The sequence below is a fragment of the Mycobacterium kiyosense genome (genome assembly GCA_021654635.1).
GTDB classification, from domain to species: Bacteria; Actinomycetota; Actinomycetes; order Mycobacteriales; family Mycobacteriaceae; genus Mycobacterium; species Mycobacterium kiyosense.
Genome location: AP025179.1, coordinates 4,661,585 through 4,718,680 on the forward strand (window position 1 = coordinate 4,661,585; position 57,096 = coordinate 4,718,680).

The following is a 57,096-nucleotide window of genomic DNA, read 5'->3' on the forward strand; positions in this document are numbered from 1 at the left end:
GCCCTCTATTCACTAGCCTCGACGAGCGCTTTGGTGGTCAGTGCCAGGCAACCAAGTGAGGCCGAAACAAACAGCGCCGCACTGAGTTTGGAGATTTTTCCGCGCCGGTGCGCGATGCCGGCGGCCAGTATGTCGCCAAGGTCGCATGCGGCGGCAACCTTTAACATCTGAGACCTCGACCGGCGCTCGGTCACCAACGGAGCGACGGCCAGCGCAAAGTCCCGCGTGCCGCCGAGCCGCAAGAAGAGCGCCGCGCTGACATCCTCGGAGACGTTCATTCCGAACACCCTTGCGGCGGTTATCGGCATCAGCCATCCACTGGCGCCGATCGCTGAGCGCGCTCCTGCGAGAATCGTCGTTGTTGGCAGAGCCATTGCACCGTTCCTTCCTGAGTCTGCTGCGCCTGAGCTGATTGTTATTCGAACGAACGTTAACCGAAATCGCAGTATGGCATACCAAGTGGAGTGCCCTTCTTCCCGACATCGCCCAACCGACGGGTCGGCCGGTTCTTCTGTATCAAAAACGTTCGTTCACGGTGCGTGCTAAATTCGATTCGACACTCACATAGCGGCAAGGAAAGCTCGTGGACGATCTTTCGATGTCTCCCGACGAAATCGACGACTTCCTGTCCGGACCGCACACCGGACAGTTGGCCACCAACGGCCCAACCATCAGGCCGCTGTGGTATCACTGGGACGGCAAGGCGTTCTGGATCATCAGCGGCCCCTGGGCGAAACTCTACGAACGCGTGCAGAAGGACCCTCGCGTCGCTTTCTGTGTCGACGTAGGCGATTTCGACACCGGAATCGTCAAGCAGGTGATCGCCAACGGCTCCGTGACACTGCACGAATACGACGTCGAGCGTGCCCGCCGCCTGCTGTACCGCTACCTGGGTCCTGACGAAGATGCGTGGTCGGATGCGCCGGATGACTACCGGGGCTACCTGCGCGATGGCGGTCCTCCGGGTGCGGTGTTCCTGCATATGGAACCGACCAAGCTGACCGCGCTGAACTTCAGTTACGCGCGCACTCGGGCCTGACTCGGCAACCCCACGCGAAGACGGACCTCACGAGTCGGCGCTGCGCCGGGGCGGCATACCGCCTCGCTTATGCAACGCGGCGCCGACGAGCATTTCACCCAGCTCTGCGACGATCCGATCCCTGGTCATCCCCGCGGCGCCGGCGAACAGCGATTCGTAGAACACACTGCTGGACATCACCATCATGAATGCGGCTCGGACGGCAACGGGTCCGTCGTAATCGAGGTGGTACTGCGCGGCCACGATCTCGGCCATCTCGTCGAGCCGGGCGAACGCGGCGGTGAGCTCGTCGCTGTGCAGACCCCTGGCCATGAGCGCGGCAAACAGCTCCCGCTCGGCGGCCACGATGTCGAACAGCGCCGCGGCGTAGTCGCGCAGGACCGTCGCTGGATCCGCCGAGGTTACCGGCACGTGCCGCCAACTCTCGGTGTAGCCCGCGACGTACTCCTCGAACGGCTCTACTACCGCGGCCTCGAAAAGACTTTCCTTGGTTGGGAAATGACGAAAGAGAACTGTCTCGGACACGTCGGCCGCTTTGGCGATGGCGATCGTGGTGGCTCCGGCAAACCCGTCCGCGGCGAATCGCTCGCGAGCTGCCTGCAGGATCAGATGCCGCACCTCGGGGGTGCTCCGGCGCGGTCGGCGTGCCATCGGAATATCTTGACATCCCCCGGCGATAAGTGGTAATTACTGCTTATCGCAAACCCAGGAGTGACGATGAGCACACCCGATTTGAACCAGCCCCTCCCCGACCCGCACTGGGTCATGCCGTCGCCGGCAGGTGAGATCCTGCTTGCGGTCTTCGGCGGTGGCGCAGCGGTATTCGTCGCATACTGCGCGTTGCTGTCCTACCGCAAACGCTCCCCGCTGCCGTTGCTGTTCGCCCTCGCGGGCGGCTTCTCGATCATGCTCGAGCCGATCGCCGACACTCTGGGCAACGTGCAACACGTGCCGGTGAACCAGATCAACGCGTTCGTCACCGACGGCCAGCCCATCCCCTGGGCGATCGTCCTCGGCTACGTCTGGTACTTCGGACTGGGCCCAATTCTGCTCTGGCGCTACGCCGAACACCGGTCGATGACCCCGCGGCGCTGGTACGTCGTTTCGGTGGTGGCCTTCCTTGCGGTCACGCTGATCGAGCAGATTCCAATCGCACTCGGGCTGTGGAAGTACTACGGTCATCAGCCCCTTGTCGCCGGAGTCATGCCTATTGACATGGCAATCGCCAACATGGTGTCGGTCGTCCTGCCGATGGTCGTGGTCTATGCCATCTGGCCGATCCTGACCGGGTGGCGGCAGTCGTTGGTGCTCGCGCTCGTCCCGATCTGCGTGGTCGGCGGACACACCGCCGCGGCGGCGCCGGCTTACATGTTGATCAACGCAAACCCGAATGTGCCGTCGGTGTTCGTCCACCTGGCCGGGGTGGTGACGTGCATCTTCTCGGTGTTGATCGTGTGGTTTGCCGTCAAGCTCCTGCACGGCGGATTTCCTGAGCTCAACGCCGACCGTAGAGCGCGTCACAACGACTCGACGGAACGCACCGAATACGTTGCCGTGCAATAGCAAAAGAGGAAACCCGATGGTTCAATACACCCAGCCCCCGCTGTATCACATGCCGCCGACCGGTGAGCTGATCTATCTGCTGTTCGCGGGTGCGGCCGCCGCACTGATCGCCCTGTATGCCGGGTACCTCGCCGTGACGCGGCGAACCGTTTTCCCGTTGTTGATCTGTGTCGGAGCGTTTCTCACGGTCCTGCTCGAGGCACCCGCGGATGTCTTGGGCAACGCCGTGCACTCCCAGTTGGGGCAGCGCAACGCATTCACCGTGCGGGGCGCCCCGGTCCCGTGGGGAGTGGTACTCACCTACGGGTTTTACGCGGCGACCCTGCCAGTGGCGCTCTTCGACCGGATCAGGGCCCAGAGTCTGAGCCCGAGATTCTGGTGGGGAGCCTACGTCGCGAGCCTGCTCGCGGTATGCGCAATCGAACAGATTCCGGTGCACTACGGCTTGTGGCACTACTTCGGATACCAACCCTTCAAGATCTGGGAAATGCCCGTAAGCATGGTCTTCGCCAACGCCGCCTGCGTTGTGGTGCCGGCCTTGTTGGTTTACAAGCTCTACCCGGTTCTGACCGGATGGCGACAACTGCTGGTGATCGGCCTCATCCCGAGCGGCACCATGGCCGGGTGGGCCGCAGCCAGTCTGGCGATCATGAACGCGTTGGGCACCGACACCGAGGCCAACCACGGTGTCGTGCAGCTGGCATCGATTGCGACCGTTGGCCTTTCGCTGTTGGTGACCTGGGCGGCAATCACCATCGTGCACTGGCCCGCCAACGTCCTCACCGGCGTTGCGGACGCGTCCGATCAGGGGCTGCGACTCAGACCCGTGAAAACTGCGGCGTCGTGAAAGTCGGCCTCTTCTACGGCAATATCGCCTACGGGAGTCGCGACATGATGGCCGCGCTCGCTGCTGCCGTCGAGCAGAATGGCATCGAGTCGGTATGGACGGAAGAGCACCCTGCCGTCCCCAAACAGATGACGCTGCCCGACAACCTGGATGCCGACATGACCGGCGAACAGAGCGGCGATACCCCGTTGCACGAGATCCCGTTTCCTGACCCGATGGTGTGGCTCTCCCAATTTTCCGCGCTGACCACCACGGTCAAGCTGGGCACCGGTGTGCTGGTGTTACCGCTGCACAACCCGGTGCTGCTCGCCCGCGCGGCGGCCACCCTGGACGACCTGTCGGGCAGGCGCCTCATCCTCGGCGTGGGCCTGGGATGGCTGAAGGAGGAATACGAGGCGTGCGGGGTGACCTTCACCTCCCGTGCCGCGCGCCTCGAGGAATACATCGGCGCGCTGCGCGCCGCATGGCGGCCCGATGCGAGCTTCATCGGCAAGACGGTGCGGTTCGAAGGGATCGGTGGCGGCCCCAAACCGCCCGACGGACACATCCCCATCCATATCGGCGCGTCGATGTCCAAGGGTGCACGACGGGCCGGGCGCCTTGCCGACGGCTTCTTTCCACTACCGTTCGAAAGTTCCACCGTGGCGATGATCGCCATGCGGGCGACGCTCACCGGTGAGGAGCCGGATTGGACGGGGTATCGCCTGCCTGACGGCGTCGCCGCGCTCATCCAGGAATGCCACGCCGGCGCGATCGAAGCCGGCCGCCGTCCCGAGGACATCGCGCTGACGGTCACCGGCCCGCCCAGCCTCGATGCCGCCAAACAGGCCGCGGATCTCGGCGTGACTCGTTATCTGGTGACCCCGCCCGCTTTCGAGCTGTCAGCGGTGCCGACCGCTTTCGGTCGCCTGGCCGACGACTTCGTCGGGCCGCTCAGCTGACGGTCGCAGAACAGGAGAACCGGTGCCCGACGATGCGAGAACCCTCGTCCAAGGCGCGGCGCGCATCATCGACGCCGGACTGGGCAACAGCGTTGCGGGTCGCTCACCCGAATCCCGCACCTGGCAACGACTCTCCGGCCGCACCGCCCTGGTGGTGGGCGCCGCGCGCGGCATGGGCGAGGCCACGGCCCGACTGTTCCACGCGGAGGGCGCCAACGTTGTGCTCGGCGACGTTCTCGACGAGCAGGGGGAGCTGGTCGCCAAGGATCTCGGCGAGGGGGCGTCGTTCGTGCACCTCGACGTCACCTCGGAGAGCGACTGGGCGCGTGCTCACGAGGTGGCCGAGTCCGAGTTCGGCGCCCCGGTGAGCGCGTACGCCCACACCGCGGCGGTCGCCAGCTTTTCATTCATCGCCGATCTGTCACTCGAGGACTACCGCAGCATCATCGAGATCGACCAGGTCGGTGTTTTCCTCGGGATGAAGTCATGCATCGAGCCCATGACCCGCGCCGGGGGCGGCGCGATGGTGGCGGTGTCATCGGTCGACGGAATCGGCGCCCACCCTGGGTTGGCCGGCTACACCTCGGCCAAGTTCGCGATCCGTGGCCTGGTCCGGGTGGCAGCACTCGAGTTGGCCCGCAACGGAATCCGAGTGAACACCATCGTTCCCGGCGGCATCGACACGCCCATGATCCGGCCCCGCGACGTCGAGCCCGAAGTTCTCGATCCGTTGGCGCGTCAGGTGCCGCTGGGGCATGTCGGTGATCCGGCCGAACTCGCCCGCGCCGCCCTGTGGCTGGTGTCCGACGAATCGAGTTATGTCACCGGAACCGACCTGATCGTCGATGGCGGTCTGATGGCCCGCGTCCCGTTGGATCTGGAATAGTCCCCTATTCGGCGCAGCGACCCCACCGGTCACCGAGCTGGGGATTGCTGAGATCCCAAGGGTTGCAACACCGGTAGTACTTCGCTCGCAATGTACTCGATGCGCTCCCGCGCGTGCTCGAAGGTCTCACCGGGACCCGCGGTGACCATGAAGTGGACATCCTCGATCAAGGGGAACTCGTCGACGACCTTGGCGATTTCGGCCACCACAGTGGGTCCGTCCCATAGCAGGTAGTGGCCGGCTTCGATCGCCGCATCGAGATCCGCATAGTGCGGCCCGGGAAACAGGCCGCGGTCGATGTGGTCGTTCACGTACCGCAGCGCGTAGTCGCGCAGCTCGACTTTGGCTTTCTCGACGTCGGGTGCGATCGTCGCCTGCTGACCCGCACACACGGCACCTGTCTTCCCGAGCACCTCCACCTCATCGAAGTACATCTTTAGGTGGGCGTTGTAGGCCCCGAGGTAACCATCGCCCAGCCGCGCAGCGCGTCTGATCGCGGGCTCGGCGACCGCACCGATGAAGATGCGTGGCGGCGGGGTGGGGACGGGCGTGACGTTGATTTCGGGGAGGTGGTGGCGCTTGCCGTGGAACGAGAAGGGTTTTCCGCTCCAAGCGCTGCGCAAGATCTCGACCGTCTCCTCGAACAGGCTGGGGCGGTGCCGGATATTCACCTGCAGTCCGGCGAACTCTCGCTCGTAATAGCCCATGCCGATGCCCAAGTCGAACCGGCCACGCGAGAGGACCGATACCGTTGCCGCCTCCTCCGCGAGCCGCACCGGGTTGTAGAGCGGCGCGAGCATCACGTTGGTGGCGATGCGCACCCGGTCGGTGCGCGCCGCGACCGCGGCGGCCAGGGTCAAGGGAGACGGCGAGAAGTCCTGAAAGTGATGCTCAGTCAGCCAAATCGAATCAAAGCCGAGCTTTTCGACCCAGACCACGTGGTCGAGGACCTTGTCCCACTCGAGGTTTGTGTAGATCAGACCGACGCGCATCAGAAAGCCCCCGGTTCGGCCCCGGGCAGGCCCATCAGGTGCGCGACCGTGGAGTAATGCATATCGGTCGAACATTCGGCGACGAGGCCGCCGATCGCCTCGCGGAGGTAGATTTCGATGCCGCCCTCCTTGAGGTATCCGCGGCCACCGTGGATGGTCACGCAATCGCGCGCCACCTCGACAGCCATCTCGGAGACGAAGGTCTTCACCAGGTGGTCGAGGACGCTGTCCCCTTCGCCTTGGTCGCGCGCGCTGGCGGCGTCGTAAAGCATCGACCGGGCTGCCTCTATTCGCTCTCGTTGACGTACCAGCTTGTGCTGGATCGCCTGTAGGGAGCCGAGCGGACGGCCACGCACGCTGCGCGTCGTGACGAATTCGACGGTCTTTTCGTGCACACCGGTGGCGAGACCCAAAGACCACGCCGAAATGTTGACCACCGATGCCGCGGCGCCGCCGTCGACGTTGGCGATCTCACGATCCTTCACGACAAACGAGAGGTCGCTCGCCAAAGTGCTTGGAATGCGCACGTTTTCGAGCGTGATGCCGCCCCAGGGCGCGCCGACGCCCATCTTGCGCATGGGTTCGATCGATAACCCCGGCGTGCCTGCAGGAACCCAGAACATCCAGAAGTTGTCCTGGTGCAACCCTGCCACGCCGATCACGTCCGCGAACGTGCCTTGGGTCACGTAGTGACGCCGGCAGTTGATCACGAACTCATCGCCGTCTCGGACGGCGATGTCCGGGTGCTCGGGATAGTTCGCGATGCCGACCGGGTCCGAAAACGCCGCGCAGAGGTTGGCCTTTCCGTCGAGCGCGTCATCGAGCCACCGGCCCGCAGCCTCGGGGCAGAGCGCCATGATCATGGGAAACAGCATCTGGATCATCACGCTCAGCGCGACACCGCCGGATTCCCGGGCAAGTTCCTCGACGACCAGCACCCCGCCCAACTGGCCGAGGTTGCGCCCGCCGAGTTCTGCGGGTGCGACGACCCGCGGTAGCCCCAACTCCCCCCGCACGCAGGTTCATCTCCCTTGAGAAAGTCCGGCCCTTCGTCGGCTTCGAGGCGACGCGGCCCCACCTCTTCCTGAGCGAATTTGCGTGCGATGTCCCGCAATTCGCGGTGTTCGGGGCTAAGCAACCGGGACATCGGCGCTGACTTTCTGCTTGAGCAGACCACTCACCTCAATCGGGCGCGCGATGGCCCCCATCGCGTCCTCCACCTCGAGTACGAAAGGCAAGATGTCCAGCAGGCAGACCAGGTTCACGCCCGCCTCGACGTAGGGCTGCAACTGCCGGGCCACCTGATCGGGGGTGCCGTAAAGCCAGGTCTGCTCTGAGTGCTTCCGGGTGGTGCGCCCGACTATCTCCATCGCCTCGGCCTCACCAACCTTCAACGGCAACAGCTTCATCGCGTAATGCCAGTCGGGCGGCATCGGCGGCTCGAGTCCGATACCGGCCCAGTCACCCTGGTTGATACGTCCGATAATCGCCGTCACCCAGCGCATCAAGTCGTTGTCGAGTGCGCGGTCGATGACGTTCGCATCCTCGTGAATCAGCAGCGGCGACCAGATGCCGAAACCGAATGCTTCAGGGTCACGGCCCTTTTCGGCGAGCGTGCGCTTCATCGAGGCGATGTTGTCCGCAACCTCCTCAGCAGAGTTCCAGACCATGGGAGCCATCGTCACGAAGCCGTCCGCGTGGGTGGTTGCGAGGTCGATGATGCGTGGCCCACCGCCCATACCCCAGATCTGTGGGCGGTGGTTTTTCGCCTTTCCCAGCCAGGCCGTGTCGATCTTCGCGTAGTGACCGTCATAGGAAATCGGGCCGTCGGTCTGCCAGAGCCGATGGAAGACCTCGTAGAGATCCTCGAGGCGCTTGATGCCTTGCGACCGTTTGTGCCCGAACGGCTGGGTCTGCTTGAGTTCGCCGGCCCCGATCTGAAAGATTGCGTTGCCTTCGTAGACATTCGCCAGCGTCAGCAGACTTTGCATCAGCTCGCCGGGACCGCGGCGCACCGAGTCGGAACTGAGTACCAGGCCGGTCCCCGGCGCGGCCGCCGCCCCGTACGCGGCCATCACGAACGCATCGGGGAAAGAATCGCAGTCTGCCATCAGTGCGGCGAGAGGCGAGCGGTCCGCCGTCCAGAGACTCTGCGGAAACCATGAGGTCAGCTGGTCCCAGACCTGGATGTCGTCGACCACGCCGCTGGCCGCGATGGCCGCGGCAGCGGCGCCGAAAGCGGAAGCGGGAAGGTGGCGGTCGGCCACGATCGGCACGGCTGTCCGGATGTGCATCGCGATCTCCTAGCTCTGCTACGAAGTAGCATGTGTGTCGCGACATTAGTCTCGAATTGTCGCAACATACAAGAGCTGGTGACGCATTAGTTAAAGTGGGAGTGCTTGCAGCGCCGCCCGCGGCGGCAAGCCGACGATTGGAACAGCACGCGATGACGATGGCTCAACCAGAACGCGACGAATCCAACCCCCTGACCCAGGTCGTCGTCGCGGCGCGCGAATGCTTTGCGCGCCTTGGCGTTCACCGAACCCGGATGGACGACGTCGCCGCGGCGGCCGGTACCGCGCGGACGTCGCTTTACCGTCGGGTGTCCAGCCGTGACGAGCTGGTGGAGTTGGCGTTGTTGGAGCGCTGCCGCGAGTTCTCCGTCGAGTTACGGGCCGGCACGGACTTGGAGGCGAACGATCTGCGCAAGGAACTGGTCGACCTCGTCGTCCGGTCGATCGCCGTCGGCCGCGACGATGAGGAGTTCTCCTATCTGGTCGAGGCGCTACCGCGAAGGTTGAGTGCGTTCCTGACGGGGCCGGGCTCACCCATGCACCAGATCGTGTTCGATACCTTCGCCCCACTGATCGTGCGGGGCCGCGAGCGCGGGGTCATCCGCGAAGACGCCTCAGACCACGACATCGTCGAATGGATCCAGGGCATCATCACCCTCTTCGCGCCCCGGGACGACCTCAGCGACTTCGAGGAGCGACGCCGCATTCGGACGTTCCTCATCCCCGCGGTGTTCGCGCACTGAGCCCAGCCCGCAACCGCGCTCAGCGGGCGATGCGCAAGGGGATGCGCCGTCGCGCACCAAGCCTTTTCGCCGATCCGCCTAATTCGGCATCAATGGTGCGGGCCGTGGTGCGTCCACTCCATCCGGTGAGCCCCCCGACCGGGTGGGCTCCCGAGCCGCTGTGCCACAGGTTGCGGACCGGGGTGCGGTAACCCGAAAGCGACGGCGTCGGACGCCAGGGGCCGAGCTGCGCCAGCGTCATGTCGGCGTGGTACAGGTTCCCGCGGCCTGCCATCGCGTGGTAATCGTCGGGCGTCCGCACAAAGCTTCCGATGACCGCGTCGGAGATTCCAGGCGCGTGTTCGTCGAGGAACCCCAGGGCCTGCCGGCCGAATTTCTCTGCCTCGTCGGCCCATTCGCTGCCCTCGATCTGCACCGGGACGGTGGCCATGGCCAGGAAGAGGGTTTCGCCTTCACTGCCCTGCGGAACCTGAGTGCGATCCACCACCGAAGGCAGTGCGGTCCACTGTGGATAGGTGTCCGGTATCTGGCCAGCCGCGGCCCGCAGCTGTGCGCGCTTGATGTAGTCGAGCGTAGGCCCCAGGAAGAGCAGACCATTCCACAGCTCTTGGCGTCCGCCGACCAGATCGGGCCGGTGCGACAGCGCGGCATCGCTCTTGAAAACACCGATGTTCCAACGCAGATTGCTCAACGCACGCAATTCCTGCTGAGTGCGGGCCGGCACATGCGAGCTGGGCACCAGGTCGCACATCAGTCGCTGCGGGTCGATCGCACCCACGACGTGGTGGGCCTTGATGCGCTCGCCGCTGGCCAATTCGACGCCCTCGGCGGCGCCGTCGGCGCTGACGAGTATTCCGGCGACCGGGGCATCAACACGGATCGTTCCACCGTGTGCGCGAACGCATTGCGCGATAGACGCCGCGAAGCTGCCCGTTCCGCCCACGGGTCGCGACGACTTCTGGTTGAAATAGGTGCTGCACATCGCCAGCACCCCGCCCGAGCCGCCTTCCGACAGCGGCAGCATGGACCACGAGGCCAGGTTGGCCATCAGCGCCTTGACCTCCTCGCGCTCGAACTCCTCTTCGATTAGCTGTTCGGGCGAGGCCATCAGCATCCGCAGCAATGGGCGGAAAGAACGGCGACCTTTGGCGAGGTGTACGAACATTTGGCCGATGGTCCGCAAACTCGGACGGGTCGGATGGTCTTGCAGATACGGGCGGACAGCCAGCCAGAGATCGGTGAACAGCAGATTCAACCGTTCGAACGCCGCGGCGTCACGGGAAGAGAACCGGCGGATCTCGTCGACCGAGCGCGCCGGATCACGCCACAGTGCAATCGATGCGCCATCGGGGTTGAGGTAGGAGCCCCAGGGATCCGCGATGGCAAAGCGCAGGCCGTGCCGAGCCAGGTCGAGTTCCTCGATCACCGATTGATCGCTATTGGAGAAGACCAAATCCAAAGCGCCGGTGTTCATCTGGAAACCTGGCGCTTCCTTCACCGTTTCCTCGGTGGCGCTGAGCCCACCCAGTACGCCCTGGCTTTCCAGGACAACCACCCCGTCGTCCCACTTTGGCAAGGTATGCGGCGCAGGCCAAGCCGTTGTGGCCGCCACCCACCACGATCACATCCGCGGTCATTGTCTCGGAGCCTCCCCTGGACCAGGTGCTAGATAAAGACACAGTAGGTCGCAAAATTACACCGCCGTTCTCGGAACACGAACTGCGTCGTCAAGCGGAGTAGTGCTGCGCGAGCCGCGCGCGCCACGCTCTGATCTCTCCGACGAAGTCGTAACCGTCGCGGCGCAGGGCGGACCTGAAGCACAGTCCGATCGCGTAAGACACGAAGACCTCGGCTTCCCGCGCGGGATCGAGATCGCTGCGAACCGACCCATCGTGCTGGCCCGCGGCCAGGTTGGCGGCGAGTTCGGCCTCGTAGCCGGCGATGAGGCCGTCGAACCACCCGGCAAAGCCCTCCAGTGCAGCGGGCGTCTCGAAGGTGAGCACGATCATCGCCCGCATCGTTTCGGGCTCTCGCTCCACCGCATCGAGCAGGTCGTCGAGTTGTCCCAGCACCCGGTCCAGCCCGCTGCCGCCCCGCTGGCTGCGCACGGCGGGCAGGAGCAAATCGGCAAAGGTGTCGAAGACCGATTGCAGCAACGCCTCTTTGGAGCCGTAACGGTCGCGCACCATGTTGCGGCTGAACCCGGCGTTGGTGCCGATCTCCCCCGCGGTCGTGCGCTCGTATCCCTGGCGGGCGAACAGCTGGATCGCCGAAGCGATCAGGGCGAGCGTCGACGCCTCGACACGCTCCTGGTTGGTCTTGGGCCTGCGGCTGATCGCACTGGACACGTTATGACTGTACGACGATTCTGTCCGCGAACAGATAGTTATCTGTTCATTGACAGATAAATCTGTTAGCGTGGTCACATGCTCGATGAACGGCCGTTAACGTCGGGGTCGGTCGGCGTTGACACACCTGGCCCCGATCCCGTTGCAGCTCAACGGACATGGGCGAAGATGTGGGTGGTGCACGGCTTTCTGTGGCTGGCACTGATCGCCTACTGCTGGACGATGTGGGTGGTCAGCGGCGACTTCACCCCCAACACCCTCGGCCGCGGCGAAGAGCCGACCTGGTACGTGGTACTGGTTCGCTGCGTCGAAGTCGTCTTCGGCATCTTCATCACCGGATGGATCCTGTGGCACTTCGTGATCGGACCGAAACTGCGCACCGGCCGGTTCAGCTTCGACGGACTGTTCTTCCTCGCCGGTTGGTTGATGTTCTTCCAGGAGCCCTGGATCGACTGGACGGTTTACCAATTCCAGTACGCCACCACCTTCGTCAACTTCGGCAGCTGGCTGCCGCACATCCCGGGCTGGAGTTCGGGTAACGGACAGTTGATTCCCGTGCCGCTGGTGTACTTCACCGCCTACCTGTGGATGTGTGCGATGTCCGGCTACGCCGGATCGCGGTACATGAGTTACCAGCGCAGAAAAGACCCTTCGCGCAGCGTTTTCCGGCTGATCGGCCAGACCTACCTGGTGATGATCGTCGGCGACGTCATCGTCGAACTGATCATGACCAGGACGGGGCTGATCAGCTATTCGGCGACCATTCCGTGGCTGACGCTGTTCGCCGGCACCGATCACCAGTTCCCCCTCTACGAACCGCTGAGCTGGCCCGGGACCTTCATCATCTTGAGCTGTCTGCATTTCTTCCGCGACGACCGCGGGCGGTCCTGGCCCGAGCGCGGCATCGACAAACTGAAATTCAAACGCGAAGGCGCCAAGACGTTCGCGAGGTTCTGCGCGATCGCCGGCGCGGCACAGCTGGCGATATTGATCGCCTTCAACATGCCGTACTGGTTCTACGCGTTGCACTCCGGACCCATGCCCAAGGCGCATATCGAACGGGTTTGGCGTAACGGCGGGGTGTGCGGACCAACGACCGCCTTCAACTGCGCCGACCCCAAGCTGCCGATCTCGCGTCAATCCGCGCCTGACCGGCCCGAACGTCTACCAGAGAGGCATCGATGACCCAACAGCACAGCACCGCCGCAGTGATCGGCGGCGGCATCGCCGGGATGGCGGCCGCTTACGAGCTGAAGAAGGCCGGTTTCGCAGTAACGGTGTTCGAGACACGCGACCGCGTAGGCGGCCGGATCTGGACCGTGCGCAAGGGTGACTTCGTCATGGACCTCGGCACCGCCGTCTATCTCGGGACCTACCGCGAGGCGGTAGCGATGATCCACGAGGTCGGGCTGACCAACGAGTTCGTCGAAACGCCCGTGATTTTCGGGATGCCGCGGCAAGGAAAGCAGCACTATCTCGACCTGGCCAAGCCGATCCGGGCGAGCCTGGGCACCCATGTCATTTCCTGGCCCGCAAAGGTCAAGGCACTCCGCCTATTTGCCGACGTGTTCAAGCACCGCGCCAGCCTCGGCTACGACACTTACGACGAACTCGCTCAGATCGACAACGAAACGGTGTACGACTACTCCCACCGGGTGCTCAACGACGAACTCGCCCGTTACGTGTCAGCCCCGTTGGTCAGCGGCACCTGGGTGCACGAGGATCACGACACCTCGGTAGCCCTGCTGCACTGGACAGTGCGCAACATGCTGGTCAAATCGGTATTCAATTTGACATCGGGCGTGGCCGGGCTGCCGGTGAAGTTGGCGACACTCGTCGACACCAAGCTGCAACACACGGTCACCAACGTCACGGACAACGGCTCTGCGGTCGAAATCACCTACCAGACACCGTCGTCGGGGGAACAGACCGAAATCTTCGACACCGCGGTCATCGCCACAACGGCCCAGCCCGCGGTCGGCATGTATCCGCAGATGGACGACAACCACCGGGGCCTCTACGAAACCGCTCGGTACCACCGGTTGGGCAATGTTTCGCTGGGCTTTTCCCGCCGGCCCGACGACCCCGGCACCTTCTCGATGATCTCCCCTTACGACGACCCGGACACCATCGCCGTCATCGCCGACCACAACAAGGCGCCGGGGCGGGCGCCGGCGGGCAAGGGCCTCATCTCGGTACTGCTGTCGCCCGCCTATCTCAACCGGACCGACGACCGCGACGACGACTACCTGGTCGACCACGCGCTGGAGCGGGTCAAGTACTACTACGGCAAACTTCCCGGCGATCTGGAGCAGCATGCGCTGTTCCGCTGGCCGGAGTCCGTTCCGGTGCTCGACAAGGGCAGGTTCAAGCGGATCGCGGACTTCCGCAAGAAGATAGACCGCTCCGCTCGGGTGCAGTTCGCCAGCGACCTGGACCGCATCCCGGGCCTCAACGGGGGATTGGTCAGCGGCAAGGAAGCGGCCGCCCGTGTCGCGTCGTTGTTCGCCGAGCGGGTTCCCCGGCCGCGCTTGATCGGTACGACCGGAGCGTAGGGCGAGATGACCGGCGCAACCCTCGCGTGGGACCAGCCCCCATGGGAGATGACGACGCCCACAACCCCGCAGACGATCATCACGACCGTGCTCGCCGTTGCGGTGACGGGCTTCGTCGTCGCCGCGTTGGTCAGCTGGCACCGCACCAAACGGCCCACCTTCCTGCTGATGCTGGCCGGCGGTTACATCTGCTCGTTCAACGAGCCGCTGATCGACTTCCTCTGCCACTGCTTCTTCCCCGCCGATGGCTGGGTCGGCCACACCGTGTTCCACCGATCGATACCGATCTGGGTGATCCTGGCCTACGTGATCTTCTACGGCGGACTCACCTACCTACTCTCCGTGGCATTCCAGCGCGGAATCACCCGTCGCACACTGTGGATCGGCATCGGCACCTGGGGAGCACTCAACCTGGCCATGGAGATCCCGCTGCTGCAGTCCAAGCTGTACCTGTATTACGGCGATCAACCCTTCATGGTGGGCGGTTTCCCCCTCAGCCAGCTGGTCTTCAACGCATTCGGTTCGCTACTGGGAGCCGTGGTGGTCACCCGGCTCTCCTGGCTGTTCACCGGGGCTCGCCGGTTGCTGCTGCTGGTTGTCCCGTTCGCCACCTTCATGTCGTCGTGGGTCGTGGGGATGCCGTTCTTCCTGATTCTGGGCACCGATGCGGCGCATGGTGTACGCACCGTGGCCGCGGCGGTGAGCATGGCGCTCGGCCTGTACGGGATCGACCTGCTGATCCGGCTCGGCACCGGGCAACTTCGGCTGGTGCCACCGGTTTCGACAGCCGTCCCAACCGTCACCTTGAAAACTGAGGCCGACGTCGTCGGCGCATAGTTCAGCAAGATTGGAGTTCCGAGCATGACAACGTCGATAGTTGCGATCGCCCAACCCCCCGTGGGGCATGACCACCCCGACCACCGCACACGCAATCATCGCCACGGTGCTGGCCGTGGTAGTGGCAGGCTTCGTGGCTGCTGCCCTGGCGGATTGGCGGCGGTCCGGTTCGCCGGCGTTCCTGCTGATGTTGGTCGGTGGTTACGTCTGCTCATTCAACGAAGCGACGGTCGACGTGCTGGGTCATTGCTTCTTCCCCGGCGACGGGATCAACGGTTACACCGCCTTCGACCGAGCAGTGCCCGTCTGGGTGGTGCTGGCCTACGTGGTCTTCTTCGGGGGCCTGTCCTACGTGATGGCGCTGGCGTTCAAGCGCGGCGCCAGTCACCGGGCCATGTGGTGCGGCATCGGCGTTTTCGGTGTGCTCAACGTGTTGTTGGAGGTACCGATGCTGCGCGCCGGACTCTACGTCTACTACGGTTACCAACCGTTCGCGATTGGCGGCTTCCCCCATCAGCTGGTTGGTGATCAACAGCCTGGGATCGCTGTTCGGCGCCGTCGTGGTCGTCCGGCTGTCCTGGTTCTTCACCGGCGCGCGGCAGCTGTTGCTCGTATTCGTGCCCTTCGCAACGTATATGGCGTCGTGGGTGCTGGCGATGCCGCACTTCGCGATCACGAACACCGACGCGTCCCCCGCGATACGCATGGCGGCGGCGGTGCTGAGCATGGCGCTGGGACTGATCGCGATCAACGGCCTGATCCGGCTGGGGACCGGCCAGTGGCGCTTGTTGCCTCCGCAAACCCGCGAGACGACGCCGACCGAGGACCGGGCCCATGCGTATTCGCACAGCTAGCAGGATGTGGAACGACCGTTATGCATAGCGGTAGGCAGCCACCGCTTGGAAGCACGAGGAAAAAGACAAGACTTTGCGGTCTTTTGCCGCACTACCGACTGGCCTAGGATCTGAATATGGAAACGTTCGATTACATCGTCGTAGGTGCCGGGCACAACGGTCTCTGCGCGGCGGCAACCCTCGCCGAGCAACGCCGTTCGGTGTGTGTCGTCGAGCGACTGCCGGTGCTCGGCGGTCTCTCGGCGAGCTATCCCTACCTGCAGGAGGCACCGGAGCACAAGCTGAGCATCGGGGCGATGGATGACCTGTTCATGGCCCAGACGCCTCTTGCCCGCGAGATGCGGCTGGCCGACTTCGGGTACGACACGGTCCCGCTCGCGCACCCGTACGGGTGGATGAACGAAGACGGCGACACCCTGCTGCTGTGGGGCGATTTCGCCCGCACCCTGGAAGACATCCGGTACTTCTCCCCCCGCGGACGCTCGCACCTACGAGCAGCTGCGCGGACCGATCGACTGGATCATGGATCTCATCGACATCCTCACTGTCCAAGATCCGTCCGCGTGGGGCAAGGTCGACTTCGCCAAGTACCTCCTGCGGCACCGCCCGGACCGGGCTACCCGTCGCTTCATCGGGAGCATGCTAGCGCTCAACGTCTTCGAACTGATCTCGGAGACCTTCGAGTCCGATGCCATGCGTGGCCTGTGGGCCTACTGGTCATCGATGGTGGGTCCCGCGGATGCGATCGGCTCGGGCGCGTACTTCCTGGGCTTCGCCGGCGTGCACCGCCACCTGGGCGTCCAGCGGCCCCGCGGTGGCATGACCAATCTCGTCGAGGCGTTCAAAGGCAAGTTGGAGAGCCACGGCGGAGTGGTGCGACTGGGCAACGGAGTCAAGCAGATCCTGGTCGACGACGGCCACGCGAGTGGGGTGCTGCTCGAGGACGGTACCGAACTGCGCGCGCGCCGGGGCGTCGTCTCCAACGCCGCAGCGCAAGTCACTCTGGGCAAGCTGGTCCCCCAGGAGCTGCTGAGTCGCAAGGAACGCAACCGGGTCTCGCTCATCCCCGCGAACTCGGTCAACGCCGCCGCCTTCAAGATCGACGTCGCGACCGCGGGCCGAATCGGTTACCCCAAAGCCGAAGCGGCCCGGGCCAAGCGTGATGGCGAGGACATCCGCACCACCACCTTCATGACCGGGACACTCGAGGACCACATCGAGCAGATGTACGCGATGAAGCGAGGGGTCAACGTGGACACACCCCCGGTGTACATGGCCATCTTGTCCGCGCCGGATCGATCGATCGCATCGGCGGAAGGCGATGTGCTCTACCTGCATTCGAATGTGCCGGCGTATCCGAGCAACGGTTGGGGCGTCAACAAAGACGGCTACACCGAGCAGATCTGGAAGTCGGGTCTGCGTTTCCTCGGTGGGCTGGAAACCGAGATCGGGCGGGTGGTGTCCACCCCGCAGGATCTGGAAAGCCGTTTCGCCGCACCGGCCGGCGCGTATTTCCACGTCGACATGCTGGTCAACCGGTTGGGTAAGAACCGCCCGGCACACGGCTCGGCGGGTACGACACTCCCATCAAGGGGCTCTTACCAGACCGGCGCCGGCACCCATCCAACCGGCGGGGTGGTCGGCTGGCCCGGACGGCTGGCCGCCCAGCACGCTCTGCGGAACGAATAGACACGCTCTTCGTACGAAGAGATACAAGGTGATTCGACCGAGTCGAGGAGGACGATCGATGCCCTATATGAATGTCACGGCCCAACGGCTGTGCGTCTGGTGTGGTCCGTTCATGATCGCCGTCTGGGCGTCGGCGTTCGCATTTCTGTGCCATTTCATTCCGCCACCGAGTCCGGCCAAATCCCGTGCCGCCCTCGTCGCCCAGTTCAGCGACCACACCAACCTCATCCGGCTCGGTTTGGTGATCAGTCTCTTCTCGTGCGCGCTGCTGGTGCCCTTCTGCGCGGTGATCGCTGCCCAGATGCGGCGGATGGAAGGGGTGCGCTCGGTTCTGGCCCAGTCGCAGCTGGTCTCCGGTGGCCTGTTGTGCGTCGAGTTCCTGGTGCCGTTCGCGATCTGGCAGACCGCGTTGTACCGACTCCACGAATGGAGTCCCGAAATCGTCCAGATGCTCAATGACATGGCGTGGCTGATGTTCCTCGGCATCATCTCGTCGGCCTGCATACAGGTCGCATCTCTGGGCGTCGCGATCCTGCTCGACAAGGGGGCCAAGCCGGTCTTTCCGCGCTGGGCCGGGTATTTCAACATTTGGGTCTCGATGATCTGGGTGCCCGCGGCGGTCATCCCCTTCTTCAAGACGGGTCCGCTGGCCTGGAACGGAATCTTCGCCTGGTGGGTGCCGCTCTGCGTCTACTTCTGCTGGTTCGTGGTGATGGTCGTGCTGCTGCTGCGAGCTATCAAAGAAGACGAGCGGGCACAGGAAAGCGGAATGACTGACTGGCTCACCGGTACTGCGCCGGAACTCGCCAGCCCACACCTCGGTTGAGCGGCGCGTCCAACGCGAAAATGCATTCACCACAGGTGGATACCGGGGATGCGGGTAGCGAACTGAGGGGAACCGTCGCGGTAGTCGGCGCCGGTCTGGCCGGACTGACCGCTGCCTATCGACTCCGGCAGCGCGGGTTCGACGTCACCGTGTTCGAGGCGCGGGAGCGAGTCGGTGGCCGCGTCTGGACTGTCCGCAAGGGCGATTTCATCATGGACCTCGGTGCCGCCTTCTACCTCGGCACCTATCGTGAATCGATCGATTTGATCCACGAACTCGGCCTCGGCCCGCTGTTCACCGAGGTCCCGGTGTGGGGTGTGATGCCCCGGCAGGGTGACAGGCACCTGCTCGACTACGGCAAACTGCTACGGACCGGTCTGAGAACGCAGGCGTTGTCGGTACGCAGCAAGTTGAAGGCGCTGAAGCTGATCCGCCCGATGCTCAGTGCCCGGGGCAGCCTCGGCTACCACTCCTATGACCAAGTTGCGGAGTTGGACACCGAAACGGTGCGCGAGTATTTCCGGCGCGAACTCAATGACGAGTTGTTGCAATGGGCCGGTCGGCCGCTGGTCAGCAGTACCTGGGTGGCCGACGACGCAGATACCTCGATTGCGTTGCTGCTCTGGACGATACGCAACATGCTGGTGAGCACGATGTACAACCTGCGCCCCGGCGTGAGTGGGTTGCCCGAAGAACTCGCCCGACGACTGCGGGTCCGGCTCGGCCATCCAGTGGACCACGTCGCAGACACCGGCGCGACGGTCGAGGTCACCTGCACGCCACGCGGAGGGAGTCAACTGACGGAGTCGTTCGATGCATGCGTCATCGCCACTCAGGCGCAATACGCCTTGGCGATGTTCCCGCAGATGGACGACAACCATCGGGCGCTGTACGAGACAACCCGGTACCGGCGACTTGGCAGCATATGTCTGGGCCTATCGCAGCGGCCGAACGATCCCGCGACTTACTACATGGTCTCGCCCCACGAGGACCCCGACACGATCGCAGTGATTGCCGACCACGCCAAGGCACCTGGCCGAGCCCCGGCGGGCAAGGGGCTGCTGACCGTCCTTCTGTCACACGAATACCTGGAGCGCACGCAGGCTCTCAGCGATGAACAGGTTCTGGAATACGCTATAGACCGCGCCCGCCGCTACTACGGAAACGTCGTCGACACTCTCGAAGAGCATGCGGTCGCGCGCTGGCCCGAATCCGTGCCGGTGATGGACAAGGGCCGATTCGCCCGAATCGCCGATTTCCAGAAGCGCCTGGATTGGACATCCCGGGTCCAGTTCGCCTCCGACCTGGACCGGATCTCGGGCCTGAACGGCGCCCTGGTCAGCGGACAAGAAGCCGCGAACCGTGTGATGAACGCGGCGCTGACACCGCGATCCCAGCCGATCCCGGTCGGCCGATCCTTGCCTGTCTCCGCGGGCAGCTGATCAGCGCACCTGCAAATGCAGCTCGCGGAAGTGAAGCGTCCCGGAGGGCCACCCGACAGTGGGCTCGCGCAAGACCGAGTAAGCCGGGATTCTGCGGTTCCACTCCTCGATGATCAGGCGGAGTTCCAGACGAGCCAGATGTGAGCCGAGGCAGCGATGCGGACCGCGACCGAAGGTGAAGTGATTGCTCCGCTTTTCCTTGATCGCGTCGGCGTCTGGATAGCGTTCGGGGTCACGGTTGGCGGTCCCGAACCCGAGCCAACAGGTCGATCCCGCGGGAATCGTCACGCCCGCCACGGTGACCTCGGCAGTGGTCATCCGCGGGACATAGGGAACCGGCGGGTTTATCCGCAGGACCTCCTCGATGAAATGGGTGACCGCCTCATCGTCGCCGGCCACCGCGGACCGCAGCGCCGGATTACGGGCCAGCTCGTAGAGTGCGAATCCCGTTGCCGCAGTAACGGTATCGAGTCCGGCGATGAGGAACAAGAAGCACAATCCGATGATTTCCTGGTCGGTCAGCGCGCCTTCACTCGAATCAGAGAGCAATTTGCTCAGCAGGTCATCGCCGTCACTACCGCGGCGGTCGGCAAGGTGCTCCGTCAAGTAGTTCAGCAATTCGAAGCCTCGAGCCATAGTCTCCGGCGAAGGTGTGGCGCCTTCGGCGATGGAGAATTCCAAAACCGCGTCTTTCCAGCTGATCAGCAGATCGCGGTCCTCGAGCGGCAGACCGAAAAGCGTCAGGAACACCTGGGAGGGAAACGGAATGGCGAGTGCACCCATCACCTCCGAGCTGTCGCCGGATGCTTTGATCCGGTCGATCAGCTCGCCCACCTGCCGGCGCAATTCAGGTGCGCGCTCAGCCATCCGGCGGGGGCCGAAAAACTTGTCCAGAACGCGTCTGAAGCGCGTGTGTTCTGGCGGATCGAACGCGATCGGCACCATGGGAAATGGGCTGCCAACCAAGTCGAACGCGCCCTGGGAAGAGAACAGCTGGGGATTTATGGCTGCCGCCTCGACCACATCGGCGGCACTCAGAAAGTAGACGCCGGTATCGGAGACCGCGACCTTGCCGGGCGCTAAAAGCATGTGCCAGGCCGCATCACGGTCACGAGCAAAGGGCAACGTATCCAGGTCCGGTAGTGCGGGGCAGCCGACCTCCATGATCGCTCCTCTGACTCTTCTGCACGGTCAACCGAGGCCTGAATTTAATCCCGATTAGGCTATTGACGGGTTATCAGACACGCATACGATACCGTGAACGCGTGGTCCGCGTCACATATCTGTTTCGGCCCGGCCGACGGCAGGAACGCGCCGCTCGCGACGTCTCCGGAAGGGGACTTCCAGAAATCGCACGCGGCTGATCGCGATGCGCTGCGGACCGAACGTTCCGCAGCTAGCGGCCTTGATACCGTTGACAGAAATAATTAATAGCCGTACTGTCTCAAAATAATCGCGGGTGCGCACTTTTACGGAACGTGGGCAGATGCAGCAAGTCGGTTCACGGTCGACCCAATCGGGCGCAACACCGTGGGAAACACCTTAATGGGCGTTAACGCAACCTCAGAATGAAAGATGTGCGAGAACAAGTGACTGCAGCGTGCACCCAGCAGGACCGGCCCGCGCGGCAGGTCGAAGACCGTGATCGCCGGGTAACCCCGGTTTCTGGATTCGGTGGTCACCATGGTTCGTGACGCGATCGGCAATATCCTGCGAGCACGTGCGTCCAGCACGCCCGATCGGGTGTGTTGCGCTATGGACGAGCACGTCTATACCTACGCCGAGATGAACCAGCGCTCGGACGCACTTGCGGCTGGTTTGGCTCAACTGGGCGTCGGTAAAGGCGAACAGTTAGCGATGCTCGCCCCCAACCGCATCGAGCTCCTCGAGTTGTTCTACGGCGCAGCCAAGACCGGAGCCGCCCAGGTGCCGTTGAACGCATACCTGAAGGGCGAGTTCCTGCTTCATCAGCTGCGCCAATCCCGGTCGGGCGTCCTGATCACCGATGCCGCCGGGCGCGAAGCGGTGGCTTCGTTGCGGAGCCAGCTTCCCGACTTGCGGGCAGTGATCATGCTCGACGAGGCCCAAGACGACGAGGTCCCATATTCCAGCTTGTTCGACCACGGTGACACCCCGCCACCGGTGGAACTCTCTGCCGCCGACACCATGTCGATTCTCTACACGTCGGGCACCACCGGGTTGCCCAAAGGATGCGTCGCCACCCACGGCTACTACTGCCGCAGCGGCGAACTCATCGGAGCGGCACTCGAGGTCACCGAGAACGACGTCCTGTTCGCGGGACTGCCGCTGTTTCACGCCGGGGCGCGGCTGGTCACCGTGACTCTGCCGCTGGTGTACGGCATCCCGACCTACCTGCAGGGCACCTTCAGCGCCCGCGCGTACTTCCCACGCGCGCGGGAGGTCGGCGCGACACTGATGATCGCCGTCGGGGCGATGGGCGCGGCAATCCTTGCGACGGAGCCGTCGCCAGCCGACCGTGACCACAAAGTCACACGGATCATGTGCGCACCGCTTTCGCTGGACGGCCAAGCCACCTTCCGGGACCGGTTCGGCGTAGATCCCTGGGTCGACGTCTTCGGTCAAACCGAATGCATGCCAACCACGTTGACGCCACTGTCGTCGGACCAGCGTGACCCGAACGGCTGCGGCATCGCGGCGCCCGATCTCGAAGTCGCACTCCTCGACGACGAGGGCTACGTGCTCGATGGCGAGGCGACCGGTGAGATCTGCCTACGCCCCAAGGCCCCGTACGCCATGTTCGACGGGTATTTCGACAACCCCGCGGCGACTCTCGAGGCCTTTCGTGGCTTGTGGTATCACACCGGCGACTTCGGCCGGCGCCTGCCCAGCGGGGCATTCGCCTTCATGGACCGCAAGAAGGACAGCCTGCGCCGACGGGGCGAGAACATCTCGAGTTTCGAGCTGGAATCGGCGATCGACTGCCATCCGGCCATTGTGGAGTCGGCGGTGGTCGCCGTTCCGTCCGAACTCGGCGAAGACGACATCAAGGCCTGCATCGCAGCCAGCTCACCGATCGAACCGGCTGAACTGTTCGACTTCTTCAAGAACAACCTGCCCTACTTCGCGATCCCACGCTATGTCGACTTCCTCGACGCCCTCCCCCGCAACGGTGTCGGCCGCGTGTTGAAGCACAAGTTGCGCTCGGCGGGAAACAACGCGCAGACATGGGATTTCGAGGCAATGAACCTGACCGTCACCAAGCAGGAGCGTCGCTAGCAATGGATTTCACCCTGACCCCGCAGCAACAAGACCTGCAGGCCCGCGCCGAGAAGCTCGGCCGATCCTTCGCCGACGAGGCCCGTGGCTGGGACGAATCCGACGAGGCGCCGTACGGTGAGATCTTCGAACGTGTTGGCGCGGAAGGTCTTTTCGGCGTCGCGATGCCGACCGAGTATGGCGGTCAGGGTGGTGGCGCGGTGGAGTACCTCATCGTGGTCGAGGCCCTGTTCCGCTATGCGCAGTCCTGGCTACCACCCGAGCCGGTGTTCTGCACCAGCGGCCCAGGGCCGTCGATGTTTCTGCTCGGCAGCGACGAAGTGCGGGAGAAGTACCTGCACGATATCGTCGCCGGCCGTCGCGCCTGCAACATCGCGCTCACCGAACCGCAAGCCGGATCGGCACTGACGCATCTGAGTACCACCGCCGTGCGCGACGGCGACGACTTCATCCTCAACGGCGTCAAGAGCTTTCTGACCGGCTCGAACGTCAACGAGCTCAACGCCACCTTCGTGCGCTTCGACGACGTGCCGGGCGCCAAAGGCATAGGTGCGATCGTGGTGGAGAGCTCCATGCCCGGCGTGGAGATCCAGCGTGGCCCGATCTACATCGGCGATCGCGGAATCCACCACGGCGACATGGTTTTACGCGACGTCCGGGTACCGGCCGAGAACGTCATCGTGGGACCCGGCCAGTTCGCCCGGCTGATGACGGCTTTCAACCTCGAACGCTTGCACAACTGCGGCTTCTGGCTCGGATTCAGCCAGGCCGCATACGACGAGGCGGCCAAGTACACCCAGCAGCGCGAGGCATTCGGCAAGCAGATCATCGACTTCCAAGCGGTCTACCACTCGCTGGCCGATATGTGGGTGCAGATCGAGGCACTCCGACTGCTCGCCTACCGGGCCGCCGCATCGGCGATCGAAGGGCGGTTTCCCAAGCTCGCAGAAGTCACCCAAGCCAAGCTCTTCGGCGCCACGGCCGGCCCGCAGATCACCCTGAAAGCAATGGAACTGCACGGCGGTTACGGTGTCACAACCGATTTCCCCATCCAGCGCATTCACCGGGACTGCGTTACCAACGTGGTGGCCGGCGGTGCGCCGGCCGTGCTGCGCAACGGCGTTGCCGCGGGGCTGTTTCCCGACCGCAGGTTCCCGCAAGCATGACGCTTTCGATCGAGCAGCAGGACTTTCAGCATGCGGTGCGCGACTTCTGCGCGCGTGAATGCGCCACCCGCGAACAACGCGAGGCACTACTCGACCCCGACGAGGAAGACCAATCTTTGGTCCTCTATAAGAAACTCGCCGAACTGGGCTGGCTGGGCATCGCGATCCCGGAAGAATACGGCGGCTCCGGTGGAACGTACGTAGAGCAGACCATCCTGTTCGAGGAGTTGTGGCGCGGCCTGGCACCGGTCAAAGCGCTCGGCCCGACCAACACCGTGGCAGGCTGCTACAAACGATTCGGCTCCGAAGAACAAAAACGGGAGGCACTGTCGGCCATCGCCAACGGTGAGATCATGTCGATATCGATCTCCGAACCGGGAGCGGGATCCGATGTCGCGGCGATCACCTGCCGGGCAGACGCCGTCGCCGACGGTTATGTTCTCAACGGACAGAAGACATGGTGCTCTTACGCGCATCGGGCGGGGCGAATTCTGTTGGTGGCGCGCACCGGCCGCGATGGCAAGCCACACGCGGGTCTGACGATCTTCGAAGTCCCCCCGCGACAGCGAAGGTGTCGAAACGCGTCGTATCTCGACCCTGGGCGGCCGCGAAGTCAACGACGTCTTCTTCACCGACTGTTTCGTTCCCGCCGAGAACATCGTCGGCGAGATCGGCCGGGGCTTCCCCGCAGATCATGGCCGGCCTCGACGGCGAACGCCTGCTCGGCGCCGCGGTCGGCCTCGGTATCGGCCAGCGCGCCCTTGACGACGCCATCGCATATGTCAAGGAGCGCAAGCAGTTCGGCAAAGCCATCGGAACATTCCAGGCACTGCGTCATCGGATCGCCGACCTCGCGACCGAGCTCGAGTGCGCCCGTCTGATCACCTATGAGGTCGCCGAGCGGCTCGAACGCGGTGCCGATCCGGTCACCACGCGTATGACGTCGATGGCCAAGATCAAGACGTCAGAGGTCGCCAAACGCATCGCGCTCGAAGGCATGCAGATGATGGGCGGCTACGGGTACGCCACCGAATACGATATGGAAAGCCACGTACGCCACTCACTGGTGCTGCCGATCTACGCGGGCACCAACGAGATTCAACGCGAGATCATCAGCGGTTCGCTCGGTTTACGCTAGCCCTGCCGACCGCTTCGGCAGTGGCGAGAGCAGAGGATTGCCACATGAGATTTGGTTTGTGGTCCGCGAACATCGGCCCGTGGGCGGCGCCGGAGGCGGCGCTGGAATTGGCAACGGCCGGCGAAGCCACCGGCTTCGAGTCGATCTGGACCGCTGAGCACTCGATCTTCCCTCGCGATTACGCATCCCGCTACCCGTACAGCGCGGATGGCAAGGCCCCGGTGCCCGTCGAGACTCCGATGGGCGACCCGCTCATTCATCTCGCTTGGCTAGCCGGGCAGACCTCGCTGCTCCTCGGCACCGCGGCGGTGGTACTGCCCTTGCGAAACCCGGTGCTGCTAGCCAAGGAATTGGCCTCCCTGGACCACCTTTCGGGCGGCCGAATCATCCTGGGCGTCGGAGTGGGCTGGCTAGCGGAAGAGTTTGCCGCGGTGCGGAGTGCCCTGGGCGGGCCGCGCTCAACGGGCCGAGGATGCGATCGCGGCCATGCGAGCGCTGTGGTCGGGCGCGGATGTCAGCCATCATGGCCCGCACTTTGCCTTCGAAGGCGTCACCGCGTTCCCGCTGCCGGTGCGCGCGAGCGGGGTGCCGATCGTCATCGCCGGCAGCACCACTGCCGCGGCGCGGCGGGCGGGCCGCGTCGGAGACGGCTGGTTGCCGATGGACGTGGCCCACGACCAGTTCCCCGCACGGCTCGCGGAGCTGCGGGTCAGCGCCGAACAGAGTGGCCGGGACGCGAGCGAGATCGAGATCTCCTACGGCATATCGCCGATGACCGAACAGTATCAACGGGTGATGACCGACCCCGGCGAGGTCCGGCGCTACGCCGACCTTGGGGTGTCGCGTCTGGTGCTCGGCGCACCAATAGCGCAACCGGACGCAGTCCGGACCGTTCTGGAACGCTTCGCCGAGACCGTCATGGCGAAGGTCTGACGGTCGCCGAGGTCGGGCGCAAACGTAATGACCTGCAGTGCAAGGTTTTTGCGCCAGGCATCACCGCAGCCGGCCCCGCGGTGCCGGGTTAGCGGCCCGAGCGCCCGATATCCACCATTTGCTCGGTGTCGACGAGCTTGATCCGGGGCCGCTCGACAGCTCGGCCCTGGGCACGCTCGAAAAGATCGACGCGCCGCCAACTCGCCAGATCCAGCATGGCGGGTTGCCTTTCGTGCAGCAGTTGACGCAATTGTGCTGCGCTGCATGGCGGCTCGGGCAAGTCTCCCCGGCTGAAGTCATCGATGAGAGCCGCTACGGTTTCCCCCGCACACGACCGGTTGGTGCCGATGACCCCCGACGGGCCCCGTTTCGCCCAGCCCGCAGCGTAGACGCCGGGTAGCGGACTGCCGTCGTCGTCGAGTACTCGCCCGCGGTCGTGCAGGAACGTGCCCATCTCGTCGTCGCACCGCAGTCCATCGAGGCTGTGCCCCCGGTATCCGATGGCGCGCAACACCAAGCCGCATTCCACGTCGTAGGTCTCGCCGCTGGCATCGACGACCTGAGCACCGGCGGAATTACGGCTGAGGTGATTTCGCATCAGCCGAACACCCGTCACCTGCTCGGTCCCGAGCACCCGCACCGGTGAACTGAGGAACGTGAGGATCACCCGTTTGTTGCCGGTGCGCTGACCGCCTGTGTGGGGAAGTGTGGCAACGAACTCTGCCTTGGCGGAATCCGTTTCGGACGAAAGGCCGTCAAGTCCGGTGGGGTCCAACAACAGATCGACACCCGGGGTGTTGGATAACGCGAGCAGTTCCGGCGTGGTGTAAGCAGCTTGCCGGTGACCTCGGCGGCCGACGACCAACACTTCCTCCACACCGGAATGTCTCAGCGCATCCAGGGCGTACTCGGCGATGTCGCTGCGGGCGAGTTCTTCGATGCGCGAGACCAGGATTCGGGCGGCGTCGAGCGCGACGTTGCCGTTTCCGAAGATCACGGCTCGCGGGTGTGACAGATCGAACTGGCGGTATGCCGCGTCGGGATGGCCGTTGTACCAGGCGACGAAGTCGGCTGCGGAGTGGCTGCCCGGCAAGGCTTCGCCGGCGATGTCCAGCCTGCGATCCTCGGGCGCCGCCCCGACGGCGTAGATGACGGCGTGATGATGGCGCAGCAGGTCGTCGTGGCTCAGGTGTCTACCGATTTCGACGTTGAGGTGCACGCTGACCTGAGGCGCGGACAGGATCCGCTCCAGCCCGCGGGTGATCCGCTTGGTGTCCTGATGATCCGGTGCCACGCCGTACCGAACGAGCCCCCCAGGGCACCGGCAGTCGTTCGAATACGTGGATGTCGGCATCGCCGTTGGTGGCCGCCAACGCGGCTTCGACGGCGTACACCCCGGCGGGCCCCGATCCGACAACGGCCAGACGCAGGCGATCGGGCCGCGCCGCGCTCATAGGGGTGCGGACACTTTCGATGAAACCGGGCTGCGGATAGGTGAAGCCGTCGAAGAATCGTGCATTCAGCGCGAGGTAGTCGCGCTCCGCCGGCGACACGTCGACGTCGCGTTTGATGGCGTCAACGGGGCACACCTCCACGCAGGCGCCGCAGTCGATGCAGGTCCGCGGGTCGATGTAGAGAATTTCTGCGTTCTTGTACTCGGGTTCGTCGGGGGTGGGATGAATGCAGTTGACCGGGCAGACCGAGACGCACGCGGCGTCGTTGCAGCAGCCGCGGGTGATCACGTGCGTCATCGGCGCACCAGATCCGCTACCGCCGCAGTGCGGTGCGCCGATGAATCCGGCTGCGGCTCAACGCGTTCGACGCGAACCGGGATCCCGTTGAGTACCGACGATCCCGAGGCGCGTTCTACCTCGGAGGACAACAGGTTCGAGGTCGCGCCACCCGCCGCGGCCGCCCGTCGCCAGCCGCCGGTGTGTCCCCATCCGTGCGGCATTGCGATGGTGCCCTGCGTCATCTCGTCGGTGACGGTGGCGAGCGTCGTGACCTCGCCACCGGGCGAGGTGACGCTCACCAGATCGCCATCACGGATGCCGAGACCCGCGGCATCGACGGGATTGATGCGGATGGAATGCCGCCGGCCCGGCGGCATCAGCCGCGATGCGTTGTGCATCCATGAGTTGTGCGAGGTCATTTCACGCATACCGATCATGCGTAGCGGATATCCTTCGGCCGCACCATCGCCCCGCACCCGCTGCAACCGCACGAACTCGGTGACGAAGGTCGGATGGGCCAGGGGGATCTTGCGGTCGGCGGTCTTGATCACCTTCTTCAGCGGGCTCAACGGTAGATACTCGTGAAAGACGACGCCGTGGGGCGCTTGCCGGGCCAGTTTCTTCCACGACCACCCGGCGCGGCGCAGCCCAAACAGGTCCCCCACACTGCCGGTGCGTATCAGCAGATCGGCGAGCATCTTCGGGGTCGCCTGGAAACCGAACCTGGCCACGAACCGCTCGATCGCGGTGCCGTACGCGCCCCCCAATCCCATCCGCTTGGCGATGTCGTTGAGAATGACCCACTCCTCACGGGCATCTCCCGGTGCGTCGACGACCTTTTCGGTCACCCGCAGGCTGGGGCGAACGAATCGGTTGGTGAAGTGCAGCGGGCTGTCCTCCCGCTCGTACATTGTGGTCGTCGGCAGAATGTAGTGCGCGTACCGATTCGTCTCGTTGACGTAGAAGTCAAGCGCCGCAAAGATTTCCAGCTCTTGGAGGGCTTCGGCCAACTTGCCGCCACTTGGCCCGGTGATGACCGGATTCGAACCCATCATCACCACGCCGCGAATCTGGCCGGCTCCCGGGGTCGTGATCTCCTCGGAAAGAGCGCTCGAAGGCAGGAACCCGTAGGTGTCGGGCAACCCGCTCACGCGGGTTCGTACCTGGTCGAACGTCGCCATCTTCATCATCTCGGCGATCGGCCCTATCGCCACCGGCGACCATGCCCAGACCATGCCACCTTCGCGTTGCACGTTGCCGGTGACGATGTTGATCAGGTCCTGCAACACGTTGGTCAGGGTGCCGAATCTTTGCGTGCACGTTCCGGTTCGGCCGTACACCACCGCCGATCTGGCGTGCCCGATGTACTCGGCAATGTCCACCACGACGTCGGCTTTCACCCCGGTCAAGCGTTCAGTTTCCTCGGGTGGAAACGCCTTGACCGCCTCGATCCAGAACTCGAAGCCCGTGGTCCACCGATCGAGGAACTCGCTGTCGTACAGACCTCGATCGAGCAGGACGTTGAGCACAGACAGCAGAAACCAGGCATCGGTGCCCGCCCGGATCCCAACGTGTTCGAACTCGGCGGCGGTGGTAGTCCGGCGAGGGTCGACCACCCATACGCGTCCGCCGCGCTCGACGATTTCGCGCAGGTGCTGCGGCATGTGCGGGTCGTGCAGGAAGCTGCCCTTCGACACCTTGGGGTTGGCCCCCAGCATGAGCATCGCCTGCGTACGTCGAATGTCGGGAATGGGCATGTGCGCGCAATGGCCGTAGAGCAGCTTGAACGCGGCGACCCGTGACGCTCCATCCTCGGAGTTGATTCCGTAGAACCACGGTGTGCCAATCGCTTTGGCGAAAGTCTTACCCCACATCGCAGCTGCGAAGCTGAAGTAGGGTGGGTTGCCCTCGTGGAAGGCAATGGACGTCGGACCCAACCGCGACCGTAGCGCCGAAAGCCGATGTGCGATGTCGTCAAGGGCTTCGTCCCATGAACACGGCACGAATTCACCCGGTCCGCCGACTCGTTTCAGCGGGGTCGTCACGCGGTCCGGGTCGTTGACGATCTGGGTCATCGACAGCCCCTTGACACAGCAGAAGCCCTTGCTGTGCGGGTCATCGGCATCCGGTCGAAGCGCGGTGAGCCGGCCGTCGGTGACTGTGGCGATCATTCCGCACAGCGGCTCGCAGATTCGGCAGTAGGTGGGCTTTTCTTCCACGGTCATCTTCTGGCTCCCGGTGTGACGGCGATAACAGTAGTCTCCCCGATTCAAACCTAATGACGCAAGGTTTTGACTGATACGCCTACGCCGGAATTTTGGTAGCCACCCACCGGCGATGCTGGACGGCTGCCGACGTCACCGGGCGCGAGCAGCTAGCGGCGCCCCGGCGCCGGGGTGGGTGCGACCTGCAGCGGTACCTGAGAAGGCAGGACGGTCCCGGCCGGGATGTGGAGTCTGCCATCCGATCCGACGTAGGCGGATCCGCCGTCCCCGCCGGAATTGTCGTTTCGCACCAGTGGCACAGCCGGCCCGGGGCAGGCGCGGCCGGTGCCCGCGCCGCAGATCCCGTCCAGGAAATACGACCGCCGCTGAATGTCCTCGTTCCAAGTGCGGCTGTGTGCCCCAACAAACAGATGCGGCAGTGTGTAGACCGCCAGAAAGATCATGTTCACCGCGCCGATGATCGACAGCGCCCGGATGACACCGTGCCCGGCCGGTGACGCCTTGACCCGCTCGGAGCCGCGCTCGACGAGCGTCCTGCCGCGGTCGTCGAGGTTGAAGCGCAGGAACGTGTACGCGGTCAACAGGATTCCCACCAGGAATGCCTCGTGCAGCGGAAACGCATGGTAGCGGTCGGCGAAGATGTTGAAGTGTCCGCCGGCGTAAGTCCACACACCGAGCGGCATGAAGATCACGCCCTCGAACACCACGTCGAAGGCGAACATCACGGCCCAGCAGATCAGGGCCCGCCCGACCTGACCCAGCCGCGGCCACCGGCCCGACACGCGGCGTAACGTCGCCACGCCGATGCGGACGGCGATCGTCATGATGACGACGTACAGGCCGATGATGGTCATCGGCGGCTCGACCACGGTGGCCCCCGGCGCGCCGAACGACAACCAGCCCGGCACGCTGGTTACCCACGACCCCCGGTTGAACGACCAGGAGTTGTAGGTAATCCACGGACCGAAGTAGTTCGATAGCGGATCCTGAAAGAACAGCGTGCAGAAAGCCAGGGTCAGCGCCCCGTCCACGGTGACGGTCCGCTCGCGTCGCCACGGCCGAATCACGAACTGCCACAGCAGCGCCGCCATTGCAGGAATCATGGTGACCTGCAGGGTCATCAAGAAGACCTTCATGTACATCGGCGGATCACTCGGCCCGACCGGGACCCGCTGGAAGTACGGACCCGTGATCCACCGGACCAGCACGAAGGCCATGAAGGCGAGCCAGAAAGATCCGAACGCCGCCCACCACAGCACCGGCCTGCAGCGGCGCCGGCCGACTTCGGGATCCACGGGTCGCGCGATGTCGGCTACGGCGGCCGACTGATCTCTTGCCCCGGTGCCCAACGAAATACTCACGGCTGCAGCTCCATTCGCGAGTGCGTGGTGCGGTTTACCGCCGCACCTACTGATCTGGTCGGTGGTGTGACCTGCAACCGCAGCGCGGTCAGTTCGGCCTCGAGCAGCGCGACCCGATCGGCGAGTGTGTGCCCGCCCGGGTGTGGTTGGTCGTCGTTGACGATCGCGCGCCCCGTCAAGATCGTCGTGACGACAACCCACACGAAGTAGGCGATGACGGGGGTCCAGAAGCCGAGCAGGCCGTCCCAGGCAAGGGGCCCGGATTTGAAGATCCACACTCCGAACGTGAGGCCGACCCCCAGCACGCACCACAACTGAAAGTAGGCGAACCAGCGAGGGTAGACCGGCTCAACGCGCCTGTCGCCCAGCGTGATCACTGCCAGCGCGACCATTTGGAACATGCCCGTACAGACGATTCCCAGGAAGGGAAGCCAGCCCAGGTCGTGAAACGTCTGCACGCGCGACGCATCGTCCGGACGAAATGCGGCCACCAGCCAGAACGCGCACGGATAGACGAACTCGATGACCACGCACCCCTGTGCCGCAGCCCACGCCCACGTCAGCGGGGCCCGAGAACCCTCCACCCGCAGCATCTGCGTGCAGATCGCCCCGCCCCACGGCAACAGTAACGCGGAGGCGAAGAGCGCAAGGACCATACCGACCCGGATACCGACGAGGTGGTCCCGGAAAAACCGGGCCATCTGCTCGGCGGAATTCGTTGGCGAGGGCGGCGGAACCATGCGCGCCAACAGCACCCACCCGATCAGAAAGAGTGCGATGAAACCGAAAACCGAATACAGGCTCCAAAGCTGCACGCGCTTAGCGCTCATCACCCCAGTGCCTTCCTCACCCCAGACGTACCGCGCGCGGACTTTCACCCCCGGTCGTACGGGAACTGCGGGGGATAATTGCGGCCGAACCCCTGGCCGTTGGCCCCCCGGTCCCGATTGTCGTTACGCAGCAACGGCACATCGGGGGCCGGGCAGGCGATACCTGGGCCTTCGCCACACGTGTAGGTCAGGTAGGAACGCTGCTGGATGTCTTTGTTCCACTCGGTGGAGTGCGCACCGAACCAGGTGTTGGGCAATGTGTATCCGATCGTCATCGCCAACGTCACCAGTCCTGTGACCGCCAACATTCTCACCGCCGTGACCTTTACCGGTCCGCCGGCGAGTTGTTCAGTGCCCCATTCGGCCAGCGATTGCCCGCGGTCGTTGGTGAAGTACTTGATGCAGGCGAACATGGTGAAGATCGCACCGGTGGTCAGCGCCTCGTTGAGCGGATACGCATGAAAGGTGTCGGCGAAAATCTTGACGTGCCCGCCCGGGTACTCCCACGAGCCCATCGGCATGAAAACGACACCCTCGAATATCAGATCGAAGGGCACCATGACCGCAAAACAAATGGCGGCCAACCCAACTCGGGGAATTGCGGGCCAGCGCGCGTGGGCCCGGCGCATGATCGCCGCGCCCATCATCGTCACCAACAGGAAGACCACGATGTAGGCGCCCGGCACGATGAGAAGCGGATAGGCGACCTGGTGCTCCGGTGTTCCCGGCGCCAGTGCACCGGGCACGCTGTTGAGCCACGAACCCATATTCACTTGCCACGCGTTGTAGGTGTACCAGTGCCCGACGTACGCACTGAGCGGGTCGTGAAACGACAGCATCAGAAACGCGATGACCATCAGCCCGTCGAGCCCGATCCGCCGTTCGCGCCGCCAGGGCCGCACTACGAACCAATACAGCACCGCAAGCCCGGCGATCGGCAACGCGATCTGCCAGAACGTCAGCGCCACCTTCATCCACCCGGGGATCGGAGTCGGCCCGGGATCAACGGATTTGAAATACGGTCCGGTGACCCACCGGGCCAACACAAACGCCTGGAATGCGAGCAGCGCACCGCCGAAGGCGGCCCACCATTTGACTGCGGGTACGGGTCGGTCGGCGACGGCGATCGGGCGGCCGTTGGCCACCGCGGGGGTGGCGGTGCTCATGCTGGGACCTTTCTGCTCACTACGAGCTGCTCGACGATCCGGTCCCCCGCGGCCTGCCCCGACACCAAGGCGCCGTTGACACCCGGTATCGGCCCGATATCGCCGGCCAGTTGCACACGGGCGGCGGGGTCGGTCTCGCGCATGAAGCGGTCGACCGCGTGGAAGCGCCCCTTGCGCATGATCGGAACGACATTGCGCCAGCGACCGATCTCGAAGTCGACGACCCTAGAGCCTAAATCGCCGTAATAGGGCTTGACGAAGCCCAATACGGAGTCGATGACCTTCTCGTCCGGGCTGTCCAGATTGTCCAGACACCATTCGTGACGGCAGAACGTCGTGATCATCCCCGTGCCGTCGGGGCACCGGTTGTTGGCTTTGAGGTGATCCACGATGACACCGCACAGGTCGGGTTGTTCGCGCGGCGAACACATGATGTACGTCGCGGGATTCGACGGCCGCTCCGCCAACGCGATGTGGCAGTTGACGCTGCAGATGTAGTCGGTGTTTTCGTAATACTCCCGGGCGAATCCGGAGATCTGGGGATAGATCTCCAGTGCTTTGGCCGTCGGCGTCGTCACCACGGCGTTGGCGAACTCCTCGGTGACCTCGCGGCCGTCACGGATGAAGCTGACTTCGACGCGATCTCCCGCGTCGGTGACGTTGGTGACCCGAGTCGCCAGCCGAACATCGTTGAGCCCGGCCGCCATTGCCCGAGGCAGCGCGTCCATGCCGTCGTCGAGACCGTAGAAGTACGGTTTGAAGAAGTTCTTCATGGTCCATAACAGCTGACCTACCGACGCGTACGACGGGTCGCTCAACCAGGGACCCCGGACCACCACGGCGGCAACGTAATCAAGGATCTCTTCGCTGAGTTCGCGGCGGCTGTAGGTGGCGACCGTATCGGTGTCGATGGCGGCAACGCCCGACGCATCGGCGTAGTTGAGGTCCTTCCAATGCCTGGCCAGGAAGATCATCAGCTTGGCCAGCTTGAGCTTGGCCCGGCCCGAAAGGTACGGCGTACCCAGCAGGCTCAGCGGCTTGCTGAGGTCGAGGAAGTTCAACTCGCCGCCCCGTGGCATCGCACCGAATGCCTTGAATTTGTGCATCTGCGGTCCGAGGCCGACCTCGCGCATCTCTTGCGCGGACTCGGCATAGCTGCCGAGATAAATGAAAGCTCCTACGTCGTAAACGAATCCATCCCGCCGGATCGTCTTGATCCGCCCGCCGACGCGATCCTCCGCCTCGAAAACCACGGGCGTACCACCGGCTCGCTGTATCCGTCGCGCCGCGGCGAGACCAGCTATGCCGCCGCCTACCACGGCGGTCCTCGCGTCTTTCCCCATGACTCCAGCCTAACGCGTAAATGATCGCTAAATCAATAATGATCGGACAATCATTGCTGGAACGGTGCGCGCGCTTCTAAGCTGTGCACGTGGCATCACCGAACGGGCTTTCCCGCACGGCGCGGCGGCAGGCGCAGACCCGAGTCGACCTGATCCGGGCCGCGCGGGAAATCATCGCTGAGGGCGGCGTCGAGGCACTGCGGATAAGCGACATCACCACGCGCGCCGACGTCGCGTTCGGGACCTTCTACAACCAGTTCAAGAGCAAGGAGGACGTCGTCGAAGCCGTGGTGGCCGAGACGATTGTCGGGCTCGCGCACTCGGTCGAAGAATCGCCGGAGTTCGACGATCCGGCGGAGGCCCTCGTCGCATCGACGAGGGCCATCGTCCGTATCGCCTATGACGACCCGCCACTGGCACGCCTTCTGGTGAAACTCGAACAGGCCGAGTCACGGTTCGAGCGGATCATCCGCCCACAAGCCGGTGCGCTGCTGCAGCGAGGGATGGCTGAAGGACGTTTCCTCATCGACGACCTCGAGACAACCCTGACGATGTCGATAGCGGCGGCGTTCGAGGTGATCAGGGGCATCCTCGACGGACGCCTGGGGGATCGCGCCGATTTCGCTTGCGCGGAAGCGCTATTGCGGATGGCTGGTGTCGCCCCGCAACGCGCTGCTCGATACGTGCACGCGGCTGCGGGCGGATCCTGAGGTCGCCCGGTAGGTCGCTGGATCCTGCCGCTCGAGGAATGCCTCTTTCACTCGTTCATGCCGATTCACCGGTGGCCGGTTCGGTCCGGGCGTCCAGCACCGTGACCACACCATTGGTGGCGTCCAGGCGTATCCACATACCCGTGCTGAGCCGGCTGACGGCCTCCCCCGTGTTCACCACGCAGGGAATGCCCATCTCGCGGGCCACGATCGCGGCGTGGCTCAGCGGACCGCCGATGTCGACGACCATGCCCGCCACCAAGGGAAACAACGCGCACCAGCTCGGATCTGTCACCTCGCAAACCAGGATCTCCCCCGGTTCGAGATCCTCGGCAACCTCCAGGCTGGTGGCTACCCGGGCAGCACCCTCGACCACACCGTGGGTGATCGAAACGCCCGCGATGGTGTCGCCGGCTCGTAGGTCCGCGCGTTTCTCCCGGCGGGTGCGCGGCTGGGGCATGCCCACCCAGCGGTCCGGGAAGGTCAGCGTTTGGTATTCGGCGCGTTGCGCCAGCCGGCGCGCGGCCACATCACGCACTTCGTCTCGCCCGTCGTCGAGTCCGCGCAGAACCTCGGGCACAGTGAAGGCAAATACGTCATCGGCCTGCGCCAGCACCCCCTTCGCCACCAGTTCGGCACCATGACGCCGGGCGGCGAACCGGGCCACGTCGAGTGCCATCAGGAACGCCGCCTTGCCCACTTCGCGCAGTGGCAGGTAACGCTGCGCGAGCCGCAGCACGCCCCGAGCCTTGACCCGTTGGTGTGTAGGCAGGTTCGCCAACAGCGTTCGTTCGGCAGCGATGCGCCTTTCGCGGCGGTCGTCCTGCTCGGTCGCGCGATCCTCGACCCCGTGGTGGGCGTACCGCTCGGCGATCGAAGTCACCAGACTCGGGTCTTCGCGCCACGAAGTCGATGAGACCTCGCCTTCTTCGGGGCCGTGGAAGCCGTAGCGTGCGACGAAAGCGTCGACCGAAAGAGAGCCACGCGAAACCTTCCAGAAGGCAGCGACCATCTCGGCTTCCTCGTAGCCGCCGTAACCTCCCGCTAACTGGGCCACCAGCCCCGGGTCCCCGGCCGCACGAGCCAGACGTGCGAGCTGTTCGAAAAGAGCCTGCGTCACCGCCACGGCGATGATGTGAATTCGCATGGCCGCGTCGAACTTCTCGACCGCCTCCGCAAGCAACAGACGGCCGGGGCGTGCGTGCGTCGGCTGGGTTTTCGCAGTCCACCATCGATGCTGGTCACGGTGGAGCCGCTGTAACCGCATCGGCAGCCTGGCGGCCTCCACGGGGAATCGAGCCAGCACGAAAGGCAAACGCCGCCAAGAGTTCTCGCTCGGCACTCCGTCGCGCACCGATCCGAGCAACTGCTCTTCCATCGCGTCCCCGGATGTTCCCGGCGTGAGATCGGCGATCTGCCGCAGGTGTGTGACATTCATTGCGGCACGGCCGTAGAAGATCGCGGCGAATCGCTCGTCGACGCTATCGGCTCGGCCGGTCAATCGTCGAGGCAGCACTCCGAGCCGATAATAGGCATACGGCACCGACACCTCGTTGCCGATCGAGAATATGGACCACGACATCGGGGTCGGCACCCCCGGGTATCGCTTCGGCCAGGTTCACCGTGCTCCAAAACGTGTCCGGCCCGCTCTGCTCGTGAAGCGGATCGGGCCACGCCACCGGTTCGGTGCGTTCCACGGTCAATTGGTCACCGCCCGCCCAGAATCCGGCGTGCCGCATGCTCACCCCAACGGGCAGCGGATTCCATCGAACCCGCACCGAACAGGTCGCCGGCTATCTGCACCGGACCCTGCGTGGGCAGCGAAGCTCGCAGGATGCTGTTACGGCGCCAAAAGCCGGGATCGGCAAGGTATCCCGCATATGGCCAACGTGTCACCACCGATAGTTCCCGTTGTCCGGATAATTCGGGGCACAGTCCCCTCGATGATGCCGGCGGCCCAAGCCTCCAATTGAGCATCGCTGTAATCGAGGAACCTGTCGGTGACCGCGGTGTCGGTGTAAATAGTCACCAGGCTGTGTCCCTGGGGTGCCCGATCACTGGATTTGTTGTGCTGCAGGAAGATCAACAGCGCTTCGGGCTGCTCGACGGTCGGGACGAGGACCGTGTAGGCCCTGCTGGTCGTCGGCACCCGGTAACCGAGGGACACGCTGATCAACTTGACGTTGCGCAGCTTGTCACCGAACGCCGGCGCCGCCGTCAGCAACGGCGGCCACATTTCGACGGCGCGGTGATACATGGCACTGATGACACAGTGCTCTGCGCTGAGATCGTGGGCGCCCGCACTGTCCATGTAGGTCACGATGACGCCGGATTCCGTCTCATTGACGTGAGTAACCGTCGCCCCGTAGCGCACGTCGAGTCTCGACGCGAGTTCATCGGGAACCGTCGCCAACCCGCCGCGCAGACTACGTAGGCCACCCGACCAAGCACCCAGTGCGCCAAGCACATTCACACTCGATGCGTGCCGCGCGCCCGAACCGGTGGTAAGGCGCATCATCGGATCGATGAGATAGTCGGCCACTTCACGGCCGAAATAGCGCAGGGCGAAGTCTCGCGCCGAGACATCCGGGTCGTCCAACGACGCCGACCGGCCCATATCGTAGGAGTCGACGCCCTTGATCGCCTTCCGCAATCGGAGGAACCCGGCAGCAAGACGCAGCTTCCCCCAACGTCGACAATGCGGGCGTAAAGGGCAGCTTCGGCAGATTTTCGGGATCGATGTCGATCACGCGTCCCTGCCGGACCAGACCCATGACCGCGCTGGTGTCCACCAGACGGCTCTGCAGGCCCAGATCCTGCACCAGCTGTAAGGTAACTCGCGTAGCCGGCCGTCAGGGCGTCCGGGCCGGTATCGACGATATAGCCGCCGTGACACTCCGTTTGCACGCGACCGCCCGGCCCACTACCGGATTCGAGCACCGTGACTGTGGCGCCGCCTTGTTGCAAGCGGTACGCGGCAGCGAGTCCGGACAGCCCCGCGCCCACCACGACGACCGAGGTCACGGGCGGTCGACCCAGCGTTCGATTCCCACCCCTGCAGGTTCCATGAGATGACTCCGCTCGGCCCGCCAATGCATCTGTAAACGATCGTTATCGTTGGCCCAAATTACCACAGCCGGCGGCTGCGCAGAATCAATCACCACCCGTCTCGGCAACCGTGTCCGCGGCGCACGCCCGGAGTCCGCCTATGCCGAGTCCTGCACGCGGTCATGCAACGGGCGACGACGTGTCGAAGCTGGCCCAGAGTGCGTTCGGCATGATCGAGCCGGCCCGCCGTGGACCACGCGGCGCAGGTGAAAGTAGGTTCACGCCGGTAGCCACGTCTGCTTACACCACGATCCTTGACCTGCCCTTTATTGTGATACATACTATCTCATTAAGCGAGGAACAGATGCCAGCAGCACCATTCAGGCTCGATTTGGTCGACCTGCAAAGCGCCGTACGATAATTGACGTGCACATGCCGGTCGCCCTCGCAATTGGGGGCAATATCATCCGGTATCCGTGATCGACACGGTCACACTATGCCCTGAGTCAGAGGGGTAAGGAAGGACAAGTCGTGACGCCAGCGCAGTTTGCCCACCAACGACTTCAACTTGCGCTCTGGGGCTGCGGGATCGGGTTCGGAGTGCTGTTCTTCGTGGGACTCATGCCCTTATCGCACTTCATTCCCCCACCATCGCCCCAGTTGTCAGGCGCCCAATTGATGGCGGAATTCGGTCCCAGGCTGCCGTGGGTCAAATTCGGAATCCTCGTCGGCTTGCTGGGCAGTGCCTTGCTGGTGCCATGGTCGGCAATGGTCGCCCTCCAGGTAGCACGCATGGAGGAAGGCCGCCGGGTCCCGCTCTGGGGCATCTTTGCGTTCGGCGCCGGCTGTGTGAACGCAGTGGCCTTCATCCTTCCCTTCATATTCTGGGCCGGAGCCTTCTATCGCCCCGACCGGTCGCCAGAGCTGGTCCGGCTGATAAACGACATGACGTGGCTCGAGTTTCTGATGTTCTTTCCAACGTTCAGCATGCAGCTGTTCTGCGTGGCAATGGCCGGCTTCACTCAGCGCCAGGGACCAAAGGTGTTCCCCCGCTGGTTCTTGTATCTGAACCTCTGGATGGCAACGATCGGCGGGACCGGTCTCATTTCGATCTTTTTCTTCTCGGGACCCTTTGCGTGGAACGGCATCGTCGGATTTTGGCTTCCCGTCGGCTCGTACGTCCCGTTCCTCATCGTTACGTTCGTCCAGTTCTACAAAGCGATTGTCGCGGAGAAGTACTGCTATGAGTCGACGGATTCTCCCGCGAGCGTCGGGACGGCCGCATAGCGTATCGAGCGCGTCGTCGTGTCACTTTTCACGGCGACGACCGCGTGGACCGCGCTGATGTTCGAGGGCGGCGCCGTCGCGTTCCTTCACCCGCTCGGGCCCGTTTGCCTGCAACGGCTTGCGGGCGTTCTGGTCACCGGTGATCACGTTTTTCGCCTGGCTCGTCGTGACGGCGGTCCTGATGTTCCGGGCGATCGGGCCACAGGCCCTGCACCGTCGGTACCCATTGCGGTGCTCGAATAGCCCCCGACGCCCGAATTCCGGCGAATGGCGACCTAACCTCGCCAAACGTCTTCTGCTACGCGGCTTACTGCGATACCGTGAACGGACGTTCATATCGCTGCTCGCTGAGGAGATGGCATGACCCCGGTACAAGCCAAACTTCGAAGGTTAGATGCTGCTAATATACCCCCATGGCGAAGATGAAATCCGCTGGTCAGCGGGCTGGGGTGCGGTCGGCGGCGATTTACGCGCGTATCTCGGCTGATGTGGAGGGCACCGGGTTGGGGGTGGCGCGGCAGTTGGAGGATTGCCGCAAGCTGTCTGCTGACCGCGGTTGGCCGGTTGGCGATGAGTATGTCGATAACGATGTGTCGGCGTTCTCGGGCAAGCCGCGTCGGCAGTATGCGCGGATGCTGGCCGATCTGGCATCAGGGGCGCGGGATGCGGTGATCGTCTACAACTTGGACCGGTTGCATCGCCGACCGGTGGAGTTGGAAGAGTTTGTCGCTTTGTGTGAGTCGGTGGGTGTGCGAGACGTGGCTACCGTGACCGCCGATATTGACCTGGGTAACGATGACGGGTTGTTCATGGCCCGGATTTTCGCCGCGTTCGCCGCCAAGGAGTCCGGGCGCAAGTCCGCACGTATTCGCCGCAAGATGTTGCAGAACGCCGAACAGGGACTACCGCACGGCTCGGTGCGCCCGTTCGGCTACGAGGACGACAAGATCACGCTGCGGACGTCGGAGGCGGCGGTGGTGCGTGAGATGGTGGACCGCTACTTGGCGGGCCAGTCGTTGTTGTCGTTGACGGTGTGGCTCAACGACTCCGGCGTTTCCCCGGCGGTGGCCAAGTCGTGGCAGACCTCGGCGGTGCGCCAGATCCTGTGCTCGGGCCGTATCGCCGGGCTGCGGGAGCATCGTGGTGAGGTGATCGGGCCTGCGAAATGGCCGGCGATCGTTACGCCGGCGGAGCGGGACCGGATCTTGGCGCGTATCGCGGCGCGGTCGGTGACCAAGACGCGGGCGGCGCGCACATATGTGTTGTCAGGGATGCTGCGGTGTGGGCGTTGCGGTAATCGGCTGTATTCGCAAGCCCGGCACAGTAATCCCGATCATCGGGTGCGCCGCTATGTTTGTCTGAAAGGACCCGATCATGGCGGCTGTGGTCGGCTGACGGTGGTCGCCGAACCGGTTGAGGCTTTGTTGACTGATGCGGTGTTGACCCGCCTGGATTCTCGGGATCTGGCGAAGGTGTTGGCCGGCAAAGCCAGCCCTAATCATGATGTGGCTGCGTTGGCGGCGGCCGTGGAGGCCGATCAAACGCGCCTCGATGAGCTGGCCGGTTTGTATGCCGACGGCGCGATCAGCGCGCGGGAGTGGATCGCGGCCCGCGACCCGATCACCAGCCGCATCCAGCAGGCCAGGCGTGACATCGCTGAGGCCACCGATACCAGTGAGGTTTATGAGTTGGCGGGCACCGGCGGGGCGTTGCGCGGCCAATGGCCGGACCTCGACGTGGAACGCCAGCGGAGCATCGTCAAATCGATCCTGGATCACGCGGTGATCGCACCGGGCACCCCCGGTTCCCGCAGTCTCGACATTAACCGCGTGCAACCCCATTGGCGCATCTAGGTTTTCGGCGTCGCGGATGCTCCCTGGCGAGTGCCGAGTGTGTGTCTGGGCTGGTGGGCCGTCAAGGCCAAAGCCGCACGCGGTCGAAGCCAGCTTCGAGCCTGGACGGCCCACCAGCCCAGACACCAGGAATGCTCTTATCGCCGGGAAGGGTTGTGTTGAAATAACTTTCGTCGTCTATCCGGTTGGCCGGTGACGGTACGGTGCCTTTGCGTGCTCAGCGCAGGAGGGTTGCGATGGCAGCCAGGGTGGTGGGGTCGGTGACGGTGACGGATAGGGCTTGGCGTTCACATGAGGCGGTCAGCCAGGCTATGAACTCCGGGCGCTCGTGCAGCGGGACCGCGCCGGCATCGTGGTTGTTGGCGGCGCCGCCCGCGGGCGTCGTGGCCATCACCCTGCCCCGCGTGGTGGCGGCGAGATGCGGGTGGAGACAGTCCGGGAATCGGTGATACCGGTGATGCGGGCGCTGATGTGGCGCAGGGCTGCGGAGATGACCAGGACGCGGTCACCGGCGCTGGCGTGTCCGGCGCGGTCGAACTCCCACAGCATCTCATCGGCGTCGATCGGTTGCTGCTGCCTGCCTGTGCTCGCCGTCACGTCGTCAGCGAAATCGGCGGATTGCGTATCGTCCTGTCGCCCTGAATGTTTGGCTATCTGGTTACGGGTCCAGGTGGCGCGGGCGGCGCGCAGGGCACCCATGGTGGTCGAATAGCGCCGCGATTTGGTAGTGATGTGGCCGCGGTAGCCCAGGGTGTGCAGCCAGCGCCCAATCCCCGCCAACGACGGACCCGCGGACGCTGGGTGTTCGGCGAGTCCGGCGATGGTGGACAGGATGGCCCGCACATGTTCAGTAACGTCGAGTTCGCCGATCGCTTCTGCGGACAGCCGGCGCGCGGTGATGCCGAAGTCGTGCAGGGATTTGGTGACGTATTTCGCCAGATATGCCGCAACCCTGCGCGGCGACAACCGCGAGGCCGAAGCGACTGCGGTGTCGTCGACTTCGGAATCGCTTGCGGTTATTGGTTCGGGTGTCAATGGTTGGGTATCAATTTGGGTGCCGAACCGCACCGTGCGCACCCCGCCCGGGTTGGGGTAATCGTCGTCGCCGGCGGGCACGTCGATACTGACGCGACTGGCAGCGTGTTGGATCAAGGCGGCCAGCTCGGCGGCGGTGATCGGTGACGACCAGCCGGGATGCTGCTCGGCTACCGGACGAGACACCCCACCACCCCGCGGGGCGGCGGGGCCGTGACGATCGTGGTCACCTGATTTCGTGGTGTCGTTGGTGGCGGGTGGCGGGTCGAGGCGGATCAGGGCATGGATGTGGGGTATGGCGCGGGCTTGCAATTCAACGACTTTGACGAAGCTGACCCGCACCGAGCCGGGCTTGACGCCAACTGTTTTCAGGTGCGTCGCCACGGCGCGCCGTAGTGCGATGGTGAACCGCCGCCACAGCTCGGGCAGATGCCAGGTGAACAAGATATGTCCCAGATAGTCGTAGCAGTCCGCGCACAATGGTTGGCCCACCAGAGGGTCATCGACACTGTGGATTATGGTGCAGCGCAGGAAGTTTCCGTGCCGGCAGCGGCCCGCCGACCTGTTGGGTATGGCGTGACACGGGGTTCCGGTGGCGTTGTGCACGGCCCCGTAGCTCGGGGCGGTCAAGGTGGTGAACACTTGCGGACGGTTGGCGACCTCGACGGGTATGTCGTGGTGGCCGCCGGCGGCTCCGGCGTGCACGAGTTGCCAGGTGTCGCGGGCGTAGAGGTCTGAGCATGACGGGCACACCGCGTGACGGCGGTTGTTGCAGCGCGTCCACACCGTGTGCTGACGCCCGGCGGTGTCGGCACCGAGCAGCTGGATCGGGTGGGCGCAGTAACCGACCGATTCCACTCGCCGCCACCACGACCCGAAACCGGGTGAGGAGGCGCGCCGGCACATCTGGGTGACCACCGCATCGGCATCGATGGTGGCCGGCAGGCCCGGCAGCACGATCACCGGGCTCTGCGTCGTTACGGTCTTCACCGATTTCCCTGTTCGCCTGAACGCGGTGCCCGAAAGGTGCGGGCCAACAAGGTGATATCGCGATCGGTGACGTGAAAGGCCCGGACCCGTATCGGGTCGGCGGTGCCATCGATCATCACGTACCCGATGCCGGGGGTGGTATCAGCGATCAGGTCGCATTCGGCGCCGGCATCGCGGGCTCCTTGGCCCAAGACCATGGCGGTTTGGGTAGCCTCGGTCATCCGCAGCCCGATCCGCACGGTGAACAACTGCCGTACCGGCAGGGTGTCTTTGGCCGGGTCTTGCACCGCGGCTACCACCGATATCCCGACCGCACGCCCCTGGGACAACAGCAGGCCGAGGAGTTGTTCTGTCTCGGCGCGGAGTTTGCGGTCGGTGACATAGGCGGTCAGCGCGGCGATCTCATCAATGATCAGCACGATCAACGGCTCAGCGAGGGCGGGGGTGTGCAGGCGGGTGTGCCCGCGCAGCCGGGTGGCGCGGGTCTGCATCAGCTTCACCAGCTCGCGCAGCAGTTCCACGGCGGGTGCACCGGTGTGGTAGCAGAACCGGGCGAACAGCGGCGCGCCGGCACCGAGTTCCATGCCGCCTTTGGGGTCGATCACCCACAACCGCACCCGCCCCGTTTTAACGTGGGGTGCCAGCCCGGCGATCAGCGACCACAACACCGAGCCTTTGCCGGCTCCGGTGGCACCGGCGGCCAGGATGTGCTGGCCCAATACCGGTAGGTGCCACCAGCGCCGTGATTCGGTGACCCCGACCCGCACCGCGCCCAGATCGACCGCCGAACCCGGGGTTGGCATGGGCACCGCGATCGGCTGGCCGAGCACATCCCCGCGGCCGATGATGATCCGCAGCTGGCCCGGCGTGGTGGCGCGGATCGTCAACCGCTCCGCGTCCCAGGTCGCCGCCAGTGCGAGGGCGCGTTTCTGCCAGTCGGCAATCGACTGGCCGGTCACCACCTTGACGATCAGCACGTCGGCGTGATGGCCGATCCGCACCGATTGCAGGGCAGGCACCAACGTGCGTTCACCCAGTTTGGCGGTCAGGGCGTGCAGGGCGCAGACCGATTCCCAGTTGCGGTGATAACGCCACCACGCCCAGAAACGCTGCCGCAGCGGAGCGCTGACCCACCGGGTGAATGAGGCCGGCTGGCAGACCCACCAGCCGAGGTATGCCGCGGCCTCCACAACGGCGGTCAAAACGCCGGCTCGGGCGCCGTGACTGAAACCGACCCAGATGGCGACGACGGTGGGAATGCTCAGGGAGGGAAACAGGATTGCCCACCACAGCAGATACCCGGCGGCTTTGAGTAGTCCGACGATCAGCTCGCCGATCCAGTCATCATCGGGTGATGGATCGTTGTTGTGGTTCTTACGGTTTGGACTATTCGACATGACGGTCTGCCTTCACTTACGACGGGGAAAGAAGGGGCGGGAGCGTCGGCCCGGCAGCCCATAGGCGCACGCTGTCGCGGGGCTGCCGGGCCGGCCTGCGGTTACCGGGCCTGCTGGCCCGTTTTGACGGTGGCGAGGTCGGTGGCGGTGATGGCTTCGGCGCGGTACGCGATGCCCGAGCGGCCGTCTTGCGACCACGGCAACGCCACCAGACCCGTCACAGACACCGGCACGCCGACAACCACTTTCGGTTCCCCGACCACGGTGACCGCCAGCACTTCACCGCCGGTGGCGTCCAGGGCGATCAGCTGCACCTGCCACAACGCCTGCCCGGTGGCCTTGTCCACGCGCGGTGCACCGGTGTCGAAATTCGTGCGCTGCTCGGGAATCCGAGTACAGAGGAACGTCACCCCGGTGGTGTCGATACGTAACTTCATGGATTGCTGTCCTTCCTTGCGGTGTTGGCGCGGTCTGTCCGGCCGCGACTCAAGGACAGCGCCATCCCGGATGCGCCCGGAAGTGACAGGCAGTGATAGTGGTGATGACCGCACACGCGCACACGTAGCTGACCTGCGCTGATGTATGCGGCATGATCGAAGCCATGGCCGCAGTCGACCCGATCCGGGCACTCAATGCGCAGCGGCTCAGCCAAGCCCGCAAACGCTACGGCTACAGCTTGCGTGAGTTGGCGATCGAGGTCGAAAACGTGCGCAAGCTACGCGGCGATCCCGACCTGCCCGCGCGGGAATCCCTGCGGCAAAAAATCGCCCAGATCGAGCGGACCGGAATGCTCGGCCCGCTGTGGCGTGAAGACCTGGCCGCGGTGTTCGGCGTCGAACCCGACGAAATGTTCAGCGTGCCGATCGCCACCGAGCTGCCGCACCCGCTGCTGATACAACTACCCGTCGACCGTGACGTACTCGCCGTCATCGAGGCCCAGCAACATGCCCACATCCAAGCTGAGCACACCTTCGGCCCCCAACACGCCCGCCCCCTGGTGGAATCCGATCTGGTCACCATCGAATCCCTGATTGCCCACGCACCCTCGCAGGTCAAGGCAGAGATGCGGCGCGCCGCTGGGGCTATCGCCGAAGTTGCCGGGTGGATCGCCCAAGACCTCGGAGATCACGCCGCCGCGGAGAAGCTCACCCACACCGCAGCCCTGCACCTACGTACGGCCGGCCCGGCATTCAACGCCATGATCTTGATGCGCCAATCCAACATTCTCACCCGCACCAACCCCGACCTGGCCACCGCCTTGGCCACCGATGCCGCCGACCTCATCGACGGCCACGACATGGGTCGCCTGGCCGCCAGCATCGCCCGCCAACAGGCCCTTGCCGAGCTGGCCAATCACAATGAGCGGGGATTTCATCGCCACGCCGCCGCAGCCCTCGAACTCGGTGACCTGCAACCCCACCCCCCATGATCATGCGATCTATGCCCACGGCGCCTACGTCGCCAGCGAGATCGCCTCCGGCTACCTGCGCATCGGTGACCCGGATAAAGCCCTTAACCCTGCTCGCCGGGCACCATCACGCCTGGACATCACAGCAGCACCGCGATCAGACCGTGGCCGATATGCGACTCCTGCACGCCTACATCGCCACCGGCGAATACCAGCAAGCACTGGCACTGACCGCCACAGCGATCCCGGGCTACCTGGCCGCGCCCTCGCAGCGAGCCAGGATTCATCTGGCCAGGGCAGGCACAATCGTGCGAGACCGTCGACGGCGAAACAAAGACCCGATCCTGCAACAGCTTGCCGGCCGCATCAAAAACGCCACCCAAGGAGTCACCCCGTGAGCCGTCGAATCATCCCCGACATCACCACCACCGACCCCGCGGCCACCCACACGGTCGCGGTGCTGCCGGTCGGCTCATTCGAACAACACGGCCCCTACCTTCCGCTGGGCACCGACACCCTCATCGCCACTGCCATCGCATCCGCAATCAGTCAGCACCACAACGTATTTCAGCTACCACCGGTCGCGTTCAGCTGCTCCCACGAACACGCCGCCTACCCCGGCACCATGAGCATCAGCGCCACCACCTTGGCCGCGATCGTCGCTGACATCATCGAATCGCTGGCACAGCAGAACATCGCCGGGCTGATCGTCGTCAACGGCCACGGCGGCAACGCGGTACTCACCAACGTCGTCCAACAAGCCAACCACCCCAAGAACCCCGTCAAGGTTGGGCTCTACCCCAGCCGCGAAGACTGGACCGAGGCCCGCGCCGCCGCAGGAATCCACAGCAGCAACCACGACGACATGCACGCCGGCGAACTGGAAACCTCCATCCTGCTCGCCACCCATCCCGACTACCTGCGCGACGGCTGGCAGACCAGCGACCACACAGCCAACGACCGCCGCTACCTCACCAGCCTCGGCATCCACGCCTACGCACCCACCGGCGTCATCGGCTCACCATCCCAGGCCACCGCCGCCAAGGGCAGCAGTGCCCTCGACCACCTCGGCCGCAACGCCGACACACTGATCGAACTCCTCACCACACGTTGAGCACAAGCGACAGCTCGGCGGCTACCTTCCGGGCTTCGCTGCGCTCCCTTCGCTTCCGTCCGCTGGCGCTCCCGTCCGCGCCGGTCGCTCCACTGCGCCCTGCGTCCGCCGCCGAGCACCAGACCAGCGCCCACCACTCAGTGAGAACACCGGCCGTGTTCGCGCCTGCCACCGCCAGGCCAACGGCGTTTGCGCCTCTCGCGCGGCGACCAGAGCCGGGCCAGACCGCCGGCCACCGTGGGACACATGCCCTGACCTCGCACGTGAGGACTTTCTTTACTGCTATCAAGACCCCGACGCGTGAAAGCCCGACCGGTACAACGTGCCAATCTTCGTGTCTCGAGACCGCTCAGCCGCCGCGACAGGGCGCGCCCAAGCATTGATTCATGTGGTGAAATATGCGGCAATCGACCGGTAACCCTGCACATTCGAATTCGGCGTACTCGGCTTCCGCTCAGTACAGCCCGGTCTTGGTGGATGGCGAAGCACGTTGCGGCGTTTTCAGCAACAGTGCTGGCCGCGCCACGCCTGGCGGCCTTCCTTGACCGCGGCACCGGCGATGATCAACGCGACAACATGGTCGGCCCAGGAGAAACCGAACAGAGAGTTCAGCAGCAGCCCAACCAGCAGAATGCCCGACAGATAGATGCACAGCAGGCTTTGCCGGGAGTCTGCGACCACGCTGGCCGAACCAAGCTCCTGCCCGACGCGCTGCTTGGCGTGGAATAGCAACGGCATGACCAGCAACGACACTGCCGCCAGCACGATCCCCGTCGTCGAGTGCTCAGCTTCATCGCCGCCCTGCAGCGAGCGAACCGATTCGACGGTGATATAGGCAGCTAGCGCGAAAAACGACACCGCGATGCCTTTCAATGCCAGCCGCTCACGGGCCTCGGGGTGCTTGCCGAAGAACTGCCAACCCACCGCGAGCGCCGAGGCCACCTCAATCACTGAATCCAGCCCGAACCCGATCAACGCGGTCGAAGAGGCCACCTCCCCGGCGGCGACGCCGACAATCGCCGCGATGACTTTGTAGCCGATCGTCGCGCCAACCAGCATCCGCACCCGCCGCGACAGCACCGCGCGACGGCGCGCGTCAAGTTGCTCGTTGCGTGCGAAGCTGGAAGCGACGCCGTGCCGGTCGGTGCAGCCAGCCCGCTCGGTCGCCGACGACGCCAGCGACCGCTCAACTCGGCGGCCGGTGTGCTCGCTCATCGACCCGGCCCCGCCGCGGTGGCCGTGGCCGCTTCGTCGGCGGCCAACGTCTGGTCAGCGTCGGCGGCGAGCACGACTTCGACGATCTTGTCGGGCACCGGCATCACCGGCGCACCAGGCAGGACGTGATCCGGCCGGGCCGCCGCCGCGTCGCGCATTTCACACCTCAGCATGGCCGAAAGGATACAGGCCATGCTGAGATACCGCCGTCGCCTGCACATTCGGCGTTTCTTGCACCCGACAAGTTCGCCTGACGGCGGCCAGGACTCACGCTGCCTGCGACCGGTGCTGTTCAAAACCTTCGGACGCTCAAGGTTGAACACATAGCGAGCTTTGCATAAGTTGTGCGGTATGGCTGCGGCAGGGATGTGGTGGTGAACGCCGGAGCGGCGCATGCGCACGCGCAGGCGTCGGCCGACAGCGATCGACGGTGGCTGCTCGGCGCCCTGGCGGTGATCGTGGCGTTCATGATAGGCGAGGTCACGGTCGGGGTGGTGGCCAGCTCGTTGGCGCTGATCTCCGACGCCGCCCACATGCTCACCGACGCGGCCTCGATTGCGTTGGCGCTGTGGGCCATTCGGCTGGCCGCACGTCCGGCGGCCGGGCGGATGACCTACGGGTGGAAACGGGCCGAGATATTGTCGGCACAGGCCAATGGGCTGACGCTGTTGCTGCTGGCGGCGTGGCTGGCCGACGAGGCGATCCGGCGGCTCATCCACCCGCCGCAAGTCACCGGCACCCTGGTGCTGATCACCGCGCTCGTGGGAATCGCCGTGAATGTCGCGGCGACCTGCATGATCAGCCGGGCCAATCGGACCAGTCTCAATGTCGAGGGCGCCTTCCAACACATCCTCAACGACTTGTTCGCGTTCATCGCCACCGCGGTCGCCGGACTCATCATTCTGCTCACCGGTTTTTCGCGTGCGGACGCGATCGCGACCCTCGTCGTGGTGGCATTGATGGTCAAAGCCGGGTTCGAGCTGGTTGGGGCCTCCAGCAGGATCTTCATGGAGGCCGCGCCGAAAGACCTCGACCCTGCCGTCGTGGGGCAGGCCATGGCCGCCCGCGAGGCTGTGGTGGAGGTGCATGACCTTCACATCTGGGAAATCACCTCCGGCTCACCGGCGTTGTCAGCGCATGTGCTCATCGAAGCCGGCCGCGACTGCCACGCCGTACGTAGCGACCTGGCCCGGCTGCTGGCCGAACGCCACCACATTCACCACACCACGTTGCAGGTCGACCACGTCGACGTCATCGACCGCGGCGAGCCCAACAACGGCCCGCATTGCGAGGAGCCGCACGGCCCAGCCCACCGATCCAACGACATCCACTGAGCCACAAGGCGTTTCGATGATGGCTGTCGCCGCAATCGCGCTCTACCTGGTGTTCGGGGTTTTGGGTTTTGGGTTTTGGCTGGCGCAGCTGGATTCAGTACCGCCGCACCGGATCCACCGGATTTCGCGGGCCTCGGCGGCCGCCTCGGTTCACCGGATGGGTTGCCGGCGCTGGATTCCTCGCCGCGATCATCGTCGGCCTGGTCGCTCCGGTGCTACAGCTATTCGGCGTCGTCTGTCCGATCGAGCTGCTGCATACACAGTTGATCCAAGCGAGCGGAATCTTTCTCGCTGTCGTTGGTGTTGTCGCCACCTTTTTTCGCCCAACGCGAGATGGGTGCATCCTGGCGTATCGGCGTCGACCCAAGCGAGACAACCACTTTGGTGCGTGACGGCGTCTTCGCGATCGTACGCAATCCAAATTTTCAGCGCCATGCTCATTTTCGCGGCGGGCATCACCTTGATGGCACCCAACCCGCTCGCTGTCGCCGGGTTCCTGCTGCTGTTCACAGCGATCGAACTGCAAGTCCGCCGCGTCGAGGAGCCCTACCTGTTGGACACCCACGGCGATGCCTACCGCACCTACACCAACAGTGTGGGACGCTTCCTACCCGGAATCGGACGCACAGTTAGGTGAGCGGCGGTTAAAGCAAAGGCCGCGCGGGATTACCAGGTTTCGGGTTCAACACAAAATCAGGGGCGACGATGCCCGTTGAACACGAGATCTGCGACCAATCTTGTTGCCACGCTATTATCGGGTTATGCCGATGAAAATTGCCGACGATGCTCCGCCCACCGCGTCGCCGCGCGAGGACTTGGCGGGCGCGGTCGCATTGTTTCACAGCCTGTCTGATCCGACCCGGCTAGCGATCGCCCGCCGCCTCGCCGACGGGGAAAGACGGGTAGTCGACCTCACCCGGGAACTGGGGTTGCCGCAATCGACGGTGTCCTCACACCTGGCGTGCCTGCGTGACTGCGGACTTATCGCCGGCCGACCCGAGGGGCGGCAGGTGTTTTACGCGCTTGCCGTGCCGGACCTGCTGGACCTGTTCGCCGCTGCGGAAACCGTGTTGGCGGCCACCGGCAATGCGGTGACGCTGTGTCCCAACTACGGCACACGGCCAACGCGCGCCTCCGCATCGCGAAGAAGGGGCGTCAAGCGGGCTGCACCGGGAGTTGCCGACTGGTCGCCGGGGCGATAGAGCGCGTCGGGGAGGAAGTTCCATAGCCGACGGTAACTAAGTCGGCCCAGACCACGACCACGGAGGTTGATGATGACGACGACGACTGCTGCTCCTCGTGATGGCGGTGCCGCGCTGACCGTTGTATCCGCTGCGGCGGGGCGGATGCGTGTGCGCGCCAGCGGGTTTCGATTCGACGCGGGGCGGGCCGTGGCGATCGAGGAAACGGTCGGCAAGGTGACCGGTGTGCGGGCCGTGCAGGCTTTTCCGCACACGGCATCTGTTGTGGTCTGGTATTCGCCCGGGCGCTGCGACACCGCTGGCATCTTGTCGGCGATCGCCGAAGCCGAGCACATCCCGGCAGCGTCGGTGCCCGCGCGTGCCCCGCACTCGGCTGATGGCCGTAGGGCCGGTGTCATGCAGAGAATCCTTGACTGGAGTGCGCGAACGCTGTCGGGTCCACGCGGTGACGGCCTAGGCCGTGCTTCGGCTGTCGTGGCCGTGCGGCGGCGGCGGGCGGTGAGCGATGCCTGCGGCTGCGACCACGACGACAACGAGCGCGAGCCGCAGCGCCTGTGGCACGTCCGCAAGCTGCGGCGAGCCACGCTGTCCGGGGCGCTGCTGGGCGCCTCGGTGATTGTCGCCTGGGTCACTCCGCTCGGCCCGGTCGTGCTGGGAATGAAAGCCCTCGCGCTGGCGGTGGGGGCCTCCACGTTCGTGCCCTCCACGCTCAAGCGCCTGGCCCAGGGCCGCATCGGCGTCGGCACCCTGATGACCATCGCCGCGGCCGGAGCGGTGGCACTGGGTCAGGTCGGCGAGGCCGCCACGCTGGCGTTTTTGTTCTCGATCAGTGAGGGCTTGGAGGAATACGCGGTGGCGCGTACCCGCCGCGGGCTGCGCGCCCTGCTGTCGCTGGTGCCCGATCAGGCCACCGTGCTGCGAGACGGCAGCGAAACCGTGCTGGCCCCAGCAGAGCTGCGCGTCGGGGATCAGATGATCGTCAAACCCGGGGAACGCCTGGCCACCGACGGCATCATTCGTGCCGGGCGCACCGCCCTGGATGTCTCAGCGATCACCGGCGAATCGGTGCCGGTCGAGGCCGGACCCGGTGACGTGGTGTTCGCCGCATCGATCAACGGCTCCGGAGTGCTGCAGGTGCAGGTCACCGCGACCGCAGAAGACAACTCGCTGGCGCGCATCGTGCACATCGTGGAAGCCGAACAGGCCCGCAAAGGCGCCAGCCAGCGGCTGGCCGACCGCATCGCGCGACCGCTAGTGCCGGGCATCATGGTCACCGGGGCGCTGATCGCCGGCACCGGCAGCGTCTTGGGTAACCCGGCGGTCTGGATCGAACGCGCGCTAGTGGTTTTGGTCGCGGCCTCCCCGTGCGCGCTGGCCATCGCCGTGCCGGTCTCCGTTGTGGCGGCCATCGGCGCCGCCTCCAAATTCGGCGTACTGATCAAGGGCGGCGCCGCGCTAGAAGCCCTAGGCACCATCGGCGGAATCGCGCTGGACAAGACCGGAACGTTGACGGCCAACCGGCCCGCGGTGATCGACGTCGCGACCACCAACGGCACCACCCGCGAGGAGGTGCTAGCGACGGCCGCCGCGCTGGAGGCCCGCAGTGAACACCCCCTGGCCGCGGCCATCCTCGCCGCCACCCAAGCACCGATCGCCGCGGCCAGCGATGTGCAAGCTGTGCCCGGGACCGGGCTGACCGGCCACCTCGACGGGCATGCCGTCCGACTGGGGCGCCCCGGCTGGCTCGACCCCGCCGACCTGGCCGATCACGTGGCGCGCATGCAACAAGCCGGGGCCACAGCGGTTCTCGTCGAACGCGACAACCAGCTGCTCGGCGCCATCGCCGTGCGCGACGAACTCCGCCCCGAAGCCGCCGAGGTCATCGCCAGGCTACGTGCCGGGCGCTACCAGGTATCGATGCTCACCGGCGACAACCACGCCACCGCTGCCGCGCTGGCCGCCCAAGCCGGAATCGAGCACGTCTATGCCGAACTGCGCCCCGAGGACAAGGCTCGCCTGGTCAAAGAGCTGCGTGCCCAGCGACCCACCGCGATGGTCGGCGACGGCGTCAACGACGCTCCGGCCCTCGCGGCTGCCGACCTGGGAATTGCCATGGGCGCCATGGGAACCGACGTCGCCATCGAAACCGCCGACGTCGCCCTGATGGGCCAAGACCTGCGTCACCTACCCCAAGCCCTCGACCACGCCCGCCGCTCCCGGCAGATCATGCTGCAAAACGTCGGACTATCCCTGACCATCATCACCGTGCTGATGCCCCTGGCGTTGTTCGGGACCCTCGGCCTGGCCGCGGTCGTGCTGGTACATGAGGTCGCCGAAGTCGTGGTCATCGCCAACGGCGTACGCGCCGGACGCATCAAACCACTTACCGGGAATCAGGCGCGACCGTAATGGTGCCAGGGTGTTGGTTTTGGCGCCGTCGGATCCCGGTGTTCGTCGGCGCCGGCATACTCACTCGCTACGATCCGGGGCTTCGTCCGCGACGACTCGCTCGAGATCATTGTCGGCAATGACTTTGCCGGAACGACGTTCGCCGTTGCGCTCCTTCAGCAGGGCGCGACGGTCGGCGTGGAAATAGGTGTATCCGGTCGTCAGTGCACATGCGACGGTGGCGACCGCCAGCATCTGGGATCCGCCGATGACCAGGCTCAGGACTCCGCCCACCGTGGCGCCGACGATGTAGCTGGCATACAGCAGAAGATATCCCAGCCAGGCCGTAGCTTGTCCGCCGCTGAGGTGGCGTTGGATACCTTGGCCCAGCTTCACCAGCGTTCCCGTCATGTAGCTCAGCGAGATGGAAACCTCGCCGTTCTTGACGAACGAGGTGTTCAAGGCGCCAATGCCGAAGGTAACAGCCAGAATTGGCAGGAAGGTGACTCGGCCTGTCGACCATCCGTGCACGACGATGTCGAGTGCGGCGGCGATGCCCAGACACAGCGTGGTCAGCACGGTCGGGCCGTGGGGGTGGTCGACCCAAATATGTTGCCGGCACAACGACGCGATCACCACGCCAGCGACGAACGACGCAAGCAGTAGCGCCGCTGATATAGACAGCCAGCGGTCGTTGGTGAAGAAACCCAGGACCGCCCGCTCGCTGTTGCCGGTCATGAAGGTCACGAAGTATCCCGCGGTGTGGGTGAACGCCGCCGCACCCACCAACCCGGCCAACGCAGCCAGGATCCACGACAACCGCGCCTCACGGTCGAACATCTCACGCATCACCCACGACATCTTTCCAGGCACGTCCGCCACCCGCGATGCGGGCACGGCGAGCCTTGAACCATCCCGGATTTCACAATTTGCGGGCCGCACCGACGAACAGCAGTCCCCCGTAACGCGCTTCGATCCCCGACCGGCCGTGCAAGCCGTGCCTGGCCAACTCGGTAGCGAATTCGCCTGCCTCGAACCGGTTTTCGCGTAGATGAACAATGAAGGTGCGCAGTACCCAGCTGTCAAGTATGTGGCGAGGAACCTCTTCGAACAACGCAGCCCGCCCGGACGCAGCACCCGGGCGATCTCGGTCACCGCGCTGCCAGTCCGGTACGTGACGCCCATGAAGGCGACGCCGCGCCAGTTCCACCATCGATTCGTCAACATCAAAGGCGGTCACCTGTTCGGCGCCCAGCCGATCCAGGATCACCTCAGCGCCCACACCGCGCCCGCACCCGATCACCGGTCGACCCGACAATCAGCCATCGGCGAGCCTCCGAAACCACGTCGCTTCCCGGTGGTGCTGAAGGGCGGCGCGCACCGGGTTGTTCATCATGGCTCGTTCGACGGAATTGAGATCATCCACTCCTCCTTGCCCGAAGCCGACGACCGCCGATGCTTCGTCGATGCCCGAACGCGAAGGGCTGGTGCGGTCCGTCCAAATGGTCTTGTGCGGTGTAGTGAGACCCGTCTGCGCCGGCAGCGTAGCCCCGGTCGGCGGTAACGGTGGCGGCAATGGCGAGCAGGGCCGGCCGAGCACGGCTCGCACACTCTGCTGCGCTCAATGATGCCCGTATCGGCCATGGTGGCCACCGCCGAACAGCCCGCCGAGAAAGCCGCCTTGCTGTGGATAACCGCCCTGTTGTGAATAAGGCTGGGACGGTATGTACTGCTGGGGCGGCGGCGGCTGGGCAGCGGCGTAAAAATTAGCTTCGGCCTGCGAGAGGGCTTCGAGCTCGCCGCGGTCGAGAAAAAAGTCCGTTGCACCCGGTGCACTGATCGATCTCCACCCCAAAGCGGGGCACCGGCAACATCTGCGACCCGCACTTCGGGCAAATCACGGCCGGCTTGCCCTCGGAAGCCGTTGCGTCGGACGGGCGTGTCATCGCACTTTCCTTTCTGTTGACCGTCATTGGCGCCACCAGTCTATGCACACATATAAATCCGTGCATGCAACGCTACAAGTGCGTGTATACCCAGCGCCCTACTCGCAAGGGTCAAGGCCGCGGGTGGGGTGCGATAATCCTGGTACGGTGACCGGAGATGCTGTCTCAGGTTCTGACGTTGGCGCCGTTGGCATTTCGATCGAGGGGGGGCCATGGTAGCTGGGCACGCGCATTCGGCCGGGGCTGAGTCGTTGCCGACCGGTTCGGCCGGTGCAGCCTACAAGCGGCGGTTGGCGCTCGCGCTGACATTGACAGCCAGCTATGCGCTGGTCGAGGTCGTCGGCGGCATTCTCACGGGGTCATTGGCGCTGATCTCAGACGCCGCCCATATGGGCACCGATGTGCTGGGCCTGGGGTTGGCGCTGGCGGCCATACATCTCGCTAACCAACCCGCCGCCAGCCAGCGCACCTATGGCACCTACCGGCTTTGAGGTTCTCGCGGCGGTAATCAACGGACTGCTTCTGTTCGGCGTGGCCGGCTACGTACTTTACGAGGCCTACCAAAGAATCCAGGAACCACCGGAGATCCTCGGTGTGCCGATGCTCGTGGTCGCCGTGGCCGGCCTAGCGGTGAACCTCGTCAGCTTCCGCATGCTTTCCGCCGGCGCCAAGGAGAGTCTCAACGTGCGGGGCGCCTATCTGGAGGTTCTCTCCGATATGCTCGGCTCCATCGGCGTCATCGTCGCCGCAGTGGTGATCGCCACGACTGGCTGGCGGTACGCCGACGCAATCGTCGGCGCAGGTATCGGGCTGTTCATCTTGCCCCGCACGTACTCACTGATGAAGCAGGCCGTGCGGATCATCATGGAAGTCGCGCCGCCCGAGATCGACATCGCCGAGGTACAGGGCAAGCTCACCGCCATCGCCGGCGTCGACTCCGTCCATGACTTGCACATCTGGACTATCACCTCCGGTATGGAGGCGGCGACGGTGCATCTCGTCGTGCCCCGCTCCTTGGACTGGCACCGTGTGCTGGACACCGCGCGCGACATCTTGGCCGACTACGGCGTTACCCACCCAACCATTCAGGTCGAACCCGTTGACCATGTCGAGCGCGGCAGTCTTGTGTAGTCAGCGGTGCGCCAACCGCCGCGGACGAA

General features: G+C 64.7%; 54 protein-coding genes and 7 pseudogenes (1 of these 61 running past the window's edge). 32 read left to right on the plus strand and 29 right to left on the minus strand.

Going from position 1 to position 57,096, the window contains the following annotated elements; translation table 11 throughout:
- Nucleotides 1-16, plus strand: partial view of a phosphotransferase gene (locus tag L6444_RS21900; RefSeq protein WP_255731323.1) — the 3' portion only. 533 nt of this gene lie to the left of the window's left edge; only the last 16 of its 549 coding nucleotides appear in the window; its start codon lies off the left edge, out of view; the stop codon is at nt 14-16.
- On the opposite strand, the gene L6444_RS21905 is transcribed toward L6444_RS21900, so the two are convergent.
- Nucleotides 6-374 carry a hypothetical protein gene (locus L6444_RS21905; RefSeq protein WP_236977223.1) on the minus strand — a complete coding sequence of 123 codons (369 nt, stop codon included), beginning with the start codon at nt 372-374 and terminating at the stop codon, nt 6-8. The genes L6444_RS21900 and L6444_RS21905 overlap by 11 nt on opposite strands.
- A 224-nt stretch (nt 375-598) precedes the next feature.
- On the opposite strand from L6444_RS21905, the gene L6444_RS21910 reads away from it, so the two are divergent.
- The gene (locus L6444_RS21910; RefSeq protein WP_236977224.1) at nt 599-1,039 is read left to right on the plus strand and encodes a pyridoxamine 5'-phosphate oxidase family protein; all 441 of its coding nucleotides are present in this window, start codon (nt 599-601) and stop codon (nt 1,037-1,039) included.
- 27 nt (nt 1,040-1,066) lie between these two features.
- On the opposite strand, the gene L6444_RS21915 is transcribed toward L6444_RS21910, so the two are convergent.
- Nucleotides 1,067-1,690 (minus strand): TetR/AcrR family transcriptional regulator, encoded by a 624-nt coding sequence (locus tag L6444_RS21915; RefSeq protein WP_236977226.1) that lies wholly within the window; start codon nt 1,688-1,690, stop codon nt 1,067-1,069.
- A 66-nt stretch (nt 1,691-1,756) separates the two neighbouring features.
- On the opposite strand from L6444_RS21915, the gene L6444_RS21920 reads away from it, so the two are divergent.
- Genes L6444_RS21920 through L6444_RS21935 form a run of 4 tightly spaced genes read left to right on the plus strand, consistent with a single transcriptional unit; the run spans nt 1,757 to nt 5,276 of the window.
- Nucleotides 1,757-2,602: a hypothetical protein gene (locus L6444_RS21920; RefSeq protein ID WP_236977228.1), complete on the plus strand. Its 846-nt coding sequence runs from the start codon at nt 1,757-1,759 to the stop codon at nt 2,600-2,602.
- A gap of 16 nt (nt 2,603-2,618) precedes the next feature.
- Nucleotides 2,619-3,449, plus strand: a complete 831-nt coding sequence (locus L6444_RS21925; protein ID WP_236977230.1) for a hypothetical protein — start codon at nt 2,619-2,621, stop codon at nt 3,447-3,449.
- Nucleotides 3,446-4,390, plus strand: coding sequence for a TIGR03619 family F420-dependent LLM class oxidoreductase (locus tag L6444_RS21930; RefSeq protein WP_236977232.1), 945 nt, complete (start codon nt 3,446-3,448; stop codon nt 4,388-4,390). Before L6444_RS21925 ends, L6444_RS21930 begins: the two co-directional genes overlap by 4 nt.
- 22 nt (nt 4,391-4,412) lie before the next feature.
- Nucleotides 4,413-5,276 (plus strand): SDR family oxidoreductase, encoded by an 864-nt coding sequence (locus L6444_RS21935; protein WP_236977234.1) that lies wholly within the window; start codon nt 4,413-4,415, stop codon nt 5,274-5,276.
- Between the two features lie 29 nt (nt 5,277-5,305).
- Here the strand turns inward: L6444_RS21935 and L6444_RS21940 are convergent, their stop codons facing one another.
- The 3 genes from L6444_RS21940 to L6444_RS21950 form a co-directional block, all read right to left on the minus strand.
- Nucleotides 5,306-6,268, minus strand: a complete 963-nt coding sequence (locus L6444_RS21940; RefSeq protein ID WP_236977236.1) for an LLM class flavin-dependent oxidoreductase — start codon at nt 6,266-6,268, stop codon at nt 5,306-5,308.
- Nucleotides 6,268-7,284, minus strand: a complete 1,017-nt coding sequence (locus L6444_RS21945; RefSeq protein WP_236977238.1) for an acyl-CoA dehydrogenase family protein — start codon at nt 7,282-7,284, stop codon at nt 6,268-6,270. The genes L6444_RS21940 and L6444_RS21945 overlap by 1 nt, the downstream gene beginning before the upstream one ends.
- A 114-nt stretch (nt 7,285-7,398) precedes the next feature.
- A complete protein-coding gene (locus L6444_RS21950) occupies nt 7,399-8,544 on the minus strand; it encodes an LLM class flavin-dependent oxidoreductase (protein WP_236977239.1) in 1,146 nt (381 codons plus the stop codon).
- Nucleotides 8,545-8,720: 176 nt separating this feature from the next.
- Here L6444_RS21950 and L6444_RS21955 point away from each other — a divergent pair, with 176 nt between their 5' ends.
- A complete protein-coding gene (locus L6444_RS21955) occupies nt 8,721-9,305 on the plus strand; it encodes a TetR/AcrR family transcriptional regulator (protein WP_236977240.1) in 585 nt (194 codons plus the stop codon).
- A gap of 19 nt (nt 9,306-9,324) precedes the next feature.
- On the opposite strand, the gene L6444_RS21960 is transcribed toward L6444_RS21955, so the two are convergent.
- Nucleotides 9,325-10,881, minus strand: a complete 1,557-nt coding sequence (locus L6444_RS21960; RefSeq protein WP_236977241.1) for a phytoene desaturase family protein — start codon at nt 10,879-10,881, stop codon at nt 9,325-9,327.
- Nucleotides 10,882-11,032: 151 nt separating this feature from the next.
- Nucleotides 11,033-11,653 carry a TetR/AcrR family transcriptional regulator gene (locus L6444_RS21965; RefSeq protein WP_236977242.1) on the minus strand — a complete coding sequence of 207 codons (621 nt, stop codon included), beginning with the start codon at nt 11,651-11,653 and terminating at the stop codon, nt 11,033-11,035.
- Nucleotides 11,654-11,821: 168 nt separating this feature from the next.
- Between L6444_RS21965 and L6444_RS21970 the strand changes: the two genes are divergently transcribed.
- The 3 genes from L6444_RS21970 to L6444_RS21980 are packed head-to-tail and all read left to right on the plus strand — an operon-like array spanning nt 11,822 to nt 15,045.
- A complete protein-coding gene (locus L6444_RS21970) occupies nt 11,822-12,838 on the plus strand; it encodes a spirocyclase AveC family protein (protein WP_236977243.1) in 1,017 nt (338 codons plus the stop codon).
- Nucleotides 12,835-14,208, plus strand: a complete 1,374-nt coding sequence (locus tag L6444_RS21975; RefSeq protein WP_236977244.1) for a protoporphyrinogen/coproporphyrinogen oxidase — start codon at nt 12,835-12,837, stop codon at nt 14,206-14,208. The genes L6444_RS21970 and L6444_RS21975 overlap by 4 nt, the downstream gene beginning before the upstream one ends.
- A 6-nt stretch (nt 14,209-14,214) precedes the next feature.
- Nucleotides 14,215-15,045 carry a hypothetical protein gene (locus L6444_RS21980; RefSeq protein ID WP_236977245.1) on the plus strand — a complete coding sequence of 277 codons (831 nt, stop codon included), beginning with the start codon at nt 14,215-14,217 and terminating at the stop codon, nt 15,043-15,045.
- A 211-nt stretch (nt 15,046-15,256) separates the two neighbouring features.
- On the opposite strand, the gene L6444_RS21985 is transcribed toward L6444_RS21980, so the two are convergent.
- Nucleotides 15,257-15,577: a hypothetical protein gene (locus L6444_RS21985; protein ID WP_236977246.1), complete on the minus strand. Its 321-nt coding sequence runs from the start codon at nt 15,575-15,577 to the stop codon at nt 15,257-15,259.
- Here L6444_RS21985 and L6444_RS21990 point away from each other — a divergent pair.
- From L6444_RS21990 to L6444_RS22010, 5 genes and pseudogenes are all read left to right on the plus strand, one after another.
- Nucleotides 15,570-15,899: a hypothetical protein gene (locus L6444_RS21990; RefSeq protein WP_236977248.1), complete on the plus strand. Its 330-nt coding sequence runs from the start codon at nt 15,570-15,572 to the stop codon at nt 15,897-15,899. The genes L6444_RS21985 and L6444_RS21990 overlap by 8 nt on opposite strands.
- A 116-nt stretch (nt 15,900-16,015) precedes the next feature.
- Nucleotides 16,016-16,132, plus strand: a pseudogene (locus L6444_RS21995) (NAD(P)-binding protein); the annotation flags it as partial.
- 289 nt (nt 16,133-16,421) lie between these two features.
- Nucleotides 16,422-17,588, plus strand: a complete 1,167-nt coding sequence (locus L6444_RS22000) for a phytoene desaturase family protein (protein WP_236977250.1) — start codon at nt 16,422-16,424, stop codon at nt 17,586-17,588.
- 58 nt (nt 17,589-17,646) lie between these two features.
- Complete coding sequence (locus L6444_RS22005) at nt 17,647-18,414, plus strand: hypothetical protein (protein WP_236977252.1); 768 nt, start codon at nt 17,647-17,649, stop codon at nt 18,412-18,414.
- The gene (locus L6444_RS22010; protein ID WP_236977253.1) at nt 18,411-19,856 is read left to right on the plus strand and encodes a protoporphyrinogen/coproporphyrinogen oxidase; all 1,446 of its coding nucleotides are present in this window, start codon (nt 18,411-18,413) and stop codon (nt 19,854-19,856) included. Before L6444_RS22005 ends, L6444_RS22010 begins: the two co-directional genes overlap by 4 nt.
- Here L6444_RS22010 and L6444_RS22015 read toward each other — a convergent pair whose 3' ends face one another.
- The gene (locus tag L6444_RS22015) at nt 19,857-21,020 is read right to left on the minus strand and encodes a cytochrome P450 (RefSeq protein WP_236977254.1); all 1,164 of its coding nucleotides are present in this window, start codon (nt 21,018-21,020) and stop codon (nt 19,857-19,859) included.
- 519 nt (nt 21,021-21,539) lie between these two features.
- Here L6444_RS22015 and L6444_RS22020 point away from each other — a divergent pair.
- The 5 genes and pseudogenes from L6444_RS22020 (at nt 21,540) to L6444_RS22035 (ending at nt 26,351) form a co-directional block, all read left to right on the plus strand.
- Nucleotides 21,540-23,114 carry an AMP-binding protein gene (locus L6444_RS22020; RefSeq protein WP_236977255.1) on the plus strand — a complete coding sequence of 525 codons (1,575 nt, stop codon included), beginning with the start codon at nt 21,540-21,542 and terminating at the stop codon, nt 23,112-23,114.
- A 2-nt stretch (nt 23,115-23,116) separates the two neighbouring features.
- Nucleotides 23,117-24,280 carry an acyl-CoA dehydrogenase family protein gene (locus L6444_RS22025; RefSeq protein ID WP_236977256.1) on the plus strand — a complete coding sequence of 388 codons (1,164 nt, stop codon included), beginning with the start codon at nt 23,117-23,119 and terminating at the stop codon, nt 24,278-24,280.
- Nucleotides 24,277-25,418 (plus strand): annotated as a pseudogene (locus tag L6444_RS22030) (acyl-CoA dehydrogenase family protein). The gene L6444_RS22025 and the pseudogene L6444_RS22030 overlap by 4 nt, the downstream one beginning before the upstream one ends.
- A 44-nt stretch (nt 25,419-25,462) precedes the next feature.
- Nucleotides 25,463-25,837, plus strand: a pseudogene (locus tag L6444_RS30790) (LLM class flavin-dependent oxidoreductase); the annotation flags it as partial.
- Between the two features lie 19 nt (nt 25,838-25,856).
- Nucleotides 25,857-26,351, plus strand: coding sequence for an LLM class flavin-dependent oxidoreductase (locus L6444_RS22035; RefSeq protein ID WP_255730844.1), 495 nt, complete (start codon nt 25,857-25,859; stop codon nt 26,349-26,351).
- Between the two features lie 88 nt (nt 26,352-26,439).
- On the opposite strand, the gene L6444_RS22040 is transcribed toward L6444_RS22035, so the two are convergent.
- From L6444_RS22040 to L6444_RS22065, 7 genes are all read right to left on the minus strand, one after another.
- A complete protein-coding gene (locus L6444_RS22040; RefSeq protein ID WP_459551871.1) occupies nt 26,440-27,645 on the minus strand; it encodes a ferredoxin in 1,206 nt (401 codons plus the stop codon).
- Nucleotides 27,545-28,102, minus strand: a complete 558-nt coding sequence (locus L6444_RS30795) for a 4Fe-4S binding protein (protein WP_459551872.1) — start codon at nt 28,100-28,102, stop codon at nt 27,545-27,547. Before L6444_RS30795 ends, L6444_RS22040 begins: the two co-directional genes overlap by 101 nt.
- A complete protein-coding gene (locus L6444_RS22045) occupies nt 28,099-30,309 on the minus strand; it encodes a molybdopterin-containing oxidoreductase family protein (protein WP_236977258.1) in 2,211 nt (736 codons plus the stop codon). Before L6444_RS22045 ends, L6444_RS30795 begins: the two co-directional genes overlap by 4 nt.
- A gap of 149 nt (nt 30,310-30,458) precedes the next feature.
- Nucleotides 30,459-31,670, minus strand: a complete 1,212-nt coding sequence (locus tag L6444_RS22050; RefSeq protein ID WP_236977259.1) for a spirocyclase AveC family protein — start codon at nt 31,668-31,670, stop codon at nt 30,459-30,461.
- Nucleotides 31,667-32,500 (minus strand): hypothetical protein, encoded by an 834-nt coding sequence (locus tag L6444_RS22055; protein ID WP_236977260.1) that lies wholly within the window; start codon nt 32,498-32,500, stop codon nt 31,667-31,669. The genes L6444_RS22050 and L6444_RS22055 overlap by 4 nt, the downstream gene beginning before the upstream one ends.
- A 44-nt stretch (nt 32,501-32,544) precedes the next feature.
- Nucleotides 32,545-33,666 (minus strand): spirocyclase AveC family protein, encoded by a 1,122-nt coding sequence (locus tag L6444_RS22060; RefSeq protein WP_236977262.1) that lies wholly within the window; start codon nt 33,664-33,666, stop codon nt 32,545-32,547.
- Nucleotides 33,663-35,009, minus strand: coding sequence for an NAD(P)/FAD-dependent oxidoreductase (locus L6444_RS22065; protein ID WP_236977263.1), 1,347 nt, complete (start codon nt 35,007-35,009; stop codon nt 33,663-33,665). The genes L6444_RS22060 and L6444_RS22065 overlap by 4 nt, the downstream gene beginning before the upstream one ends.
- A gap of 89 nt (nt 35,010-35,098) precedes the next feature.
- Here L6444_RS22065 and L6444_RS22070 point away from each other — a divergent pair, with 89 nt between their 5' ends.
- Complete coding sequence (locus L6444_RS22070; protein WP_236977264.1) at nt 35,099-35,719, plus strand: TetR/AcrR family transcriptional regulator; 621 nt, start codon at nt 35,099-35,101, stop codon at nt 35,717-35,719.
- Between the two features lie 55 nt (nt 35,720-35,774).
- Here L6444_RS22070 and L6444_RS22075 read toward each other — a convergent pair whose 3' ends face one another.
- From L6444_RS22075 to L6444_RS30800, 3 genes and pseudogenes are all read right to left on the minus strand, one after another.
- A complete protein-coding gene (locus tag L6444_RS22075; protein WP_236977265.1) occupies nt 35,775-37,301 on the minus strand; it encodes a PEP-utilizing enzyme in 1,527 nt (508 codons plus the stop codon).
- A 258-nt stretch (nt 37,302-37,559) separates the two neighbouring features.
- Nucleotides 37,560-38,372, minus strand: a complete 813-nt coding sequence (locus L6444_RS22080; protein ID WP_236977266.1) for an FAD-dependent oxidoreductase — start codon at nt 38,370-38,372, stop codon at nt 37,560-37,562.
- Nucleotides 38,373-38,560: 188 nt separating this feature from the next.
- Nucleotides 38,561-38,743 (minus strand): annotated as a pseudogene (locus L6444_RS30800) (FAD-dependent oxidoreductase); the annotation flags it as partial.
- 555 nt (nt 38,744-39,298) lie between these two features.
- Here L6444_RS30800 and L6444_RS22090 point away from each other — a divergent pair.
- Nucleotides 39,299-40,054 (plus strand): hypothetical protein, encoded by a 756-nt coding sequence (locus L6444_RS22090; protein ID WP_236977267.1) that lies wholly within the window; start codon nt 39,299-39,301, stop codon nt 40,052-40,054.
- Between the two features lie 21 nt (nt 40,055-40,075).
- On the opposite strand, the gene L6444_RS30250 is transcribed toward L6444_RS22090, so the two are convergent.
- Nucleotides 40,076-40,201: a hypothetical protein gene (locus L6444_RS30250; RefSeq protein ID WP_255730846.1), complete on the minus strand. Its 126-nt coding sequence runs from the start codon at nt 40,199-40,201 to the stop codon at nt 40,076-40,078.
- Nucleotides 40,202-40,467: 266 nt separating this feature from the next.
- On the opposite strand from L6444_RS30250, the gene L6444_RS22095 reads away from it, so the two are divergent.
- Nucleotides 40,468-41,907, plus strand: coding sequence for a recombinase family protein (locus L6444_RS22095; protein WP_236977268.1), 1,440 nt, complete (start codon nt 40,468-40,470; stop codon nt 41,905-41,907).
- A 217-nt stretch (nt 41,908-42,124) separates the two neighbouring features.
- Here the strand turns inward: L6444_RS22095 and L6444_RS22100 are convergent, their stop codons facing one another.
- The 4 genes from L6444_RS22100 to L6444_RS22115 form a co-directional block, all read right to left on the minus strand.
- On the minus strand, nt 42,125-42,298 hold the full coding sequence (locus L6444_RS22100; RefSeq protein WP_165576417.1) for a hypothetical protein: 174 nt from the start codon (nt 42,296-42,298) through the stop codon (nt 42,125-42,127).
- The gene (locus L6444_RS22105; protein ID WP_236984330.1) at nt 42,298-43,848 is read right to left on the minus strand and encodes a replication initiator; all 1,551 of its coding nucleotides are present in this window, start codon (nt 43,846-43,848) and stop codon (nt 42,298-42,300) included. Before L6444_RS22105 ends, L6444_RS22100 begins: the two co-directional genes overlap by 1 nt.
- Nucleotides 43,849-43,928: 80 nt before the next feature.
- The gene (locus L6444_RS22110) at nt 43,929-45,329 is read right to left on the minus strand and encodes an FtsK/SpoIIIE domain-containing protein (RefSeq protein ID WP_236977269.1); all 1,401 of its coding nucleotides are present in this window, start codon (nt 45,327-45,329) and stop codon (nt 43,929-43,931) included.
- 101 nt (nt 45,330-45,430) lie between these two features.
- Nucleotides 45,431-45,766: an SCO3933 family regulatory protein gene (locus L6444_RS22115; protein ID WP_236977270.1), complete on the minus strand. Its 336-nt coding sequence runs from the start codon at nt 45,764-45,766 to the stop codon at nt 45,431-45,433.
- Nucleotides 45,767-45,930: 164 nt separating this feature from the next.
- Between L6444_RS22115 and L6444_RS22120 the strand changes: the two genes are divergently transcribed.
- The 3 genes from L6444_RS22120 to L6444_RS22130 all read left to right on the plus strand — a co-directional run bounded on the left by L6444_RS22120 (nt 45,931) and on the right by L6444_RS22130 (nt 47,851).
- Nucleotides 45,931-46,758: a hypothetical protein gene (locus L6444_RS22120; protein WP_236977272.1), complete on the plus strand. Its 828-nt coding sequence runs from the start codon at nt 45,931-45,933 to the stop codon at nt 46,756-46,758.
- A 65-nt stretch (nt 46,759-46,823) separates the two neighbouring features.
- Nucleotides 46,824-47,135 (plus strand): hypothetical protein, encoded by a 312-nt coding sequence (locus tag L6444_RS22125; protein WP_236977274.1) that lies wholly within the window; start codon nt 46,824-46,826, stop codon nt 47,133-47,135.
- A complete protein-coding gene (locus L6444_RS22130) occupies nt 47,132-47,851 on the plus strand; it encodes a creatininase family protein (protein ID WP_236977276.1) in 720 nt (239 codons plus the stop codon). Before L6444_RS22125 ends, L6444_RS22130 begins: the two co-directional genes overlap by 4 nt.
- Nucleotides 47,852-48,352: 501 nt before the next feature.
- Here the strand turns inward: L6444_RS22130 and L6444_RS22135 are convergent.
- Nucleotides 48,353-49,066 (minus strand): cation transporter, encoded by a 714-nt coding sequence (locus L6444_RS22135; protein WP_012393902.1) that lies wholly within the window; start codon nt 49,064-49,066, stop codon nt 48,353-48,355.
- Nucleotides 49,063-49,239 (minus strand): hypothetical protein, encoded by a 177-nt coding sequence (locus L6444_RS22140; RefSeq protein ID WP_156419140.1) that lies wholly within the window; start codon nt 49,237-49,239, stop codon nt 49,063-49,065. Before L6444_RS22140 ends, L6444_RS22135 begins: the two co-directional genes overlap by 4 nt.
- Before the next feature lie 201 nt (nt 49,240-49,440).
- On the opposite strand from L6444_RS22140, the gene L6444_RS22145 reads away from it, so the two are divergent.
- The 4 genes and pseudogenes from L6444_RS22145 to L6444_RS22160 all read left to right on the plus strand — a co-directional run bounded on the left by L6444_RS22145 (nt 49,441) and on the right by L6444_RS22160 (nt 54,011).
- Complete coding sequence (locus L6444_RS22145) at nt 49,441-50,400, plus strand: cation diffusion facilitator family transporter (protein WP_041325224.1); 960 nt, start codon at nt 49,441-49,443, stop codon at nt 50,398-50,400.
- A 19-nt stretch (nt 50,401-50,419) separates the two neighbouring features.
- Nucleotides 50,420-51,037 (plus strand): annotated as a pseudogene (locus L6444_RS22150) (methyltransferase family protein).
- Between the two features lie 124 nt (nt 51,038-51,161).
- Nucleotides 51,162-51,602, plus strand: a complete 441-nt coding sequence (locus L6444_RS22155; RefSeq protein WP_012393905.1) for an ArsR/SmtB family transcription factor — start codon at nt 51,162-51,164, stop codon at nt 51,600-51,602.
- Between the two features lie 72 nt (nt 51,603-51,674).
- Nucleotides 51,675-54,011, plus strand: a complete 2,337-nt coding sequence (locus tag L6444_RS22160) for a heavy metal translocating P-type ATPase (protein ID WP_041324574.1) — start codon at nt 51,675-51,677, stop codon at nt 54,009-54,011.
- Between the two features lie 60 nt (nt 54,012-54,071).
- Here the strand turns inward: L6444_RS22160 and L6444_RS22165 are convergent, their stop codons facing one another.
- From L6444_RS22165 to L6444_RS22175, 3 genes and pseudogenes are all read right to left on the minus strand, one after another.
- On the minus strand, nt 54,072-54,842 hold the full coding sequence (locus L6444_RS22165; protein WP_069601498.1) for a YoaK family protein: 771 nt from the start codon (nt 54,840-54,842) through the stop codon (nt 54,072-54,074).
- Between the two features lie 70 nt (nt 54,843-54,912).
- Nucleotides 54,913-55,386, minus strand: a pseudogene (locus tag L6444_RS22170) (class I SAM-dependent methyltransferase).
- Nucleotides 55,387-55,611: 225 nt separating this feature from the next.
- Nucleotides 55,612-55,864 (minus strand): annotated as a pseudogene (locus tag L6444_RS22175) (TFIIB-type zinc ribbon-containing protein).
- Nucleotides 55,865-56,226: 362 nt separating this feature from the next.
- Here L6444_RS22175 and L6444_RS31235 point away from each other — a divergent pair.
- Nucleotides 56,227-56,427, plus strand: a complete 201-nt coding sequence (locus L6444_RS31235; protein ID WP_459561248.1) for a cation transporter — start codon at nt 56,227-56,229, stop codon at nt 56,425-56,427.
- The gene (locus L6444_RS22180) at nt 56,408-57,067 is read left to right on the plus strand and encodes a cation diffusion facilitator family transporter (RefSeq protein ID WP_459561249.1); all 660 of its coding nucleotides are present in this window, start codon (nt 56,408-56,410) and stop codon (nt 57,065-57,067) included. Before L6444_RS31235 ends, L6444_RS22180 begins: the two co-directional genes overlap by 20 nt.
- Nucleotides 57,068-57,096: the final 29 nt, after the last annotated feature.

Coding starts and splice junctions, on each gene's coding strand:
- L6444_RS22020 (WP_236977255.1), top strand. CDS start 21,540: ATGGTTCGTGACGCGATCGGCAATATCCTGCGAGCACGTGCGTCCAGC.
- L6444_RS21915 (WP_236977226.1), bottom strand. CDS start 1,690: ATGGCACGCCGACCGCGCCGGAGCACCCCCGAGGTGCGGCATCTGATC.
- L6444_RS22060 (WP_236977262.1), bottom strand. CDS start 33,666: ATGAGCACCGCCACCCCCGCGGTGGCCAACGGCCGCCCGATCGCCGTC.
- L6444_RS22065 (WP_236977263.1), bottom strand. CDS start 35,009: ATGGGGAAAGACGCGAGGACCGCCGTGGTAGGCGGCGGCATAGCTGGT.
- L6444_RS21925 (WP_236977230.1), top strand. CDS start 2,619: ATGGTTCAATACACCCAGCCCCCGCTGTATCACATGCCGCCGACCGGT.
- L6444_RS22045 (WP_236977258.1), bottom strand. CDS start 30,309: ATGACCGTGGAAGAAAAGCCCACCTACTGCCGAATCTGCGAGCCGCTG.
- L6444_RS22120 (WP_236977272.1), top strand. CDS start 45,931: ATGGCCGCAGTCGACCCGATCCGGGCACTCAATGCGCAGCGGCTCAGC.
- L6444_RS22110 (WP_236977269.1), bottom strand. CDS start 45,329: ATGTCGAATAGTCCAAACCGTAAGAACCACAACAACGATCCATCACCC.
- L6444_RS22140 (WP_156419140.1), bottom strand. CDS start 49,239: ATGCTGAGGTGTGAAATGCGCGACGCGGCGGCGGCCCGGCCGGATCAC.
- L6444_RS22155 (WP_012393905.1), top strand. CDS start 51,162: ATGCCGATGAAAATTGCCGACGATGCTCCGCCCACCGCGTCGCCGCGC.
- L6444_RS21955 (WP_236977240.1), top strand. CDS start 8,721: ATGGCTCAACCAGAACGCGACGAATCCAACCCCCTGACCCAGGTCGTC.
- L6444_RS22105 (WP_236984330.1), bottom strand. CDS start 43,848: ATGTGCCGGCGCGCCTCCTCACCCGGTTTCGGGTCGTGGTGGCGGCGA.
- L6444_RS30795 (WP_459551872.1), bottom strand. CDS start 28,102: ATGACGCACGTGATCACCCGCGGCTGCTGCAACGACGCCGCGTGCGTC.
- L6444_RS22100 (WP_165576417.1), bottom strand. CDS start 42,298: ATGGCCACGACGCCCGCGGGCGGCGCCGCCAACAACCACGATGCCGGC.
- L6444_RS21970 (WP_236977243.1), top strand. CDS start 11,822: ATGTGGGTGGTGCACGGCTTTCTGTGGCTGGCACTGATCGCCTACTGC.
- L6444_RS22015 (WP_236977254.1), bottom strand. CDS start 21,020: ATGGAGGTCGGCTGCCCCGCACTACCGGACCTGGATACGTTGCCCTTT.
- L6444_RS22025 (WP_236977256.1), top strand. CDS start 23,117: ATGGATTTCACCCTGACCCCGCAGCAACAAGACCTGCAGGCCCGCGCC.
- L6444_RS21905 (WP_236977223.1), bottom strand. CDS start 374: ATGGCTCTGCCAACAACGACGATTCTCGCAGGAGCGCGCTCAGCGATC.
- L6444_RS22075 (WP_236977265.1), bottom strand. CDS start 37,301: ATGTCGTGGTCCATATTCTCGATCGGCAACGAGGTGTCGGTGCCGTAT.
- L6444_RS21980 (WP_236977245.1), top strand. CDS start 14,215: ATGACCGGCGCAACCCTCGCGTGGGACCAGCCCCCATGGGAGATGACG.
- L6444_RS22095 (WP_236977268.1), top strand. CDS start 40,468: ATGGCGAAGATGAAATCCGCTGGTCAGCGGGCTGGGGTGCGGTCGGCG.
- L6444_RS22180 (WP_459561249.1), top strand. CDS start 56,408: ATGGCACCTACCGGCTTTGAGGTTCTCGCGGCGGTAATCAACGGACTG.
- L6444_RS22160 (WP_041324574.1), top strand. CDS start 51,675: ATGACGACGACGACTGCTGCTCCTCGTGATGGCGGTGCCGCGCTGACC.
- L6444_RS22135 (WP_012393902.1), bottom strand. CDS start 49,066: ATGAGCGAGCACACCGGCCGCCGAGTTGAGCGGTCGCTGGCGTCGTCG.
- L6444_RS22000 (WP_236977250.1), top strand. CDS start 16,422: ATGGATCTCATCGACATCCTCACTGTCCAAGATCCGTCCGCGTGGGGC.
- L6444_RS22055 (WP_236977260.1), bottom strand. CDS start 32,500: ATGAGCGCTAAGCGCGTGCAGCTTTGGAGCCTGTATTCGGTTTTCGGT.
- L6444_RS21920 (WP_236977228.1), top strand. CDS start 1,757: ATGAGCACACCCGATTTGAACCAGCCCCTCCCCGACCCGCACTGGGTC.
- L6444_RS21940 (WP_236977236.1), bottom strand. CDS start 6,268: ATGCGCGTCGGTCTGATCTACACAAACCTCGAGTGGGACAAGGTCCTC.
- L6444_RS22005 (WP_236977252.1), top strand. CDS start 17,647: ATGCCCTATATGAATGTCACGGCCCAACGGCTGTGCGTCTGGTGTGGT.
- L6444_RS22115 (WP_236977270.1), bottom strand. CDS start 45,766: ATGAAGTTACGTATCGACACCACCGGGGTGACGTTCCTCTGTACTCGG.
- L6444_RS21910 (WP_236977224.1), top strand. CDS start 599: ATGTCTCCCGACGAAATCGACGACTTCCTGTCCGGACCGCACACCGGA.
- L6444_RS21975 (WP_236977244.1), top strand. CDS start 12,835: ATGACCCAACAGCACAGCACCGCCGCAGTGATCGGCGGCGGCATCGCC.